Origin of the sequence: Thalassobaculum sp. (assembly GCF_040219215.1) — a bacterium.
Lineage (GTDB): Bacteria > Pseudomonadota > Alphaproteobacteria > Thalassobaculales > Thalassobaculaceae > Thalassobaculum_A.
The window spans coordinates 1-55988 of record NZ_JAVJSX010000032.1; the positions used below are offsets into that span (position 1 = coordinate 1).

At 67.4% G+C, this 55988-nt stretch carries 62 protein-coding genes and 1 tRNA gene (1 of these 63 running past the window's edge); 40 read left to right on the forward strand and 23 right to left on the reverse strand.

Annotated elements, in window-relative coordinates:
• The 8 genes from RIC54_RS20655 to RIC54_RS20690 form a co-directional block, all read left to right on the forward strand.
• The coding region (locus RIC54_RS20655; RefSeq protein WP_350151388.1) for a sigma-70 family RNA polymerase sigma factor at positions 1-262 on the forward strand (262 nt) is incomplete at its 5' end.
• Positions 263-338: 76 nt separating this feature from the next.
• Positions 339-414 (forward strand) — tRNA-Ile (locus tag RIC54_RS20660).
• A gap of 120 nt (positions 415-534) precedes the next feature.
• Positions 535-933 carry a hypothetical protein gene (locus tag RIC54_RS20665; protein WP_350089266.1) on the forward strand — a complete coding sequence of 133 codons (399 nt, stop codon included), beginning with the start codon at positions 535-537 and terminating at the stop codon, positions 931-933.
• A 30-nt stretch (positions 934-963) separates the two neighbouring features.
• A complete protein-coding gene (locus RIC54_RS20670) occupies positions 964-1407 on the forward strand; it encodes a YeeE/YedE family protein (protein ID WP_350089263.1) in 444 nt (147 codons plus the stop codon).
• 17 nt (positions 1408-1424) lie between these two features.
• Entirely contained in the window at positions 1425-1847 is a 423-nt protein-coding gene (locus RIC54_RS20675) for a DUF6691 family protein (RefSeq protein ID WP_350089260.1), read from the forward strand.
• A gap of 121 nt (positions 1848-1968) precedes the next feature.
• Complete coding sequence (locus RIC54_RS20680; protein WP_350151390.1) at positions 1969-4440, forward strand: GcvT family protein; 2472 nt, start codon at positions 1969-1971, stop codon at positions 4438-4440.
• Positions 4441-4541: 101 nt separating this feature from the next.
• Positions 4542-5084 (forward strand): hypothetical protein, encoded by a 543-nt coding sequence (locus RIC54_RS20685; protein ID WP_350089254.1) that lies wholly within the window; start codon positions 4542-4544, stop codon positions 5082-5084.
• A gap of 69 nt (positions 5085-5153) precedes the next feature.
• Positions 5154-6248: a porin gene (locus tag RIC54_RS20690; RefSeq protein WP_350089251.1), complete on the forward strand. Its 1095-nt coding sequence runs from the start codon at positions 5154-5156 to the stop codon at positions 6246-6248.
• A 52-nt stretch (positions 6249-6300) separates the two neighbouring features.
• On the opposite strand, the gene RIC54_RS20695 is transcribed toward RIC54_RS20690, so the two are convergent.
• The 8 genes from RIC54_RS20695 to RIC54_RS20730 all read right to left on the reverse strand — a co-directional run bounded on the left by RIC54_RS20695 (position 6301) and on the right by RIC54_RS20730 (position 12784).
• A complete protein-coding gene (locus tag RIC54_RS20695) occupies positions 6301-7494 on the reverse strand; it encodes an acetylornithine transaminase (RefSeq protein ID WP_350089248.1) in 1194 nt (397 codons plus the stop codon).
• A 217-nt stretch (positions 7495-7711) separates the two neighbouring features.
• Entirely contained in the window at positions 7712-8557 is an 846-nt protein-coding gene (locus RIC54_RS20700) for a S1 family peptidase (protein ID WP_350089245.1), read from the reverse strand.
• A 3-nt stretch (positions 8558-8560) separates the two neighbouring features.
• Positions 8561-8974: a DUF350 domain-containing protein gene (locus RIC54_RS20705; RefSeq protein WP_350089242.1), complete on the reverse strand. Its 414-nt coding sequence runs from the start codon at positions 8972-8974 to the stop codon at positions 8561-8563.
• Between the two features lie 3 nt (positions 8975-8977).
• On the reverse strand, positions 8978-9490 hold the full coding sequence (locus tag RIC54_RS20710; protein WP_350089239.1) for a PilZ domain-containing protein: 513 nt from the start codon (positions 9488-9490) through the stop codon (positions 8978-8980).
• Positions 9491-9582: 92 nt separating this feature from the next.
• A complete protein-coding gene (locus tag RIC54_RS20715; protein ID WP_350089236.1) occupies positions 9583-10719 on the reverse strand; it encodes an isocitrate/isopropylmalate dehydrogenase family protein in 1137 nt (378 codons plus the stop codon).
• 100 nt (positions 10720-10819) lie between these two features.
• On the reverse strand, positions 10820-11455 hold the full coding sequence (locus tag RIC54_RS20720; protein ID WP_350089233.1) for a LysE family translocator: 636 nt from the start codon (positions 11453-11455) through the stop codon (positions 10820-10822).
• A gap of 164 nt (positions 11456-11619) precedes the next feature.
• Positions 11620-12384, reverse strand: a complete 765-nt coding sequence (locus RIC54_RS20725) for a sulfite exporter TauE/SafE family protein (RefSeq protein ID WP_350089230.1) — start codon at positions 12382-12384, stop codon at positions 11620-11622.
• Positions 12385-12391: 7 nt separating this feature from the next.
• Positions 12392-12784, reverse strand: coding sequence for a hypothetical protein (locus tag RIC54_RS20730; RefSeq protein WP_350089227.1), 393 nt, complete (start codon positions 12782-12784; stop codon positions 12392-12394).
• Between the two features lie 381 nt (positions 12785-13165).
• Between RIC54_RS20730 and RIC54_RS20735 the strand changes: the two genes are divergently transcribed.
• A complete protein-coding gene (locus RIC54_RS20735; RefSeq protein WP_350089224.1) occupies positions 13166-16810 on the forward strand; it encodes an AsmA family protein in 3645 nt (1214 codons plus the stop codon).
• On the opposite strand, the gene RIC54_RS20740 is transcribed toward RIC54_RS20735, so the two are convergent.
• The 8 genes from RIC54_RS20740 to RIC54_RS20775 all read right to left on the reverse strand — a co-directional run bounded on the left by RIC54_RS20740 (position 16811) and on the right by RIC54_RS20775 (position 22774).
• Positions 16811-17050 (reverse strand): ribbon-helix-helix domain-containing protein, encoded by a 240-nt coding sequence (locus RIC54_RS20740; protein WP_350089221.1) that lies wholly within the window; start codon positions 17048-17050, stop codon positions 16811-16813.
• A complete protein-coding gene (gene fumC / locus RIC54_RS20745) occupies positions 17047-18441 on the reverse strand; it encodes a class II fumarate hydratase (protein ID WP_350089218.1) in 1395 nt (464 codons plus the stop codon). Before fumC ends, RIC54_RS20740 begins: the two co-directional genes overlap by 4 nt.
• A 23-nt stretch (positions 18442-18464) precedes the next feature.
• On the reverse strand, positions 18465-19829 hold the full coding sequence (locus tag RIC54_RS20750) for a class I SAM-dependent RNA methyltransferase (protein ID WP_350089215.1): 1365 nt from the start codon (positions 19827-19829) through the stop codon (positions 18465-18467).
• Positions 19830-19845: 16 nt separating this feature from the next.
• A complete protein-coding gene (locus RIC54_RS20755) occupies positions 19846-20499 on the reverse strand; it encodes a 2OG-Fe(II) oxygenase family protein (RefSeq protein ID WP_350089212.1) in 654 nt (217 codons plus the stop codon).
• Positions 20500-20566: 67 nt separating this feature from the next.
• The gene (locus tag RIC54_RS20760) at positions 20567-20920 is read right to left on the reverse strand and encodes a YbaN family protein (RefSeq protein WP_350089209.1); all 354 of its coding nucleotides are present in this window, start codon (positions 20918-20920) and stop codon (positions 20567-20569) included.
• 162 nt (positions 20921-21082) lie between these two features.
• On the reverse strand, positions 21083-21418 hold the full coding sequence (locus RIC54_RS20765; RefSeq protein ID WP_350089206.1) for an ArsR/SmtB family transcription factor: 336 nt from the start codon (positions 21416-21418) through the stop codon (positions 21083-21085).
• A gap of 75 nt (positions 21419-21493) precedes the next feature.
• Entirely contained in the window at positions 21494-22060 is a 567-nt protein-coding gene (locus tag RIC54_RS20770; protein WP_350089203.1) for a carboxymuconolactone decarboxylase family protein, read from the reverse strand.
• Positions 22061-22084: 24 nt separating this feature from the next.
• Positions 22085-22774, reverse strand: coding sequence for a glutathione S-transferase family protein (locus RIC54_RS20775; protein ID WP_350089200.1), 690 nt, complete (start codon positions 22772-22774; stop codon positions 22085-22087).
• A 213-nt stretch (positions 22775-22987) separates the two neighbouring features.
• On the opposite strand from RIC54_RS20775, the gene RIC54_RS20780 reads away from it, so the two are divergent.
• Together RIC54_RS20780 and RIC54_RS20785 are read left to right on the forward strand one after the other, a co-directional pair.
• A complete protein-coding gene (locus RIC54_RS20780) occupies positions 22988-23776 on the forward strand; it encodes a hypothetical protein (RefSeq protein WP_350089197.1) in 789 nt (262 codons plus the stop codon).
• Between the two features lie 18 nt (positions 23777-23794).
• A complete protein-coding gene (locus RIC54_RS20785; RefSeq protein ID WP_350089194.1) occupies positions 23795-24193 on the forward strand; it encodes a hypothetical protein in 399 nt (132 codons plus the stop codon).
• Here RIC54_RS20785 and RIC54_RS20790 read toward each other — a convergent pair.
• From RIC54_RS20790 to RIC54_RS20800, 3 genes are all read right to left on the reverse strand, one after another.
• On the reverse strand, positions 24187-24600 hold the full coding sequence (locus RIC54_RS20790) for a hypothetical protein (RefSeq protein WP_350089191.1): 414 nt from the start codon (positions 24598-24600) through the stop codon (positions 24187-24189). The two genes, RIC54_RS20785 and RIC54_RS20790, sit on opposite strands and share 7 nt — an antisense overlap.
• A 67-nt stretch (positions 24601-24667) precedes the next feature.
• Positions 24668-25078: a hypothetical protein gene (locus tag RIC54_RS20795; protein WP_350089188.1), complete on the reverse strand. Its 411-nt coding sequence runs from the start codon at positions 25076-25078 to the stop codon at positions 24668-24670.
• A gap of 96 nt (positions 25079-25174) precedes the next feature.
• Entirely contained in the window at positions 25175-25354 is a 180-nt protein-coding gene (locus RIC54_RS20800; RefSeq protein WP_350089185.1) for a hypothetical protein, read from the reverse strand.
• Positions 25355-25512: 158 nt separating this feature from the next.
• Between RIC54_RS20800 and gcvA the strand changes: the two genes are divergently transcribed.
• The 5 genes from gcvA to RIC54_RS20825 all read left to right on the forward strand — a co-directional run bounded on the left by gcvA (position 25513) and on the right by RIC54_RS20825 (position 31883).
• Positions 25513-26430, forward strand: coding sequence for a transcriptional regulator GcvA (gene gcvA / locus RIC54_RS20805; RefSeq protein ID WP_350089182.1), 918 nt, complete (start codon positions 25513-25515; stop codon positions 26428-26430).
• A 126-nt stretch (positions 26431-26556) separates the two neighbouring features.
• The gene (locus RIC54_RS20810) at positions 26557-27156 is read left to right on the forward strand and encodes a PAS domain-containing protein (RefSeq protein WP_350089179.1); all 600 of its coding nucleotides are present in this window, start codon (positions 26557-26559) and stop codon (positions 27154-27156) included.
• A gap of 128 nt (positions 27157-27284) precedes the next feature.
• A complete protein-coding gene (locus tag RIC54_RS20815; protein WP_350089176.1) occupies positions 27285-28448 on the forward strand; it encodes a phosphoserine transaminase in 1164 nt (387 codons plus the stop codon).
• 106 nt (positions 28449-28554) lie between these two features.
• A complete protein-coding gene (gene serA / locus RIC54_RS20820; RefSeq protein ID WP_350089173.1) occupies positions 28555-30132 on the forward strand; it encodes a phosphoglycerate dehydrogenase in 1578 nt (525 codons plus the stop codon).
• Between the two features lie 101 nt (positions 30133-30233).
• Complete coding sequence (locus RIC54_RS20825) at positions 30234-31883, forward strand: GMC family oxidoreductase (protein WP_350089170.1); 1650 nt, start codon at positions 30234-30236, stop codon at positions 31881-31883.
• A 3-nt stretch (positions 31884-31886) separates the two neighbouring features.
• Here RIC54_RS20825 and RIC54_RS20830 read toward each other — a convergent pair whose 3' ends face one another.
• Positions 31887-32369, reverse strand: a complete 483-nt coding sequence (locus RIC54_RS20830) for a methyltransferase family protein (RefSeq protein ID WP_350089167.1) — start codon at positions 32367-32369, stop codon at positions 31887-31889.
• 158 nt (positions 32370-32527) lie between these two features.
• Here RIC54_RS20830 and RIC54_RS20835 point away from each other — a divergent pair, with 158 nt between their 5' ends.
• The gene (locus RIC54_RS20835; protein ID WP_350089164.1) at positions 32528-33106 is read left to right on the forward strand and encodes a HupE/UreJ family protein; all 579 of its coding nucleotides are present in this window, start codon (positions 32528-32530) and stop codon (positions 33104-33106) included.
• 96 nt (positions 33107-33202) lie between these two features.
• Here the strand turns inward: RIC54_RS20835 and RIC54_RS20840 are convergent, their stop codons facing one another.
• Complete coding sequence (locus tag RIC54_RS20840) at positions 33203-34315, reverse strand: serine hydrolase domain-containing protein (protein ID WP_350089161.1); 1113 nt, start codon at positions 34313-34315, stop codon at positions 33203-33205.
• Between the two features lie 100 nt (positions 34316-34415).
• Between RIC54_RS20840 and speB the strand changes: the two genes are divergently transcribed.
• The 18 genes from speB to RIC54_RS20930 all read left to right on the forward strand — a co-directional run bounded on the left by speB (position 34416) and on the right by RIC54_RS20930 (position 50512).
• Positions 34416-35378, forward strand: a complete 963-nt coding sequence (gene speB / locus RIC54_RS20845; protein ID WP_350089158.1) for an agmatinase — start codon at positions 34416-34418, stop codon at positions 35376-35378.
• A gap of 108 nt (positions 35379-35486) precedes the next feature.
• Positions 35487-36770: a caspase family protein gene (locus RIC54_RS20850; RefSeq protein ID WP_350089155.1), complete on the forward strand. Its 1284-nt coding sequence runs from the start codon at positions 35487-35489 to the stop codon at positions 36768-36770.
• A 4-nt stretch (positions 36771-36774) separates the two neighbouring features.
• The gene (locus RIC54_RS20855) at positions 36775-38400 is read left to right on the forward strand and encodes a DUF4384 domain-containing protein (RefSeq protein WP_350089152.1); all 1626 of its coding nucleotides are present in this window, start codon (positions 36775-36777) and stop codon (positions 38398-38400) included.
• 80 nt (positions 38401-38480) lie between these two features.
• Complete coding sequence (locus tag RIC54_RS20860; RefSeq protein ID WP_350089149.1) at positions 38481-38747, forward strand: helix-turn-helix domain-containing protein; 267 nt, start codon at positions 38481-38483, stop codon at positions 38745-38747.
• A 77-nt stretch (positions 38748-38824) separates the two neighbouring features.
• Positions 38825-40579 carry a SulP family inorganic anion transporter gene (locus RIC54_RS20865; protein ID WP_350089146.1) on the forward strand — a complete coding sequence of 585 codons (1755 nt, stop codon included), beginning with the start codon at positions 38825-38827 and terminating at the stop codon, positions 40577-40579.
• 119 nt (positions 40580-40698) lie between these two features.
• On the forward strand, positions 40699-41679 hold the full coding sequence (locus tag RIC54_RS20870; RefSeq protein WP_350089143.1) for a hypothetical protein: 981 nt from the start codon (positions 40699-40701) through the stop codon (positions 41677-41679).
• Between the two features lie 54 nt (positions 41680-41733).
• Positions 41734-42147, forward strand: a complete 414-nt coding sequence (locus RIC54_RS20875; RefSeq protein WP_350089140.1) for a hypothetical protein — start codon at positions 41734-41736, stop codon at positions 42145-42147.
• On the forward strand, positions 42144-42926 hold the full coding sequence (locus RIC54_RS20880; RefSeq protein WP_350089137.1) for a lytic transglycosylase domain-containing protein: 783 nt from the start codon (positions 42144-42146) through the stop codon (positions 42924-42926). The genes RIC54_RS20875 and RIC54_RS20880 overlap by 4 nt, the downstream gene beginning before the upstream one ends.
• A gap of 58 nt (positions 42927-42984) precedes the next feature.
• Positions 42985-44637, forward strand: a complete 1653-nt coding sequence (locus tag RIC54_RS20885) for a hypothetical protein (RefSeq protein WP_350089134.1) — start codon at positions 42985-42987, stop codon at positions 44635-44637.
• Positions 44634-45185, forward strand: coding sequence for a hypothetical protein (locus RIC54_RS20890; RefSeq protein WP_350089131.1), 552 nt, complete (start codon positions 44634-44636; stop codon positions 45183-45185). Before RIC54_RS20885 ends, RIC54_RS20890 begins: the two co-directional genes overlap by 4 nt.
• 56 nt (positions 45186-45241) lie before the next feature.
• The gene (locus RIC54_RS20895) at positions 45242-46366 is read left to right on the forward strand and encodes a hypothetical protein (protein ID WP_350089128.1); all 1125 of its coding nucleotides are present in this window, start codon (positions 45242-45244) and stop codon (positions 46364-46366) included.
• Positions 46367-46434: 68 nt separating this feature from the next.
• The gene (locus tag RIC54_RS20900; RefSeq protein WP_350089125.1) at positions 46435-46980 is read left to right on the forward strand and encodes a hypothetical protein; all 546 of its coding nucleotides are present in this window, start codon (positions 46435-46437) and stop codon (positions 46978-46980) included.
• A 9-nt stretch (positions 46981-46989) separates the two neighbouring features.
• Entirely contained in the window at positions 46990-47859 is an 870-nt protein-coding gene (locus tag RIC54_RS20905) for a hypothetical protein (RefSeq protein WP_350151393.1), read from the forward strand.
• A gap of 26 nt (positions 47860-47885) precedes the next feature.
• Positions 47886-48263: a hypothetical protein gene (locus tag RIC54_RS20910; protein ID WP_350089119.1), complete on the forward strand. Its 378-nt coding sequence runs from the start codon at positions 47886-47888 to the stop codon at positions 48261-48263.
• A 5-nt stretch (positions 48264-48268) separates the two neighbouring features.
• Positions 48269-48772, forward strand: a complete 504-nt coding sequence (locus RIC54_RS20915; protein ID WP_350089116.1) for a hypothetical protein — start codon at positions 48269-48271, stop codon at positions 48770-48772.
• Positions 48769-49074 (forward strand): hypothetical protein, encoded by a 306-nt coding sequence (locus RIC54_RS20920; RefSeq protein ID WP_350089113.1) that lies wholly within the window; start codon positions 48769-48771, stop codon positions 49072-49074. The genes RIC54_RS20915 and RIC54_RS20920 overlap by 4 nt, the downstream gene beginning before the upstream one ends.
• Positions 49074-49853, forward strand: a complete 780-nt coding sequence (locus RIC54_RS20925; protein WP_350089110.1) for a hypothetical protein — start codon at positions 49074-49076, stop codon at positions 49851-49853. Before RIC54_RS20920 ends, RIC54_RS20925 begins: the two co-directional genes overlap by 1 nt.
• The gene (locus tag RIC54_RS20930) at positions 49841-50512 is read left to right on the forward strand and encodes a hypothetical protein (protein WP_350089107.1); all 672 of its coding nucleotides are present in this window, start codon (positions 49841-49843) and stop codon (positions 50510-50512) included. The genes RIC54_RS20925 and RIC54_RS20930 overlap by 13 nt, the downstream gene beginning before the upstream one ends.
• Here RIC54_RS20930 and RIC54_RS20935 read toward each other — a convergent pair.
• Complete coding sequence (locus RIC54_RS20935; RefSeq protein WP_350089104.1) at positions 50458-50910, reverse strand: VOC family protein; 453 nt, start codon at positions 50908-50910, stop codon at positions 50458-50460. The two genes, RIC54_RS20930 and RIC54_RS20935, sit on opposite strands and share 55 nt — an antisense overlap.
• Positions 50911-51032: 122 nt before the next feature.
• Here RIC54_RS20935 and RIC54_RS20940 point away from each other — a divergent pair, with 122 nt between their 5' ends.
• The 3 genes from RIC54_RS20940 (at position 51033) to RIC54_RS20950 (ending at position 53262) form a co-directional block, all read left to right on the forward strand.
• On the forward strand, positions 51033-51938 hold the full coding sequence (locus tag RIC54_RS20940) for a LysR family transcriptional regulator (protein ID WP_350089101.1): 906 nt from the start codon (positions 51033-51035) through the stop codon (positions 51936-51938).
• A 356-nt stretch (positions 51939-52294) separates the two neighbouring features.
• On the forward strand, positions 52295-53014 hold the full coding sequence (locus RIC54_RS20945) for a DUF1194 domain-containing protein (RefSeq protein ID WP_350089098.1): 720 nt from the start codon (positions 52295-52297) through the stop codon (positions 53012-53014).
• Positions 53011-53262 carry a sulfurtransferase TusA family protein gene (locus RIC54_RS20950; protein ID WP_350089095.1) on the forward strand — a complete coding sequence of 84 codons (252 nt, stop codon included), beginning with the start codon at positions 53011-53013 and terminating at the stop codon, positions 53260-53262. Before RIC54_RS20945 ends, RIC54_RS20950 begins: the two co-directional genes overlap by 4 nt.
• Positions 53263-53270: 8 nt before the next feature.
• Here the strand turns inward: RIC54_RS20950 and RIC54_RS20955 are convergent, their stop codons facing one another.
• Positions 53271-54143, reverse strand: a complete 873-nt coding sequence (locus RIC54_RS20955) for a LysR substrate-binding domain-containing protein (RefSeq protein WP_350089092.1) — start codon at positions 54141-54143, stop codon at positions 53271-53273.
• A gap of 293 nt (positions 54144-54436) precedes the next feature.
• On the opposite strand from RIC54_RS20955, the gene RIC54_RS20960 reads away from it, so the two are divergent.
• A complete protein-coding gene (locus RIC54_RS20960) occupies positions 54437-55555 on the forward strand; it encodes a 2-aminoethylphosphonate--pyruvate transaminase (RefSeq protein ID WP_350089089.1) in 1119 nt (372 codons plus the stop codon).
• Between the two features lie 13 nt (positions 55556-55568).
• Positions 55569-55988 carry the 5' portion of a phosphonoacetaldehyde hydrolase gene (gene phnX, locus RIC54_RS20965; protein WP_350089086.1) on the forward strand. The gene runs 396 nt beyond the window's last position, so 420 of the gene's 816 nt are visible here — the first part of the coding sequence; its start codon is at positions 55569-55571; its stop codon lies beyond the right edge, outside the window.

Sequence of the window (55988 nt, forward strand, 5' to 3'; positions counted from 1 at the left end):
CGCGGTCCAGCCGCTGGACGCGGCGATCCACGCCAACCTGCGCGAGACCACCACGCGGGTGCTGGCCAGCCTGACCCCGCGCGAGGAGCGGGTGCTGCGCATGCGCTTCGGCATCGGCATGAACACCGACCACACCCTGGAAGAGGTCGGCCAGCAGTTCAGCGTGACTCGCGAGCGCATCCGGCAGATCGAGGCGAAGGCGCTGCGCAAGCTGAAGCACCCGAGCCGTTCGCGCAAACTGCGCAGCTTCCTCGACTACTGAGCATCGACGGGTCTCGTGCGTTGACAGCCGGCGGGCTAGCCCGGTAACTGGCTGGCAACGCCGGACCGTCGGCGCCGGACCCGTAGTTCAGCGGTCAGAACGCGCCGCTCATAACGGTGTTGTCGCAGGTTCGAATCCTGCCGGGTCCACCACTTCTTCGTCTCCGCTGGTCGATTGACGCAGATCAACGGTCCGCATTCGACGAGCGGCCATACTGCCGGTCGTTGTGTTGTTGGGATTGCGAGGAGAGTGGAATGTTTTCGGTTATTCGGGTGACGCTGGTCGCCGCCGCCTTGTTCATCGCTGGATCACTGCCGGCCGCCGCGCAGCAGTCCGGATCCGCGGGCGCAGCCTCAACGCCGGCTCCCCAGGCCGGCGAGAACATGTCTCATGATATGAACGCGATGCTGGAGCGGTTGCGTTCCGACTTTCAGCGCATGGCCGATGCGGCCCGCCGGAACACTCAGGATGTGCTGAATCGGCAGACCCTCGTCGTCATTACCACGGACCAGTTGATCGCCATCGCGGCCGGAGCGGTTGCGGGTGCTGTGATCATCGACCTGCTGGGTGGCGGCGGGATGGCGACGCTGACAGCCGCAGCCGTCGGCGGTGTTGCCGGCCATTGGATTTACTCCCAGCCTCCGCAACCTGCTCCTGTCCAAGGCGGTTGACAGTAGCCGGACCATGAACGGAGCTGCCATATGACATCGTTGACAATTGGTGCCGCCGCCACCGCGCTCGCCGGCGGCGCACTGATCGGCCTGTCGGCGGTTGTTCTGTTGCTGGGCGTTGGCCGGATTGCGGGCGTCAGTGGCGTGTTCGGCCGGATCCTTCCGCCCTTCGACGGCCGGCTGCCCGGCTGGGCCAGTGGATTCCTGATCGGTCTGATCGGCATCCCGGTAATCATCGCTGCGCTCGGTGCTGGCTTCGCGACCCTACCGCCGGTCGGACTGCCGTGGATTGTTGTGGGTGGCTTTTTCGTCGGCGCCGGCTCGACACTTGGCAACGGCTGTACCAGCGGGCATGGCGTCTGCGGACTTGCGAGGCTGTCGCCGCGGTCGATGGCCGCGGTTGCCGTGTTCCTGCTGGTGGCAATGGCGACGGTTGCTGCCGTTTCCGGTATCCACCAGCTTGGCGCGTCTTAGGGCCGGAGGACAAGCAGATGCGGGGTTTTCTGGTCGGCCTGATCAGCGGTGGCCTGTTTGGCGGGGGGCTGGTGCTGTCGGAAATGGTCAATCCGGCTCGCGTTCTTGGGTTCCTCAATGTGTTCGGTACCTGGGACCCGCGCTTGGCGTTCGTCCTTGCCGGCGCGGTGACTGTTGCCTTTGTCGGCCGCCGGTTGGTGATCGGCCGGGGCGAGCCGTTGTTCGAGGGTCGGTTTCACGAACCGACCTCCCGGACCGTGGACGCTCCGCTGCTCCTGGGCGCCGCCATCTTCGGCGTGGGCTGGGGGCTGGTCGGGCTGTGCCCGGGGCCGGCGCTTGCCGGTCTGGCAATGGGACAGCCGGAGACGCTCGCGTTCGTGGTCGCCATGGCCGCCGGGATGATCGTGGTCCGCTGGGTTCGCCACATCCAAAAGCGTTGAAGACCTTCTCCACCAGGACCTGCGATGCCCCGATTGCCGGTTCGGACGCTCTGTGAAATCGTCGGGAGGAAGATGCTGCCAGCAGGCGGCGGTCTTCACCGGATGATGGGAAGGGGCGGAGATGACGAATCTGCCGAGCCAGGCGCGGGTCGTGATCATCGGTGGTGGGGTGATCGGCTGTTCGGTCGCCTATCACCTGACAAAGCTGGGCTGGAGCGATGTCCTGCTGCTGGAACGCAAGCAGTTGACCTCCGGCACCACATGGCATGCCGCCGGGCTGATCGGCCAGTTGCGGGCCTCGTTCAACATGACCCGCCTCGCCAAGTACACGGCCGAACTCTATGACGGGCTAGAGGCCGAGACCGGCATCGCCATCGGCTATCACAAGAACGGCTCGCTGGCGGTCGCCCTGTCCGACCAGAGGTTCGAGGAGATGCGCCGCAGCGCGGCGATGGCCGGAACCTTCGGCCTGGAAGCCCACGTGTTGACCCCTGCGGAATGCCTGGAGCGCTACCCGTTGCTCAGCCCGGAGGGAATCGTCGGTGGGGTGTTCCTGCCGACCGACGGGCAGGCGGATCCCGCCAACATCGCGCTCGGCCTTGCCAAGGGCGCCCGCCAGCGCGGCGCCACCATCCTGGAGAATATCAAGGTCACCGCCATCACCCGGCGCGAGGGCCGGGTGACCGGAGTGCAGACCGAGCAGGGCCAGGTCGAGGCCGAGTACGTGGTCAATTGCGCGGGCATGTGGGGACGCGAGGTCGGCCGGATGGCCGGTGTCGACGTGCCGCTGCAGGCCTGCGAGCATTTCTATATCGTCACCGAACCGATCGCCGACCTGCCGCGCGGCCTGCCGGTGCTGCGGGTGCCGGACGAATGCGCCTACTACAAGGAGGACGCCGGCAAGATCCTGCTCGGCGCGTTCGAGCCGAACGCCAAGCCTTGGGGTGTCGACGGGAGTCCGGAGGACTTCTGCTTCGACCAGCTGCCGGAGGATTTCGAGCACTTCGAGCCGATCCTTGAGCGCGCGGTCAAGCGGTTCCCGCTGCTGGAGACCGCCGGCATCCATACCTTCTTCAACGGGCCGGAGAGCTTCACGCCCGACGACCGCTATCTGCTTGGCGAGGCCCCGAACCTGCGGAACTTTTTTGTTGCCGCCGGCTTCAACTCGATCGGCATCCAGTCCGGCGGCGGGGCTGGAAAGGCTTTGGCGGAATGGATGGAGGCAGGCGAGCCGCCGATGGACTTGTCGGACGTCGACATCCGGCGGATGCAGCCGTTCCAGGCCAACAAGCGTTATCTGGTGACACGGGCCAGGGAGGCGCTCGGCCTGCTGTACGCCGACCACTTCCCGTACCGTCAGTTCGAGTCGGCGCGCGGCGTACGCACCTCGGTGCTGCACGAGCGTCTCGCCGCCCGCGGCGCCTGCTTCGGCGAGTCGTCGGGTTGGGAGCGGGCCAATTGGTTCCTGCCGCCGGACTCGGCAGCCCGGGGGGAGCGGGCCGAATACGCCTACTCCTGGGGCAGGCAGAACTGGTTCGAGCATGCCGCCGCCGAGCATCGTGCGGTGCGCGAGGGTGTGGGCCTGTTCGACATGTCGTCATTCGCCAAGTTCCGGGTTGAGGGACCGGACGCCGAGGCGGTGCTGCAACTCGTCTCGGCCGCCGATGTCGCGGTACCGGTCGGGCGCTGCGTCTATTCCCAGTGGCTCAATCCAAGCGGCGGGATCGAGGCCGATCTGACCGTGACGCGGCTGTCGGAGACGGCGTTCCTGGTGGTGACGTCCGGTGGCGCCCAGACCCGCGACTTTGCCTGGTTGCGCCGGCATCTGCCTGAAGAAGCACGCTGCGTGGTGACCGACGTGAGCGCCGCCGAGACGGTCATCAGCGTCATGGGGCCGAAGGCACGGGATGTCCTGCAGCCGCTGACACCGCAGAGTCTGTCCAACGAGGCGTTCCCGTTTGGTACCGCACAATCGATCGAGATCGGCATGGGACTCGCCCGTGCCCACCGGCTCAGCTATGTCGGTGAGCTCGGTTGGGAGATCTACGTCACCACCGACATGGCTCGGCACGTGTTCGATGCGATCGTGGAGAGCGGCGAGGCGCATGGCCTGCGGCCGTGCGGAATGCATGCGCTGGACTCCTGCCGGATCGAGAAGGGGTACCGGCATTTCGGCCATGACATCAGCGGCGAGGACCATGTGCTGGAGGCCGGTCTCGGCTTCGCGGTGAAGGTCGATAAGCCGCGCTCAGCGTTCGGGGGATTCGTCGGTCGCGACGCGGTGCTTCGGCGCCGGGAGCAGGGCTTGTCGCACCGGTTGCTGCAGTTCCGGCTGACCGACCCGCAGCCGCTGCTTTACCACAACGAGCCGATCCTGCAGGACGGCAAGGCGGTCGGGCGGATCACCTCCGGGAATTATGGGCATTGGCTCGGCGGTGCTATCGGCCTCGGCTACGTGCCGTGCCGGAGCGACGAAAGCGTGGAGGAAATGCTGTCCCGCTCGTATTCGATCAACGTCGCAGGCGATGTCTGGCCGGCTGAGGTGTCGGCGCGGGCGATGTACGATCCAACCAGCGCTCGCATGCGGGTGTGATTGAAGATGGCCCATTTCGATCGGTGAGCTGAATCTTTTGTTGCAAACGACTCTCAGTAACAATATGAATTGCCTCCAGGCATCGATGCTGGGAGGCATGCATGGCTCGGCAGGACTTTGGGCGGCGTCAGTTACAATCGGGCGGTTCCAGCGCTGAGGAACTGCCGGTTCACGCGCTGACGACGGCGGAAGCGCTCCTGGTATGGGGCATCCGGCATTGGGTCGGGTGCCTGAAGGCCAGGACCGATCCGATCCCGCTGATGACGGCGGGTTTCGGATCCGGCGGGGTTGGAGGGGCCGTGCGGCCGTTGGAGGCCATCCTGATGCTGACCCTCGATACGGCGACAAGCCCGCGCGACGTCCGCTGCACGCATTGCGCGACAGTTGGCGACGGTGAGCGGGACCTTCTGGCAGCGGTCGCCTTTGAACAGGCGGGCCGGGCGGCCGACACGATCGGGAAGCTGCGCGAGTGGCTGCCCCCCGCGGCGTCGCGGGTAGCCAAAGATCTCGTTGCCGAAATCGCGCGAGCATTTCATAATTGCGAACTAATAGTTCCACCGCGTCGTGAATACGGGTCACGGCGCGTTGGGGGGCACTATCCAGACATCCGGGCCGCCGTTCCGGCGTCCCTGGCCGTGCATTGACGGTTTCCGCCGGCCCGCATCCGGTCGGATCTCGCAGGTGCATGTCATCGAACAATCAGAGGTCGTTTCATGAGATCCTGCCGCCACGCCGCGACGATCGCACTTCTTGCTGGCACAGTCGCATCGCCGTCCCTTGCCGCTGAACGTCTCAACGTTGAGATCGGGGGCGAGATCACCCAGTATTTCGGCTACGCGAACAATGACGACATCACGACGGGCGATTTCACCGGGTTCGACCTCAAGACCGACACCGGCAGCGTCCTGACGTTCGGTGGCGACTTCACGCTCGACACCGGCCTGCAGGTTGGCGTCGAGGTTGGGTTGGATGTCCAGAGTTCGGGCGACGACCAGATCGACGGCAGCTATCTGTGGCTGGAAGACCGGTTTGGCCGCCTCGAGATGGGTTCAAACGACAACGCGGCGGTGCTGATGCACTACGCGGCGCCGGATGTCGGGATTGGCATCAACGACAGCGATCTCGCCGACTGGATCATCAATCCGAGCACCGGCGACGCCGACTCGGCGTTCCTGTCGACCTACCTCTATCTCGGTGACGACAAGGCGACCAAGGTCTCGTACTTCACGCCGCGCTTCGAGGGATTCCAACTCGGCGTGTCGTACATTCCGGAGTTCGAGCGCGACAACAACGACCAGCCGGCCAGCGACCTCTACGGCAACGGCATCGCGATCGGTGCCAACTACGAGCGGTCGTTCGGTGAGGTCGATGTCGCACTGGCGGTCGGCTACCTGCGGGCCGAGAAGCCCGACAACTCGGCGGCGTCGATCAAGAGTGCGGAGGGCTACAGCATCGGTGGCAATGTCGGTTACGCCGGCTTCACCTTCGGGGCATCGTTCGCCGACACACAGGGCAACGGTTCAGGCGGGACCGACAGCGCGGTTTCGTTCGACGGCCGCGGCTACGACGTCGGCATTGCCTATGCGTTCGACGCGTTCCAGGTGTCGCTGTCGTACTACAACGGCAAGGTCGCGGATTCGACGGCTGCCGGCGACAGCAAGCACGAGACGGTCATGGCCTCGGGAAACTACGAGCTTGGACCGGGCGTGAACCTGCTGGCATCGGTGTTCCGGACCAACTTCAAGGCGGACACCGGCGTTCAGAACGAAGGCTGGGCCGCGATCACCGGCATCACCCTCTCATTCTAACGACTCAGTTCGACGGCGCCCGATCCACATCGGACCGGGCGCCGTTGGTTTGTCAGGCCGGTACTTTTTCACCCAGCTCGGCACATACCCCGTCCAGCATGGATACCGCCTGATCGATCTCGGCGTCGGAGATGGTCAGTGCCGGCATGAAGCGCAGGGTGTCCGGGCGCGGGGCGTTCACCAGCAGACCGTTGGACAATGCAGCCTCGACGATCGTCGGCCCGACCGGGCGGGTCAGGTCGAGCGCCAGCAGCAGGCCCTGGCCGCGCACCTGCCCGAACCGGTGGCGGCCGGACAGGCTTTCAAGCCTCCGCTGCAGGTGCTTGCTTGCCGCCTGAACCCGCTCCAGGAAACCCGGTGCGGCGATTTCCGCCAGGACGGCGGAACCGACAGCGCACATCAGCGGGTTGCCGTTGAACGTGCCACCCTGATCGCCGTATTCGAAACAGCATACCTCCTCGCGGGCCAGCAGGGCGGCAAGCGGCACGCCACCGCCGAGACCCTTGCCGAGGGTCATGATGTCGGGACGGACGCCGGAGTTCTCGAAGCCGAACATCCGGCCGGTGCGTCCGATCCCGGTCTGGATCTCGTCCAGGATCAGCAGGACGCCGCGCTGTTTGGTCAACGCCCGAAGCTTGCGAAGGTAGTCCGCGCCCGCCGGGATCACGCCGGCCTCGCCCTGGATCGGTTCCAGCATGACGGCCACCGTCCGGTCGCCGATCGCGGCTTCGACCGCGGCCAGATCGCCGAACGGAACCTTCGTGAAGCCAGGAACCTTGGGTTCGAACAGGTCCTTCCACGCCGGCTTCCCGGATGCCGACATGGTCGCCAGGGTCCGGCCGTGAAAGCCGTTCTCCATGGTGATGATCTCGTAGGCGCCGCCGCGGTGCTTGGCTCCCCATTTCCGTGCGAGCTTGATGGCACCTTCGTTCGCCTCGGCGCCGGAGTTGGTGAAGAACACCTGGTCGAGCCCGCTGATCCCCACCAAGCCTTCGGCCAGACGGATGGCGGCCTCGTTGTGGTAGGCGGGGCTGCAGTTGATGAGCCTGCCGGCCTGCTCTGCCAGCGCCTTGACGACCGGCGCCGGGCTGTGGCCGAGGCAGGTGACCGCCCACCCCTGCACTAGATCGAGGTAGCGCCGGCCGGCGGTGTCGTAAAGCCAGGAACCGTGGCCGCTGGCGAACACAACCGGCGGCCGGGGGGTGATGTCCATGAGAGCGGTGGTGGCGGTCTGCAAAGTTGTCATGTCCTATCCTCGTGGCGATGCCGGTGAGGGCCCGGACGCATGAACCGCGCGGCCGAGTGCTCGGCGGCGGCTGAAACGCTGGTTTCTGGGTATGAAAACGCGTCGAAGCCCGCCTCTAGGAGGCGCGGCGTCGCAGGCTGTCGGTGCGGCTCGACGTGTTCATGGCGCGCACGCTACTGCGTCTTCTTGGTGCCGGCAAGCGGGTTTGACGGCGGGGTTAGCGTGTCAAACAGATCGCCTTCGCGACAATCAGATCCTGGCGCAGCCGTTCGCCGGCGCTGGCGAAATCACGATCGGTCAAGGCGGGAACCGGTCCGTCGGTGACCGTGCTGACACCGGCCTGCGACCACAACTCCCGCATCGACTGTGGGGCCGTCGTAAAGGATCGGCCGCGGCGAAGTGATCCGGCGACATGGACGCCGACCAGGCGCCCCGCGGCGTCGAACACCGGGCCGCCGCTGATGCCGGACAGCGGGCCGTCGGTGTCGGGCACGCGCGTGATCTCCGCCCAGGCCAGGATCGGTTCCCGGGTGCTGTAGCGGCCGGACAGGCGCATCGTGCCGCTGCCGAGCAGGCGTGACCGCATCGCTCCTGGCTGCCCCTTGGGAAACCCGAAGTGATAGCCCGCCTGTCCGACCCTCAGGTCGTCGTCGCCGACGGCAACTGGTGCTGCCCTGACCGATGACCGGAACAGCGCGAGATCGGCATTGTCGTGGACAATGACCGCGTCGCCGCGGACTGCCCGTTTCGGGCTGGTCACGATCCCGATCTTGGCGCAGCCGTCGACGACGTGGCGCGCCGTCATCCACACTCCGACACCAACCGGGAACGCGGTCCCGGAACTGTCGTGCTTCGGGCCGATGTCGATCTGCACCACCGGATCGCCGGACGGGGGAACCGGTGCCGGGCGGACGGGCGGCGGCTGCGTCGGTGCGGGCCGGCGGACCGATGCCTGCGGTTCCGGCGGCGGTGCCGGGTCACCGAAAATATTGGAGGTCAGCGCCCCGATCAGCAGCGCGATGACGGCCACCAGCAGGCCGAACGTGTCGCTGCCGAAGCGCACGGTCTAGCCGGTGACGGCGGCGGCGTTGATGGCGGCAACCGCCAGTTTGACCGACGCCAGCAGGATGGCGGGCCCCATCTCTCCCGCCTCGATCCGATGGGACAGGCCCTGCATCAGCGCCTCGATGACCCGCAACGCCAGGATCTGCAGCAGCAGCGTGACCACGCCCCAGATCAGGATGTCCCAGACCCCGATGCTGGCGGCCAGGCAGAACGCCAGCGGGATCGCGAGGCCGAGGATGGCGCCGGAGAACGAAACGGCGGCCGCCACGTTGCCGTGGCGGATCAGGTTGATCTCGTCGTGCGGCGTGATGCGCGTGTACAGCGCAGCCGCACCGGCCAGCAGGCCAAGGGTGACGGCAAGATGCAGCAAGAGGTTCGGAAAACCCGACAGGAAGCTCTCAACGGCGGGGAGCATTGACTACCTCATCAACCAGGCGGCGGATCCGAGCGCAACGCCGGTCGCGATGAACAGGACAGCGATTCCGATACGCTTGAGACGGCGGACCAATGCGGCGTACCGCAGTGCCGCCTCCTCGTTGTCGACGAACTCACGCTCGACCGCCGACAGGATGGCAAGCAACCCGTCGATCTGGTCGGGCTTCAGGGGGGCGAACGCGACGCCGATGCGGTTGTCGTCCTCGTCCACCCGAACGACGGTGGCTTCAAAGCTGGAGTGCCAGTTCCGGTTGCCCGTCCGGCTGTGAATCTCCCCCGCGATCACCGTTCCGATGTCCGGACGTTCCACCGGCCGGTCGAGACCGAAGCCGCCGAGCGACAGGTCGTGGACCTTGTACCAGCCACCGTCGACCTGCGCCCACACGCGCCCCGCTTCGCGCCGGTGATGGACACGGCGTTCGCGACCGCTGGTCGGGCTGGAACCTTTCAGCATCGTCGGGTCCAGCAGATGATCTTCCTTGTGTGCCAGCGTCATGGATGCGATCGGCGGATCCTATGCGTTGCGCGCACCGGCTCTGGTGGAACCGACTCGGGATCATTATACGCCAAACCGGCTGCGGCGCACCGTCAGGCGGAATCTGCGGCGCGCTCCGCCTTGCCGGAGGTGATCGCGTCCATGACGGCGGCAGTGATCGACGCGGTTCCGTCGGTGCCGCCCAGTTCGGTCGGCTTCAGCGCGCTGTCGACGAACGCGCAGGACACCGCGCTGTCGAGAACACGACCGGCTTTGCCGCAGTCGGCGATGCTGTGCTGGTCGCCGAGCCAGTCCAGCATCATCGCCGCCGACAGGAAGGTGGCTGTCGGATTGGCGAGACCGCGACCCGCGATGTCCGGGGCGCTGCCGTGGCACGGCTGGAACACGGCGTGACGCTCGCCGATGTCGGCCGACGGCGCCATCCCCATGCCGCCCATCAACCCGGCACCCAGGTCGGACAGGATGTCACCGAACATGTTCTCGGTCGCCAGCACGTCAAACATCCAAGGCTGGCGCACCATGTTCAGCGCACAGGCGTCGACGTACATGTGACCACTGGTCAGGTCGGGGTGCCGGCCGGCCACTTCGTCGAAGATCTGCCGGAAGAAGTAGAAGCCGCCGATCACATTGGCTTTGTCGATGCACGTGACCTCGCCGCGATGGCCACGGTCGCGCCGGCGTGACGCCAGCTTGAAAGCGAAGTCGAACAGGCGCTCCGAACCCTTGCGGGTAAGCGTCATGGTGTCGTGTGCAGCGGACGGCCGGTCGGCGGGACCGTCGAACCGGGTTTTGCCGCGACCGGCGAACAGCCCTTCCGTGCTCTCCCGGATCAGCACGAAGTCCAGCGACTGGGCGCGCGGGTCGGCGAGCGGAACCGGCGTGCCGGGCAGTGTCCGAACCGGTCGCACGCCGGCGAACAATTCGAACTGCTCGCGCATGTCCAACTGCGGGGCGATCTCGCGGCCATCGGGATAGCGGATATCCGGCATCCCCATGGCGCCGAGCAGGATGGCATCGGTCGCCGAGGCCCGCGTCATCGCTTCCTCCGGCAACGCGGTCCCCGTCTCCTTGTAGTGTGCCGCCCCGGCGGCCTCCTCCTGGAACCGCAGATCGAAACCGCCGATCCGCTCCTGCAGGAGCCTGAGGATCTCGATCGTTGGCGTCATGACTTCGCGACCGATGCCGTCGCCCGGGAAGACCGAGATCTGGAAGGCGGAATTGGCGCTCATGCTTGGTTCCTTCAGGGTCCGGGTATGTCAGGCGCAATGGTTGCCCGGCCCGTCGTGCGGGGCAAGCGATCTCGGGTCGGATCTCTTGGTTCGACGCCCGTTACTGGTTGCGTGCCAATGCCAGGTTCACGCCGAGGCCGACGAGTATGCCCCCGCCAACCTTCTGAAGGGCGGAAATGAAGCGCTCTGATGCGCGCAGCTTCGCGGCGATCGCGTGCGACGTTTCGATGAGGATGGCATCGGTCATGCTGAACATCGCGTTCACGGCCACCCCCAGGACAACGATCTGTACCCAGACCGGGAGTCCGGCGGATGCGTCGGTGAACTGCGGCAGGAAGGCGAGGTGGAAGAGTGCCGACTTGGGATTCATCGCCTCCACGATGACGCTGTCACGCAAGGCTCTTCGCGCTGTTGGCGCCGACGGGCTGTGGGGTGCCGATGGCAGCACTGGCGCACCTCTGAGGTACCGGATGCCGAGCCAGATGAGGTAGGCGGCTCCGGCGAGCTTCATGACGATGAAGAGCGGCGGCACGACGGCCAGCAGTGCGGACACTCCGAACGCGGCCGCGGCGACGTGCCCGAGACCGGCAATGTGAAAGCCCAGCGCTGACAACCAGCCGGCCTGTCGGCCCGACGCCAACGTCTGTGCCGCAGCGTAGAGCATGCCCGGTCCCGGCACGCAGGCGAACACCATGGAAGCCAGGAAGAACGGGATCAGAAGGTCTGATGACGGCATGGGCGACTCCGGGAACCGAAAGCCCATTGTCGCGTGCCGAGCGCTGTGCCCGAGGGCGGCGAATCGTCGCCCGCGGGACGTCTGTTGCCGAACGCCGTCTCGACCCTCGCCCAGAAGCCTCCCGGATCAATCTCGACGGTACTCAGGATCCGTCGGTTCCGAATTCAGGACGCAAAGGCCTGCCACAGGATGCGCAGGGCGAGGGCGGTCAGCAACAGGCGAAAGCCCATTCGGAATGCGCGCTCCGGCATCCGCACGACGATGGCGCGGCCGAACAGCGTGCCAAGGAAGCCGGCGGCGATCATGACGGCGCAGAGCGGCAGCCAGGGCAGGTAGGCAAAGCCGGCGGCCGCGAATGCCGCGACCTTGAGGCCGTGCTTCAGGCTCATGCATGCGGCGAAGGTGCCGACGGTCGCCTGCCGGTCGCCGAGCCGCTCCGGCGCCAGGAACGGCGCCAGGAACGGGCCGGTCGCCCCGACGAACATGGTCACGAACGCAGTGGCGGCACCGACCAGGGCGAAACCACGCACCGGCACTGGCCGGTTGCCCAGCTTCGGCGCCCAGGTGGAGACCAGGACGAACACCCCGATGACCACCAGCAGCACCGACTTGGGCAGGCTGACGGCGACCCCGGCTCCGATGCTGACACCGACGACAGCGCCGAGCGCGAACCACGCCAGAATCGATCTCCGGACATGCTGGCGAAACAGCACGGCCCGTCCAAGGTTCGAGCCGAGCTGAATGACACCGTGCACCGGGATCAGCGCCGAGGGCGGCACGGCGCCGGCCATCACGGCGACCATCAGCAGGCCGCTGCCGAGGCCGAGGGCGGCCGTCAGCAGAGAGGCGATGAAGCTGACCGCCACGAGCCCGCCGGCGGTCCAGGGTTCGAGTGTCCCGGGCAGCAGCGCCGCGATCAGAGTTTCCAAACGATGGTCACTCCAGCCCGGCGGCGGCGTTCATCTCCGGCAGAAGCTTGTCGCAGGCGGTGAGGTTGGCGCGCACCTTTGGAATGGATTCGTCGGGTTTCAGGTCGATGATGTTGACCACGATGCCGGTGCGGCCGACGACGTTCTCCATGAACCAGGGTTCTCTCTGGCTCGGAGCGAGATGCTTGATGCCGAGCGCATCCACGACCGCGATGAACGCCTGCCGCTGCGCCTCGTTGCGCTCGACCGGCAGGTCGAGGCGGTCGAAGCCGGCTTGATAGAAGGCGGCGCAAGAGGCGGCGATCGCCATCAGTTCCTGTTCGCGTTCCGGCGTGGCGGCGTTGGCGCAGGCAGTCGCCAGGAGCGCTGCCGCAAACGTGAAGGCGGGCAGTCGGATCATCAGTCGTCCTCTGGGCGGGCGGCATCTAGGGTGCAGCACTATGCATAGTTCTGCGTGTCACCATCAACACCTCGGCTTTCTCAAACAGGAGACGGCCCGATGACGGATGCGGCCGCCGCTGCCGCACAGGACGCCGTTCGACCTCTGAGAACCCGTGTCCAGGCCGTGGACGACACCGCGCTTCGAGATTGCCGAGGCGTGCCAGATCGTCTGACCGAGCGCAGGCGTGCCGTTGCGCGTCGGCGGTGAACGAGGAACCCCTCGTTCGGCGAGTGGTTCGACGGATTCCCATGCGATTTCCGACGGTTCGCCGTATAACCGCCCGAATTGTGTGTACGCTGTCGGTGCTCGCCGTTTCGGCCTGAGTAGTGGAGGCTCCTTGTGCGCAAAGTCCTGATCGGTCTCGCCATTGCCGTCGTTGTTCTGATCGGGGCGGTTCTCGTCGTGCCGAGCTTCATCGACTGGAACGGTTACAAACCGGAAATCCAGAACGCGGCGAAGAAGGCGACCGGGCGGGATTTGCGCTTGGAAGGCGACATCGGCCTATCGGTGCTGCCGTCACCGGCATTGTCGGTGGAGAAGGTGGCGTTCGCCAACATCGAAGGCGGTTCCGAACCGGAGATGGTTCGCCTGGACTCGTTGCGGGTCCACGTGGCGCTGCTGCCGCTGCTGTCCGGCAAGGTCCACGTGACCTCCGTGACCCTGGTCAAGCCGACGATCGTGCTCGAGAAACTGGTCGACGGGCGGGCCAACTGGGAGTTTCCGGCTGATGGTGATGCCGCTGCGCCGACGCCCGGTGGAAGCGGGGGCGACGGCGCCGCCTCGGCGCCGGCGATCGCGCTCGACTCCGCCAAGATCGAAGACGGCACCTTGCTGTACCGCGACGCCGCGGGTGGAGCGGAGCATCGGATCGAGGCGCTGAACGTGACCGTGGCCGCGGGCGGCCTGCAGGGCCCGTTCGAGATTGATGGAACGTTCAAGTACCAGGGCATGCCGATGACGCTGCAGGCGTCGGCCGGACGGTTGGACACGCAGCGTCCGAATCCGGTGAAGGCGGCGGTCTCGGCGGCGGAGGGAGCTCTGACCGCCACGGTGTCCGGTGCGCTCGACATGGCAGGCGGCCCGGCGTTCAAGGGCGACGCCAGCATCGAGGCGCCGGACCTCGGCAAGGCCGTCGAGCGTCTGACCGTTGTCCTGGGCGATGCCGGATCGTCTGGGCCTGTCGGTGTCGGCCAGCGACTGTCCGTGAAGGCATCGCTCGACGGATCGCCGCAGGCAGTGAACCTGAGCGACCTAGTCGTGGTGCTTGGCGAGTCCCGGCTGCAAGGCAACGTCGCGGTGGCTTTGGCGGACGGGCCGACCGTGGACGCCAAGCTGACCGGAAACCGCCTGGACTTGGACGCTCTGTTGCCGGCGGCTGCGCCGGGGAGCGCATCCTCCAAGCCGGCGGCGCCGGCCGATGGTGGTGGTGGAACGGCAGCACCTGCAGCCGGCAGCTTCGCCTTGCCAACGGGCATCGGCGGGTCGGTGGACGTCGCGATCGACGCGGTGCAGTACAAGGGAGCATCCATACGCAAGGTCCGGTTGTCCGGCGATCTGGTCGACGGTGCCGGAAGCCTTCGGTTGATGACCGCGCAGTTGCCGGGCGGGACCGAGGTGACGCTTACCGGCACCGTGCTGGCGGAAAAGGGTGAACCGCAGTTCGTCGGCCGAATCGAAGCGATTTCGGACAACCTGCGCAGCACCTTGGAGTGGGCCGGGGTGGACATCACCGCGGTTGCGCCGGACCGGCTGCGCAAGGCGTCGATCAAGGCTGCCGTCGCGGCCACGCCGAAGAAGGTCGACGTCACCGACTGGACGATGGAACTGGACGCGACCAAGGCGAAGGGCGGCTTGACGTTGGCGATCCGAGAGCGGCCGGCGTTCGGGCTCAGCCTCGAAGTCGACCGGATCAACGTCGATGCCTACCTGCCGCAGGCGGCGGCCCCCAAGGCGGGTGCCACACCGTCCGGCGGCAATGCCGCGGCGCCGCCCGCCGGCGCCGGCAATCCGCTGTCCGCCCTGTCGGCGGTCGATGCGAACGTCAACATCAAGATTGGCGAGGCAACGGCGTTCGGCGTTCCGATACGCGACGGCCGGATCGATGCACTGCTGCAGAACGGCACACTGACCCTGCGCGACGTCGGGGTGGCTGATCTCGGTGGGGCCAAAGCGACGGTTGCGGGCGTCCTGCGCGATGCCGCAGGCAAGCCCTCGGTCGACATGACATTCGATGTGACGGTGGTGAATGTCGACCGGTTCGCCAAGCTGCTGTCCACGGAGTCACCGATTTCCGCCAAGCAACTGGGCCAGGTGTCGCTGAAGGGCTCGGCCGCTGGCGACATGCAGAATGTCAAGGTCGATGCCAAACTCGCGGTTGCCGGTGGCAGCTTTGGCGTCAAGGGCACGGCCGAGCCGCTGTCGGCACCGCCGAAGCTGGACCTTGCGCTGTCGATGGCCCATCCCGACGCCAGGAAGCTGGTTGCCGTGCTGGCGCCGGGAGCGATCGCCAACGCCGGTCCGCTTGGCCCATTGAGCGGCGAGGGGACGGTCGGCACGCGTCCCGATGGACGCTATGCCATCAAGCTCGCGGTCAGCGTGGCTGGCGGATCGGCAGCGCTGGTCGGCAACACCAATCCGTTCGCGGCTGTTCCCGACGCCGACATGGCGTTCGAAGCGTCGCATGCCGATGCCGTGAAGCTGATTCGGACCTTCGCTCCGGACTATCGGCCGGCCGGGTCGAACCTCGGTCCGCTCAAGGTTCGGACCCGCTTCCAAGGGCCGGTGGACAGTCTGAGGCTGTTCGAAACCGAACTGGGCCTCGGCAAGATCAAGGCAACCGGCGAAGGCACCGTCGACTCCCGGGGCGTCAGGCCGGCGGTGAAGCTGGCGTTGGCGGTGAACAAGGTCGAGGTCGATCCGTGGCTGCCGCCGTCGGCACCGAAGCCGGCCGGGGCCGTCCCGGCGGCCCCTGTGCCGGCCGGTGCGGCGGCGGCGCGGGAATGGTCGCGCGAACGCATCGACTTCTCGGGGCTGTCCACCATCGATGCCGACTTGACGGCGACCATCGAGTCGATCGTTTACGGCTCCTATGTCGTGGATAACGCGCAGCTGGTCGGCAAGCTGAAGGACGGTGTGCTCGACGTCTCGAAGCTTGCGGGTGGCATGTTCGGCGGGACGTTCGACCTGACCGCCCAGGTGGCGGACCGGCCGACGCCGACGGCGGCCGTGGTCGTCAAGGTACGCGACGCCGATGTCCGCAAGGCGGCCCAGACTGCGGCCAGCACCGACGCGGTCAGCGGGATCCTGACCTACGACACCGATCTGAAGACCCAGGGCGGGTCGGAGTTCGAGCTGGTCTCGGCATTGTCGGGCACCGGCTCGTTCAATGTTCGCGACGGGGTGGTGAAGGGGTTCGACCTGCGGGCGTTCTCCGACCGGTTGAAGGAACTCGACCGGGCGCCGGACTTCGTGCAGCTGGCGCAGAAGGCTCTGTCGGGCGGAGAGACCAACTTCACCGCCCTGACCGGCACGTACTCGGTGACCAAGGGCGTGCTGCGGTCGAACGACATCAAGCTGCAGGCCGACGCCGCGACCGGTGACGCCACCGCCGTGGTCAACCTGCCGCCGCAGCAGATGGAGGTCAACGCGGCGTTCCGGTTGTCGGAGCACCCCAATGCCCCGCCCGTCGGCGTTCGGCTGGTCGGGCCGCTGGATAATCCGCGCCGGATCCTGCAGATCGAGGAACTGCAGGCCTATGTCCTGAAGCGCATGGTGGAACGCGGCGTGCTGAAGCAGCTCGACAAGGATGGCAAGGTGCAGGACCTGTTGAAGGGGCTTGGCGGCGGTGGCTCGACGCCCGCACCCGCGCCGGCACCTGCTCCGGACTCTGGGGCTGGAGCGCCGCCAGCCCCTGCACCGGCCCCGGAACCGGCGAAGCCCGAGGACGCGGTGCGGGGGATCCTGAAGGATCTGTTGAAGAGGTAGTCAGGTCGCCGGATCGAGTCCGGCGCGCCGGGCGCACTGTTCCAGCACCCACACCCGGACCGCGCTTGAGAGGTTGGTCGTGCGGGTTCGGTCAATCTCGGCAACCAGAGAGTTGACCGACTGATCGCGCTCGCCGGCAAAGTGGCCGAGCCGCCGCCAGAACGCGTCCTCCATCGAGACACTGGTGGCGTGACCGGCAATCGTCACCGATCGCTTTCGCGGAGCGGTCAGGTCGCTCACCGCCCGGACCCCAGCATCAGTTCGGGCCTAACCCAGGCGTCGAAGTCCTCGGCGGAGACCAGCCCCAACCGCACGGCGGTTTCGCGCAGGGTCGAGCCGTCCGCGTGGGCTGTCTTGGCAATCTTGGCGGCTTCGTCGTAGCCGATGTGCGGGGCCAGCGCCGTGACCAGCATCAGGCTGCGACCCAGCAGTTCCCCGATCCGGTCTCGATCCGCTTCCAGCCCTTCGACGCACCGTTCGGCGAAACTGTCGGCAGCGTCGCCGAGCAGGCGGGCCGATTGCAGAAACGCGTCGATCATGACCGGCTTGAACACATTCAGTTCCATGTGACCGCTGGCTCCGGCGATGGTGATCGTCGTGTGGTTCCCGAACACGCGGGCACACACCTGCGTCAACGCCTCAGCCTGGGTTGGGTTCACTTTACCCGGCATGATCGACGATCCCGGCTCGTTCGCCGGCAGGATCAACTCGCCGATTCCGCAGCGTGGGCCAGAGCCCAGCAGCCGTACGTCGTTGGCGATCTTCATCAGCGACGCTGCGACGGTGTTGAGCGCGCCGGACGCCTCGACGATCGCGTCGTGCGCTGCCACCGCCTCGAACTTGTTAGGCGCGCTGACGAATGGCCGGCCGGTCAGGGTTGCCAACTCCTCGGCGAAGACGGTCGCGAACCCATCCGGCGCGTTGACCCCGGTGCCAACCGCGGTGCCGCCCTGCGCCACCTGATAAAGCCGCGGAAGCGCCGCTTCGACCCGGGCGATTCCCATGTCGACCTGGTGCGCCCAGGCGCCGACGGCATCGCCGAGCGTCAGAGGGGTCGCGTCCTGCAGGTGGGTGCGGCCGATCTTGACGATGTCGGCGAAGGCTTCCGCCTTGTCGGAGAGAGCGGCGTGCAGGTGCCGCAGGCCGGGCAGCAGCCGCCCGTGTATCTCCCGCACCGCCGCCACGTGCATGGCGGTCGGAAAGCTGTCGTTCGACGATTGGCTCTGGTTGACGTGGTCGTTCGGGTGGACCGGGGACTTGCCGCCACGCGCTTCGCCGAGCGCCTCGTTGGCGTGGCCGGCGATCACCTCGTTCAGGTTCATGTTGGTCTGTGTACCCGAGCCGGTCTGCCAGACCACCAGCGGAAACTCGCCGTCGAGCGCGCCGGCGGCGATGGCCGATGCGGCGGTGTCGATGGCGTCGGCGATGGTCTCGTCCAGCATGCCGAGCCGACGGTTGGCGCGGGCGGCCGCCTGCTTCTGCAGGGCGAACGCGTGGATCAGGGCGATCGGCATGCGCTCGCCGCCGATCGGAAAGTTCTCAAGCGAGCGTTGGGTCTGCGCGCCCCAGTACCGCTCAGCGGGCACCTCGATCGCGCCGATAGTGTCCGTCTCGGTCCGGGTCGCCGCCATTGTCATCTCCTCAGCATCGAAAGCTAGCGGCGGAAGACCGCCGCCAGTTCGATGTGGGGCGACCACAGGAATTGATCAATCGGCGTCACCTTATCGAGGCGATAGCCGCCATCGATCAGTATCCGGGCGTCGCGCGCGAAGCTCGCGGGGTTGCAGGACACCGCAACGACCACCGGCACCGTGGAGGCGGCCAGGGCCTCCGCCTGTTCCTTCGCGCCGCTTCTTGGTGGATCGAACACCACCACGTCGAAGCCCTTGAACTCGTCGCCCTCGAACGGCCGGTCGAACAGGTCGCGCGCCTCGGTGGTCAGGCGATCGCCGAGCGCGGCGGCGTCGGCAGCGGCGCGCAGGGCGCGGATCGCCTGGACGTCCCCATCGACCGCGGTCACCGGTGCGCCGTCAACCAGGGGCAGCGCCAGTGTTCCGACACCGCAGAACAGGTCGAGACGCCACCCGCGACCCTCGGCGGCGGCCAGCACGGCATTCCGGATCGCGGTTTCGCCGGTCCGTGTTGCCTGCAGGAAGCTGCCGGCTGGCGGTCGCACGTCGACACCGCCGAAGCGGATCGTCGTCGGCCGGCGCGCCGCCAGCGGCTCGGTTCGGTCGTGGCTCTCGCCACTGCGCCGCAGGGACAGCCTCGCCAGGTCGAGGGCGTCAGCCAACTCGGCCCAGGCCTCGCGCGCCGCCAGATCGGGCGCTTCCGGCAGCACCAGCAAGGCGTCGACCCCGGTATCCAGCAGGGTGAGCGAGAGGTCGGCCTCGGCTCCCTCCGTCAACCGGGCGCCGAAGGCTTCCCGGAACGCCGGCAGCACCGCCTGCAGGGCAGGCTCGAGGACCGAGCACGCCGTGATATCGATGATCCGGTTGCCCTGACGCTCGTGGAACCCCAGCACCGCGCCGCCCCTCAGGCGACGGACCGACAGGGTGGCGCGCCGGCGGGTTCCCGGTGGTGACAGGACCGGGGCATCGATCACGGTCTCGCCCAGGCCGAACCGGCGAAGGTGCGAGCGGACCTGATCGGCCTTCCAGGCGGCATATGGCTCGGTGGCCCAATGCTGCAGGGCGCAGCCGCCGCAGGTCATGAAATGCGGGCACGGCGGTTCGACCCGGTCCGGCGAAATCGCGATCAGTTCCAGGGGGCTGGCGGCAACGCCTTCGCCCCGGTCCAACTCCGCCCGCGCGAGCACCCGTTCGCCCGGCAGGGTGAACGGCACGAATACCGAGCGCTCCTTGGTCTCCCAGCCGAGCTTGACCTCGGCACGGCCAACCCCGTCGCCTCGACCACCCACGAGATCGATGGTCAATTCGATCGGATCGGCATTCGCCGGAACCTTGCCCTTGCGGATTGGCGTTGGGCGACCGGAGCCGCGGCGTCTTGGCGGGCGCATTACAGTTCTCCAGCGGTCATGCGCGTGTCCCGTCCTCGCGGAAGCCCTTCCACATGGGCGCGGAGTTCCGGGCGGCGTAGTCGTCCAGCATCACGTTGAAGCTGATGCTGATCCGCTCCTGGTTCCCGTAGTTCGGACGCACGCTGTGCCGCAACCAGGAGGGGAACAGCAGCATCCGGCCGGGTTTCGCCTCGATCTCGATCTCGGACTGCGTTTCCGGAACGGCCTTGGTGGCGACCGGCTGGATCAGATGGGCCTGAGGGCGCGGGTCGTGGAAGCTGATGGCGTCGGCGTTCGGCGGGGTCTGAAGGTAATAGACGCCTGAAATCAGGTTGTTGGGGTGGATGTGCGGCGGATGGAAACCGCCCGCCGGATTGATGTTGGCCCAGCAGCCGGTGATCGTCCAGGTGCGTTCCCGCACCGCCAGAGCGTCCAATGCAGCCTCGACCGACCCCTGTACGAAGGGCAGGAGCGGCGCAAACTCCGGGCGCTGGTGCAGGTCGTGGGTGGTCTGCCACGTTTCGCCCGGCTTCAGGTCAGGGCGCGGCGTGAACCAGCGTTCCAACAGGGCCAGCAGCCTGCCGTTGATGTCGAGGGCCTGATCGGCGGGCAGATCGAATCCCCAGACGGGAGTGGCAAACAGCGGAAACGCGGCGGTTTTGGCGAACATCGGCTCCTCCAGGAATCGCGCGGACCCTAGCCGATGCGACGGAGTCTCGCCAGCGCGACGCGAACGGTCAGGCCGTACCGCGGGTGCCGTTCGGCCGGGTGACGATCCAGAGGGCGACAATCGCCATGATGCCGCCGGATATTGCCGGCAGAAGCCAGTCGCCGTCCGATATGAGGACCAGGCCGATGGCGGTGACGATCATCATCGATACTGCCGCGATCTTGGCTTTGATCGGGATGACCCGGTGGGCGTGCCAATTGCGAACCGTGGCGCCGAAACGCGGGTGCTCGTACAGCCAGACGTGAAACCGTTCCGACGAGCGCGAGAATGCCCACACGGCAACCAGCAGAAACACCGTTCCAGGCAGTCCCGGCAGGATGATTCCGGCGATACCAATGGCCGTGCAAACGACACCGAGCACAAGAAGAGCCCCGCGGGCCGGGGCACAGAGCCGGCGCGCGGGGCGAGCAGGGGTCTCGGTTCCAACGACTTTCGTCATGGCTCGTAAATATAGCGCAGGCGGTCTGAACGCAAAGTTAACGGCAACCGGCGGGTGTCGCTCCGGGGCATCCCGGCCGGCGGATCAGCCGCGGGCCGCCACGGGCTGGGGGCCGAATGGGGTGCGTTGTTCGACAGCGACGGTGCCGCAGCTTTCGATCAGGTAGTCGCACAGACGCTCGGGGCGGGTTGGATGGCAGGCATAGATGATGTGCCGTCCCTGCCGACGCGAATGGACCAAGCCTGCCTGCTCAAGCTGGGCCAGATGGTGCGACAGCGTCGATGCAACCACGCCAAGGTGATCGGCAATGGCACCGGCCCTGAGGCCGTCCGGCCCGGCCTGCGCCAGGAGTCGGAAGGCCTCCAGGCGAGTCGGCTGCGACAGGGCGGCGAAGGCCATGGTGGCGGTCAGGATGTCCATGCTTCGATTATCGTCGAAGCCTGCGACGGGACGGTTACGAATGCATGACGATTTTGTGACGGCGTCGTTGGCCGGCTATTCGAGCTCGGGTACCTGGTCGCCTTCCAGCGGCACGTTGAAGGCGTTGATGGTCATCGAGATCAGCGTGTAGTAGCCGAGGATTCCGACCAGATCGACGACTTGGGTCACGCCGAGCACTGCGACGGCCTCGTCGTACAGGGCCTGCGGCACCTTGTGGTCGATGTGCAGGGTGCGCGCGAAATCGTGAACCACCCGTTCATCGGTCTTCTCGAAAGGCGGGGTGCGCCGGTCCCGGATGGCATCGACGACCGCCTCCGACAGGCCGGCTTTCAGTGCGATGGGCTTGTGCACCGACCACTCGAACTGCGCCGACCACACCCGGCCGGTCACCAGGATCGCAAGCTCCGACAGGCGCGGCTCCAGGCTGGTCCCGAACCGGCAGAACGCGCCCAACCGCTGAGCGTTCTCGGCCAGCCCGGGGCTGTGCAGCCAGATCGCCAGCGGACCTTGGACGCGGCCGCGCGGACCGGCGGCGATGGCGTCGTGGATCGCTTTCTGCTCGGGCGTCAGTCTGGCGGGATCAAGGGCGGGCAGCCGCGGCGGCGGAAGGGTGATGGTCATCTTCGACTCCAGATCGCTGTGCGGTCAGGCGGCAGCCGGTTCGCTGCGCCCAACGCCATTGTGCAGGTCGAGCACACGCTCGAACCAGGCATGAATCGGATCGCCGGCTGCGACGACCCCGAAGCCGCTGGTGCAGCGGGCCCACTGCAGGGTGCCGAACAGGGCATAGTCGGCATAGGTCGCTGAAGCGCCGCCAATGAACGGCTGGTCCTTCACCACGATCCGGACCGGTTCCAGCGCCTTGCGGAACCCCTCGACTTTCTCCTCGCGTCCAGCCTGGACTTCGGCCAGCGCCTTGCCGAAACGCTTCTCCCGCGAACTGACGAAGTAGTCGCGGTCCGACCCATCCACATGAGCCACCACGTCGGCGACGATCAGCGGGGCCAGCAATGGCTGGATGGTCAGGTTGACGAAGGCATTGATCGCCTTGGCCATGCCGCGGCCTTCGAGCGAGCCGAACAGCGACGGCCGCTGCGGGTAGGTGTCTTCCAGGTGTTCCGCTATCGCCCAGCTGTCGTGGACCACCTTGTCGCCGTCTCGGATCACCGGCACGAGCGGCTGTCCGGAGAACCCGATCTTGTCCTTCTCGGTGAACTTGACCAGCTCCAGGGCGTAATCCAGCCCCTTGTGGGCCAGCGCCATGCGGGTGCGCCAGCCATACGGACTGAACCGCTTCGAGTCGCGCCCGCAGAGGTCATAGAACGTGATCGTCATGCCGCATCTCCGCAGGCTGCTAGGACAGGTCCGGCAGTCCTAGCACCGACGCCGACGAAGCGGCAACGCGGATGATCTGGGGCCGGCGCGTGCTCTCGTTCACGCTGGCCTGACCGATACGCTCGCACACCCATGGATGCAATGACGGACTCTGATTGCAGTATTTGGTAGTGTATATTGACTTCACACCAACATGTCGTGTGGAGGATTACTATGCCTGCTCATACTCTGGAGGCTCTGCGGCTCGATCAATCGGTGCCGAGGACCTCCTATGCGCGCGCGATCGTGCAGGAATACGTCGACGCAGCCCAGGAACTGTTCGCGCGCGACCATCTCGCCTTCAACATGGAGTTCGATCTGGCCGACTGGTGCCGGATTATCTCCCATGCTCCGCGCACCGACGGCCGGAATCCGGCCTTCGTGCCTGGAGAGACACCGCCGCCCGACGATTCCTATTGGCTCCGGGTGACGCATCGCGACGGGCGTCTGGCGGCGATCATGGCGGCCCGGTACATCGAGACGGATCTCGGATTCTACGATCACGTGCGTGACGGGCGACTGTGGTGGCCCGAGTTGCGGCCGCTTCCGGTCATCCCGACCCGATCGGGGCCCTCCGGCTCGATGGCGCACACCGGCGGTTTGTGGGTGTCACCCGACCCGGACTTTGCCGGGATCGGCATCAGCTGGATGCTAACGCGGCTCAACCACATGATCGCGCTGGCGCGCTGGAACCTCGACTGGGCCATCGGCGTCGTGTTCCAGAAGCTGGTCGATAAGGGCGTGGCAGCGAACTACGGAGCGGAGATGCGCGAGCTGATGCTGGACGCGCCGCTTGGTCCGGATGGAAGCAGGCTAGTTATGTATGCGCTGCCGAACAGCCGGGACTTCCTGATCGAGCGAACCCGCACCGATCTGGTCAATATCCGGAACAAAGAAGATCAGAAAATGCGTGACCTCGCCCCGTTCGCCAAAGGGAAGTATCAGTCGACGAAAGGTCGTTGAGGACCAGGCGGTATCGATATGCACCTGGGTCAGGTCCGGCTGCCCGAGGCTCTTGATCCGGGAGTATTCGAGACAGGCGTACCGGCGGAGCAGCAGGGATTGGTGATCGCCGATCCGATGATGTCGAAAGCCGCCGGCGCCAATCCGGGCGTCGGCGCCATAGAATTCGAACCGGAAGTTCTCAGGATCGTCAGGCCGGACATCGAGCACGTGACAGCGTGTCAGGGCGCCGGCTTTGAGCAGGAGATCGACGTTCAGGGTGTCCCGAGACGGCAGGCCGACGAAAGCGCCGTAGCGGATCTTCTTGAACGCCTGGATCAGCGGAAGGTCGTAGCCGCTGTCGAACAGGTTCGGCGATCTCTGCAGCGAGATCGAGCCGGTCCGGTCCGATATGGTCTGGACATTGCGCATCAGTAGATGATCGCTCCGAACTTCTGGTCACCGCTCGGCAGCGGGAAGTACAGGAACTGCACCGGGTATTTCTGGATCGAACTGCTCAACAGCCAGCCGCGCGGACTGTCATCGAACACCATGCCAGGGACGACGGTGTGCCTGAGCACCCTCTCGAATCGTCCGCCGGTGTCCTGGGTGGACGCGCTGATGATATCCGGATTCCGGCCGTTCTGATCGAACTCAAGAATAATAGCATTCTCACAGATACTCGGCGACAGTACCAGAAACGTAAACACGTCGCACCGGCGCAACGATGCCAGATGGCTGGAAACTCGAATAAGTCTTTCCGACCACTCGTCTATTCCGATCGAGTTAAGTGTGAAGTCGACCGTGGGCCGAGCATCAAATAGGTTAACAACGACGGCTGACATTCTCGTAACTCTCCACCCAGACCTTGAGGCCAACTTAAGCGCGTTGTGTGACCGCTCGCAAGCGCGGTTATTCCCGATCCTGGGGCATCTGAGATGCCCGACCGAGCACGTCGGCCAGGAACTGCTCGCGCAGTGTCGACGGATCGGGGCGCTCCTTCAGGCGAAGGATCACAGGAATCCAGAAATCCCAGGTTGCGCGAACCGCCTCCACCGGCACGGTGTGGGGCTCCTGACTTGCTGCGTCGTCACCGAAGGCCAACCAGACCTGATTCAAACCGGACGCGTCAGCCAGCGCGCGCAACTCATGCAGCGTGATCGGCCGGGTGCCATCGCACCAGCCGGCCAGTACCTCCTCGGCAAGGCCAAGCTTTCGGCTGGCGACCAGGACTCCGCCTGCCGCATCGATGGCCTTGGCGAGCCGCTGCCCCAACTCCAGCGTAAACCCGGGTACCGTCGGGCCTCCGTCTCCCGCCTTCATATGCCCTCGCGAACACTCAATGCACGATGGTCATTTTCGGTTGCAAAGATGAAGGGCGGCTTAACGGAGCAGTAATCGCGACGCGGCACGAGGGTCCTATGGCCGCCATCCCCGATCGCGCAGCATCAGGCGGGTTTCCAGGTCGACGGCCGGACGCAGCGGTGATCGCCATGGTGCGGGCAGGGCGTCGTCGGTCGGTATGTCCGGAACCGCATCCGGGCGGGCCGGTCGCCCCAGCCAGAAGGCCAGGCGCACAGGCAAGGTGTCGGCCAGCATCACGATCTCCTTTGAGAAAATCTCAATTTTGAGCGGAGAGAAACGTCGCGCAAAGCAACCGCGTCATCGTCTCCTATTGCTGCCTATTTCGTGTTAACCGAAGCGCTGTGCCATCGAGTTTTCGTGCACATCGTGTTGAGATTTTCTGCGAGCGATCCATGCGCCTGCCATCATTGAACGCGCTGCGGGCCTTCGAGGCGGCGGCCCGGCTCGGCAGCCTGACCCGGGCGGCCGAGGAACTGCATGTCACGCCAAGCGCGGTGCGCCATCAGATCCGCGCGCTGGAGGAGGAGATCGGCCGTCCGTTGCTGCGCCGCAACGGCTCAGGACTGATGCCGACCGAGACGGCGAACGGCTCTCTCGGCCATCTGCGCCGGGCGTTCGACGCGTTGGCCGATGCGAACCGCAGCCTGAGGCACCCGGCGACTGCTCCGACGTTGACGGTCTCGGCGGTGCCGTCGTTCGTGTCGGCCTGGCTGATTCCGCGCCTGGAGGGTTTCCAGCGTCGCTGCCCGGGCGTCACTGTGCAGATCGGCACCAATCCGCTGCCGACGGACTTTCACCGCGAGGGTGTCGATCTGGCGATCCGGTACGGGCTCGGCGGCTATTCCGGCCTGTTCGAATGCCGGTTGTTCAGCGAACGCTATTTCCCGGTCTGTGCGCCGCATCTGCTCGACGGACCGAGGCCGCTGGCCGAGCCGGCGGATCTGGCCGGCCATACCCTCCTGCACAGCTCGGTGCTGCCGCGCTCCGGCTGGCCGGTGTGGCGCGACTGGCTGGACGCTGCGGGAGTGCTAGCCCAGGTCGACCCGGATGCCGGGACCCACTACACCATGAGCATGTTCGCCTATCAGGCGGCGATGGCGTGCCAGGGCGTGGCGCTCGGTACCACGGTGCTGTCGATGGACATGCTGGCGGCCGGCTATCTGGTGAAGCCGTTCAACATGGAGTTGCCGACGGCGTTCGGCTACCACATCGTCTGCCCGCCGGAGAGCCGGCAGCGCCCACTGGTCGCGGCCTTCATCGAGTGGCTGCTGGAGGCGGCCGGCGAGGCTTGCACGGGGCTGGAGGGCTGAGACCTGACCGGGTCCGTCGCCGGGCGCTCCGGAAACGCGCGGTCGGTAGAAATACATATCGAATTGTCCTAATCTTGTTTGGCGTTCTGCCACAAAATTGGCGGCACCTGTACCTGTTGGAACCTAATGGCGTTTGTTGGCCATAAAGGCACACTACTCATCGTGGTAGAAAAAATCACACTCGCACTTGATCCGATTCAGCAATCCGTACTGGATTACTGGAAGAGTGCGCGGGACGGTCTGACAGTTCCACTGTTGGACGCGCTTGATCCACTTAAGCTGGAAAAGCGGGTGCTTCCCTACCTGATTGTTGCCGAACACCTGGATGACAGCGGGCTGGTCCGTTTCCGGCTGGTCGGGGAAGAAATGGTGCGGCGTTGGGGGGCGAACTTCCGGGGCCGGCGATCGGACCAGTTGTTCACCGGAGATTATCGAGCCTTCATCGAGAAGTATTTCGCCCTGGCTCGGTCGGAGCGTTGCCCGGTGTACTCCGAAAGCGTGTTCCGCTGGAATGACGGCGGGTGGATCAAAACCACCCGTCTGATACTGCCGTTCACCAGCACACCGAACGGAGTGCCGACACGCTCGGTGGTCGTCCAGGTGTTCCTGCCTTCAGAACAGCCTCAGTCGGTACCGGAGATTCGAATACTTCGGGAACAGGACATGTCGGGTGGGGTCATCGTGGCGCTACCCGGCGGGATACGTCGGGCCGGCGCGTCGATCTGACGACCGCTGCCACGCGTGGACTCCCGGTCGCTACGGCGGCACGCCCCCGTTGACAACGCTACGCCGTTCCATAGTCTCCGCGCCGGGCCGCCGCTCCCCAACGAGCGGCAACATCGAAGGATCGAGACATGAAGCCGCAGCACAAGCCGCGGGTACCGTTGTTCTCATCCGGACCGTGTGCGAAGCGACCCGGATGGGCCCCCGCTGTACTCTCCGATGCCGTCCTCGGACGGTCTCACCGCTCCAAAATCGGTAAAGCCAGGCTCGCTGACGCGATCGACCGGTCGCGCGTCATTCTTGGCATTCCCGCGGACTACCGACTCGGCATCGTGCCCGCGTCCGACACCGGCGCCGTCGAGATGGCGCTGTGGTCGCTGCTCGGCGCGCGCGGCGTCGACATGCTGGCCTGGGAGAGCTTCGGCGCCGGCTGGGTGACCGACGTGGTCAAGCAGTTGAAGCTGCAGGACGCCCGCGTGCTGGAGGCGGGCTACGGCGAGATCGTCGACCTGTCCAAGGCGGACTTCAGCCGCGACGTGGTGTTCACCTGGAACGGCACCACCTCGGGCGTGCGGGTGCCGAACGGCGACTGGATCCCGGCCGACCGTGAGGGTCTGGCGATCTGCGACGCCACCTCTGCGGCGTTTGCCATGGACCTGCCGTGGGACAAGCTGGATGTGGTCACCTGGTCCTGGCAGAAGGTGCTGGGCGGCGAGGCGGCCCACGGCATGCTGGCGCTGAGTCCGCGCGCGGTGGAACGGCTGGAGAGCTACACCCCGCCGTGGCCGATGCCGAAGCTGTTCCGCATGACCTCCAAGGGCAAGCTCAACGAAGGCATCTTCAAGGGCGAGACCATCAACACCCCGTCGATGCTGTGCGTCGAGGACATCCTGGACGCGCTGGGCTGGGCCGAGTCGATCGGCGGGCTGTCGGGGCTGATCGAGCGTAGCGAAGCGAACCTCGCGGCGATCGAGAAGTGGGTGGAGGCGTCGTCCTGGGCCGGGTTCCTGGCCAAGGACAAGGCGCTGCGCTCGCCGACCTCGATCTGCCTGTCGTTCGTCGACCCGGCGTTCTCTGCACTGTCCGAAGCGGATCAGGCGGCGGTGGCGAAGAAGGTCGCCGCACTGGTTGAGGCGGAGGGCGCCGGCTACGACATCGCCGGCTACCGCGACGCCCCGCCGGGCCTGCGGATCTGGGGCGGTGCGACGGTGGAGACCGCTGACATCGAGGCGCTGCTGCCGTGGCTCGACTGGGCCTGGGAGCAGGTGAAGACGGAGTTCGCGGCCGCCGCATAGGGCGTTCGCGGGCCTGCGCCCGACCTCTGATCGATCGTATCAACCACCACTGCGAAAGGCGCGCGCCCACGGCTCACCAGGAGCGGTGCCGGCGCGCGAACGCACCATGATTAAAGTCCTGATTTCCGACAATCTGAGCGACCAGGCGGCCGAGATCTTCCGTGCCCGGGGGATCGAGGTCGACGTCAACACCGGCCTCAAGCCTGACGAGTTGAAGGCCATCATCGGCGACTACGACGGCCTCGCCATCCGCTCCGCCACCAAGGTGACTCCAGACGTGCTGGCGGTCGCTGGCAAGCTGAAGGTGGTCGGCCGGGCCGGCATCGGCGTCGACAACGTCGATATCGCGGCCGCCACCGCCGGCGGCGTGGTGGTCATGAACACCCCGTTCGGCAACGCCATCACGACCGCCGAGCACGCCGTCGCCATGATGTTCGCGCTGGCCCGGCAGATCCCCCAGGCCGACGCCTCGACGCAGGCCGGCAAGTGGGAGAAGTCGAAGTTCATGGGGGTCGAACTGACCGGCAAGGTGCTGGGCCTGATCGGCTGCGGCAACATCGGCTCGATCGTGGCCGACCGGGCGCGCGGCCTGCGCATGCGGGTGCTGGCGTTCGATCCCTACCTGTCGGAGCAGCGGGCAACCGAACTGGGCGTGCGCAAGGTCGAACTCGACGAGCTGTTCGGCGAGGCCGAGATCATCACCCTGCATACCCCGCTGACCGACGCCACCCGCAACATCATCGACGCGGCGGCGATCGCCAAGATGAAGAAGGGCGTGCGGATCATAAACTGCGCGCGCGGCGGCCTGGTGGTTGAGGAAGACCTGCGCGCGGGCCTGGATTCCGGCCAGGTCGGTGGCGCGGCGTTCGACGTGTTCGTGACCGAACCGGCCAGGGAGAACGTGCTGTTCGGCCACCCCAACGTGGTCTGCACCCCGCATCTGGGGGCCTCGACCTCGGAGGCCCAGGAAAAGGTGGCCCTGCAGGTCGCCGAGCAGATGAGCGACTACCTGCTGACCGGTGCCGTCAGCAACGCCGTCAACGTGCCCTCGGTCACCGCCGAAGAGGCACCGATCCTGAAGCCCTACATGAAGCTGGCGGAACTCCTCGGGTCGTTCTGCGGCCAGATGGTCGACGGTCCGATCGACGCCGTGACCTTGGAGTTCGAAGGCCATGCCGCCGACCTGAACGCCGAGCCGATCAAGGCGGCCGCGCTTGCCGGACTGCTGCGCCCGCAGGTCGACAGCGTGAACATGGTCAATGCGCCGACCATGGCGCACCAGCGCGGCATCGAGGTCAGCGTCACCCGTCATGACCGCGAACCGGACTACCAAACCCTGGTGCGGATGTCGGTGCGCTCGGAGCAGCGCACCCGGGTGCTGGTCGGCACCCTGATCGGCGGCACCAAGCCGCGGCTGGTCGAGGTCCAGGGCATTGCGGTCGAGGCCGATTTCGGCCGGCACATGCTGTACGTGCGCAACTACGACAAGCCCGGCTTCATCGGCGCGTTGGGCTCGGCGCTTGGCAACCACGGGGTCAACATCGCCACTTTCCACCTGGGACGGCGCGACGTGGGCGGCGAGGCGATCGCGCTGGTCGAGGTCGACCAGGCGATCGACGCGGCGTTGCTGGCCGAGGTCCAGGGCCTGCCGCACGTGGTGCGGGTGAACGCGCTGTCGTTCTGAGGCCGTTAGGGTGCGGCGGGCCGCCGTGGCCCGCCGCGCTCGCGCCGGCTGACCGCAAGGCGTGGCTTGCCGCGATCCCGTCTCGCGGCCACACTGACCGTATGCGAGCTTACGATTACGTCATCGTCGGGGCCGGGTCGGCGGGATGCGTTCTGGCATCCCGGCTGACCGAGGATCCCGGCGTCTCGGTCCTGCTGCTGGAAGCCGGCGGCTGGGACTGGAACCCGTTGATCCACATCCCGCTTGGCGTAGGCAAGCTGGTGCGCTCCAATCTGCACAGCTGGGGCTATTGGACCGAGCCGGAACCCCATCTCGACGACCGCCGCCTGTACTGGCCGCGCGGCAAGGTGGTCGGCGGGTCGTCGTCGATCAATTCGATGATCTACATCCGCGGCCACCCGCGCGACTACGACACCTGGGCACAGCTCGGCAATCGCGGTTGGGCCTGGGACGACGTGCTGCCGTACTTCCGGCGCTCCGAGGGTCACGTCGACCGGCTGGCCGACGATCTGCACGGCACTCGCGGTCCACTGAAGGTAAAGCGCGGCCGTGACACCAACCCCCTCTACGATGTGTTCGCGGCAGCGGGCCGACAGGCCGGCTACCGGGACAACGACGATTTCAACGGCCCGAGCCAGGAAGGCCTCGGCCGCTACGACTTCACGATCCACAACGGCCGACGGGCCAGTGCGGCCGCATGCTATCTGCGGCCGGCGCTGAAGCGCCCGAACCTGACGGTGGAGACGGGTGCCCTTACCCACCGGGTGCTTGTCGAGGGCGGGCGGACGACCGGTGTCGAATACCATCGCCACGGCACATTGCACCGGGTGACGGCGGGCCGCGAGGTGCTGCTGGCGGGCGGGGCGTTGAACTCGCCCCAGGTGCTGATGCTGTCCGGCATCGGCGACCCGGAGGAACTGGGCGCCCACGGCATCCCCGTGGTGCACGCGCTGCCGGGGGTTGGCCGCGACCTGCAGGATCACCTGGACATTCCGCTGCAGTTCGCCTGTCCGAAGCCGGTAACCCTGCACAGCCTGGTCCGGCTCGACCGGGCGGCGCTGGCGATGGCGCAGGCGGCGCTGTTCCGCACCGGCCCCGCCACGTCGTTTCCGGCCGAGGGCGGCCTATTCGTCCGCACCCGGCCGGAGCTGGAGATGCCCGACATGCAATGGCATTTCCTGATCGGCCTGGGGGCCAAGCGGGTGCGCATCCCGCTGCTGTGGCAGTTGAACCGGGGCCCGATGGACCGCGACGGCTTTACCATCCGGATGTGCCAGCTGCGGCCGGAAAGCCGGGGGCGGGTGCGGCTGCGCTCCGACGACCCGGCCGACCGGGTGCGGATCCTGGCCAACTACTACTCGACCGAGGCCGACCGGCGAAGCTTCCGCGACGGGCTGCGCATGGCGCGCGAGCTGGTGGCGCAACCGGCGTTCGACGGCTGGCGCGACGAGGAACTGAATCCCGGCCCCGACGTGATTTCCGACTCCGACATCGACGCCTATGTCCGTCGGATCTCGGAGACCATCTACCACCCGGTAGGCACCTGCCGAATGGGTGTGGACGACGGTGCTGTGGTCGACCCGGAGCTGAAGGTGCGCGGGCTTGAGGGGCTGCGGGTGATCGACGCCTCGATCATGCCGCGGCTGATCGGCGGCAACACCAACGCGCCCACGATGATGATCGCCGAGAAGGCCGTGGACATGATGCTCGGCCGGACGACGATGGGAGCGGCGGACGCCCAGGCGGTGTAGCCGCTAAAGCCAGCGCCGGACCCGCGCCTTGTAGGACAGGTAGGTGTCGCCGAACTTGGCCGCGAGATAGGCTTCCTCCCGGTCGATCACGCCGATGTTCATGATCACGAAGGTCGGCAGCAGCATGCCCAGCATCCAGGCGCTGTTGACCCAGAGCGCCACGCCGACCGACAGCGCGGTCAGTGCCACGTAGATCGGGTTCCGGGAGAACCGGTACGGGCCGTCGGTGACGACCGCGGTCACCGGCTTGTGGGTTGGCACATTGGTGCCGGCGCGGCGAAACAGCCCGAAGCACCAGAAGGCCAGTGCAAGGCCGAGGCCGATCAGCACAACGCCGGGTACGAATCCGGTGCCCGGCGCCAGCACCGGCAGGGGGATCAGCCGGTCGAGGCCCGCGCCGACCACGAGCGCGCCCGCGTACAGGAACGGCGGATGGGTGATCACGCCGGGGTTGTCGGGCTTGCCGCCTTCGGATTCCGTCATCATGCCACCCCCCCGTTGCGTCCCTCAGAAGCAGATGGCGCCCCCAAGGCGGCTGTGCAAGCCGCGTTCACGGACATCGGCCGTCAAGGCATGACAGGCCCCATCGCGTTGGTTAAGACTCATGGCCGACCGTTTCTTGAATCCGTCATTTGAGGGCTGCCATGCTTCGTATCCTGACCTCCGCCGCGGCTTTGTCGCTGCTCTCTTCCCCCGCGCTCGCCCACACCGGCATCGGTGCCGGCAGCGGGTTCGCCGCCGGTGCCGCGCACCCGATGCTTGGGCTTGATCACCTGCTGGCGATGGTCGCGGTCGGCGGTTGGGCTGCCCTGCTGGGCGGTCGCGCGTTGTGGTTGGTACCGTCGGCCTTCGTGGTTGCGATGCTGGTCGGCGGCGCGTTCGCGGTGTCCGGTGTCGCCCTGCCGATGGTCGAGACGATGATCGCGCTGTCGGTGGTCGTGCTTGGCGCGCTGGTGGCGGTCAATGCCCGCATGCTGGTCGGCGTCGGCATGGCGATCGTCGCCGCCTTTGCGGTGTTCCACGGCCATGCCCACGGCAGCGAACTGCCGGCCGGCCTGTCGGCGCTGGGCTACGGCGCCGGTTTCGCACTGTCGACCGCCCTGCTGCACGGTGCCGGCATCGCGGGGGTCTCGATGCTCGGCCGTTTCGGCTCGACCCGGATGATACGGTATGCCGGCCTCGCCACCGCGTTCGCCGGCGTCGGCATCGTCGCCGGCCTCTGAACCACGCCTGACTCCCTTCTCTGGTGTCATCCCGGGCGCGCGTCGCGCGACCCGGGATCCACCCGTCGCATTCCGGGATGACGACGGAGCTGCGCCTTACGTCAGCGCCGCTACCACCCGCTTCGCGAAGCCGTCGAGATGCGGCTTGTCGATCCAGCGGAGGACCGCCACCAGATCCAGCGTGGGCTCGATCCAGATCACGTTCGAGCCCACCCCCATGGCGAACACGCTGGTGCGCGGCGCGCTTGGGCAGTGCCGGCCGTCGCCGTTCAGCCACCACAGATAACCGTAGCTGGGATTGAGCGCGCACGGCGTGGTGCAGGCATCGACCCAGGCTTCGGACAGGATGCGCTTGTCGCCCCACCGGCCGCGGCGCTGCATCAGCAGGCCGACGCGGGCCTGGTCGCGGGCGGAAATGAACAGCCCGCCACCCCAGTGCGCTCCGCCGGAGACCGAGCATACCGGTTGGCCGCCGACCTCGACCCAGGAATTGATGTAGCCGTTCCAGCTCCAGCTGTCAGAAGCGCCGATCGGGCCCATGACCCGTTCCCTCAGCACGGTCGGCAGCGGCTTGCCGTGGACCCTCAGCAGCGACAGGGACAGCCGGTTGACCCGGACGTCGTTGTATTCCCAGTACGCGCCGGGTGCCTGCAGGTCGCGGTGGGTACCCTTCTTGGACGGCGTTCCCGGCGGCAGCGACAGCTCGCGGTTGCGGTCGATCAGGTCGGGCTTGCCGAACAGCGTGCCCTCCCACTCGCTGGTGTTGGTCAGCAGGTGTTCCCAGGTGATCGTGCGGTTCTGCGCGGCGTCGAACCCGCCGTCGTCGACCAGTTCGCCGACCGGTCGGCGGATGTCCGGGATCAGTCCGTCGTCGACCGCAAGGCCGGCCATGATCGACAGGTACGACTTGGTGACCGAGAAGGTCATGTCGGCGCGGTCGGTCGGCCCCCACTCGGCAACGATCTTGCCGCCGCGCAGGATCAGCCCGCTGGGGTCGGCGCGCGGTGCGGTCGGGCCGATGATGTCGCCGAGCGGCGGCGGCTCGGAGAAATGCCCGCCGGCCAATGCTGCGGCAATGTCGCGGTTCATCGGCGATTCATGGGCGATCGCGTAGTCGACGGCTGCCTGGATGCCCGCCCGGTCGGCGCCGGCGGCGGCCGGATCGATGCGCTCCCAAGCGATACCGGCGCCCGGCACGTAGTCGGTCATGACGATCTCCTTGGTTTCCTGCGCCGGGAGCGTAGCCGCGCCCCTTGATCCCGCCAAGCGCGCCCGAGCATGATCGTGATGCCCTGACATGGAGACTGTCGTGACCGACGCCGACCCGACGATAACCGACGCGATGACCCGCCCGCGCTATGTCGGGCTGCCGACCTTCATGCGGGCGCCATATGCCGAGCGGGACTGGTCGGCGATCGACATCGGGCTGATCGGCGTGCCCTATGACGGCGGTGTGACCAACCGGCCCGGAGCCCGCCATGGGCCGCGCGAGGTGCGCAACCAATCCAGCCTGATGCGGCGGATCAACCAGGCGACCGGGGTGTGCCCGTACGAGCTGGCGCGGATCGCCGATATCGGCGACGCAGTGGTGGAGCGGCCGTTCGTACTGATCGAGGCGCACGAGCAGATCGGAGCGTTTTACGAACAAGTGATGGCGGCGGGGGTGGTCCCGCTCAGCGTCGGCGGCGACCATTCGATCAGCCTGCCGATCCTGCGGGTCCTGGGCCGCGACCGGCCGGTCGGCATGGTGCACATCGACGCGCACTGCGACACCGGGGACGACTATCTCGGCTCGCGCTTCCACCACGGCGCGCCGTTCCGCCGGGCGGTCGAGGAGGGCGTTCTGGACCCCAAACGCACCATCCAGATCGGCATCCGCGGCGGGGTCAACGAGCGCGATGTCTGGGGCTTCAGCCACGATTCGGGCATGCGGGTGATCTACATGCACGAGATCCCGGCACTGGGGCTGGACGGCGTGATCGCCGAAGCCCGGCGGTTGGCCGGCGACGGCCCGACCTACCTGTCCTTCGACATCGATAGCATCGACCCGGCGTTCGCGCCCGGCACCGGCACGCCGGAGATCGGCGGCTTGACCTCGTTCGAGGCCCAGCGCCTGGTGCGCGGCCTGTCGGGCATCGACGTGGTCGGCGGCGACATGGTCGAGGTCTCCCCGCCGTTCGATCCGAGCGGCAACACCGCCCTGGTTGGCGCCACCATACTGTTTGAGATGCTGTGCATAGCCGCAGAATCCGTGGCCCGGCGCCAGCGGTGACGCCACCGATGGTGGTTGTGTAGGCGTCGAACCCGGTCTGACCGTTCCATAGCCGGCTGGAACCGGTAGAATAACATCCGGGTTGGACATCGATTGCGGGAGCGGGGCGTGCGGGCAATCGCAGCTGTCATGCTGGTGTTGGTGCTGCTGGTCGGCGGTAAAGGGGTAGGGGCGCAGGCCACGGGAGCGGCAGGTTCACCGTATGCGGATGCGACGAACCGAGATGCAATAGCCGTGATCATCGGCAACCAGCGCTATGCCAAGGGGATCCCGGAGGTCCGCTACGCCGCCAACGACGCAGCGGCCATGAAGCGGTTCGTCATCGACGTGCTCGGCTACCGCGACGGCAACGTGATCGAACTGATCGACGCGTCCCAGGCCGAAATGTACGCGGTGTTCGGCAACGCCCAGGACCATCGCGGCAAGCTGTGGTCGTGGGTCCGCTCCGGCCGGTCCGACATCCTGGTGTTCTATTCCGGGCATGGCGTGCCGGGCCTGCGCGACAAGCGCGGCTATCTGCTGCCGGTGGACGCCGATCCGGCGACACCCGAGATCAACGGCTATCCGCTGGACCTGCTGGTGAAGAACCTGAGCGCGATCGAGGCGGTATCGACCACCGTGTTGCTCGACGCGTGCTTCTCCGGGAACTCGGCGGCCGGCTGGCTGGTCCGCTCGGCTTCTCCGGTCTACGTGAAGACGGTGCCGCCGGCACCGTCGCGCGGGCTGACGCTGATTACGGCTGCGGCGGGCGATCAGGTGGCGAGTTGGGACGAGGCCGCCAGGCTCGGTCTGTTTACCCGCCATCTGCTGGACGCCATGAACGGCGCCGCCGATCGTGGCCGCGACGGCAACCAGGATGGGCAGGTGACGCTGGGGGAGGTCGAGCGCTACCTGGACGACGAGATGACCTACGCGGCACGGCGGCAGTTCCGTCGCGTGCAGCAGGCCAGCGTTTCCGGTGATCCGAAGACGGTGCTGGTGGCGGCACTTCCGAAAGCGCCGGCATCGAGGGAGCGGGCAAAGCCGGCACCCCACTCGGTCGTCACCCCGCCGCCGCTCGCTGCGTCTTCGCTGTATGATCCGCCGGGAACCGACAGGGCGAAGGCCCTGGCGTTCGTCGATCGGCACCGGATCGCGGTCCAGAAGGCGATTCGCCTGTACTACCGGGAGAACGGTTCGGCTTGGGATCACAAGCCGATCGCCGCATCGCTGGACTTCGCCGAGCGGATCGCCTGGTTCAGGGATATGGATTTGGTCGCGGTGCACGACGACAGCCTGGACCTGCGCGTGGGCTATGCCTGGGAGGGTAATGGCAGGGACGGCGATGCCGTGGCCAAGTTCCGCATAGCGATCACGCCGGACAAGCTGTCCGTTGCCAAGATGTGGCGGTGACCTGGTGCGCCGCGCGCCGCTTCTCGCGCTGTTGGCGATCCTGTTGGTCGCCGGCCGCGGCGCGGGCGCGTCGGAGGGATGGGCCGGTCCGTTCACCACGGTTGCATCCGCCGTCTGGCAGGCAGTCGGCGAGGGGCGCCGTATAGCCGCTCGCCCGCTCGATCCGGACACGACCGGCCTGCCCCCGGAGTTGGCGACTGAGCTGGATGCGGCCCTTGCAGCGGCTTTGCTGCGCACCGCCCCGACATCCGGTGCTCTGGTCGACCGTTCCGGCCTGCCGGCAAGCTGGGAGGAGGCGATGAGCTTCCAGGGTGCCACCAGCGAGGCCCTGCTGCGCGAGGCCGCGGTCGATGCACTGGTGATTCCCGCCGCGCACGCTACCGCCGACGGGATCGCGGTCTCGGCCACGGTGGTCGCGGTCGGTGGCGGCGATACGGGTCGCCTGCTGGGGGCGAGTCCTCTGGTAACGCTGCCCGGGTCGGTCGAGCGGCTGGCACTGCGACCGCCGTCTGTCGCTGCCCGAATCGCCGGGGTTGCCCTGGCCGACACCCTGCGTCTCGGGCTGGACCCTGCCGGCCGCTTCCAAACGTCCCTGCGGCTGAGCGGCGAGCGCAGCCCGTTCGGCGACTGGTTCCTGGGCCAGGTGGCCGAACATCTGACCGCCCGGCTGGCGGAACGGCCGCTGTACGTCACCCGGCCACTGCGTCAGGTCGACGGTGCCGGCAAGCCGGTCGGGCTGCGGCTGGAGGCGGAGATCTGGGATCACGGCGGCCGCGTTGAGGTGCACCTGAGGGCAACCGCCAAGACGGTGGAGGCACGGGCGTCCGCCGGCCTGGAGGCGGCCGCGATCCCGGCGCATTTCCAGCCGCTGACGCCAGGCGGCGGACGTTTGGGCACCGGGTACCGGATGTCCGACGGTGCGGCGGCGGTCGGCCCGGAACTGCGTCGGGACGAGCTCGGTGTCGCGGCCGAGGCGATCGCGCGTGCCCTGTTGATCGACGAAGCGCTGGACCGGACCTCCGCCATTCCGCCGGTGGCGCGTACCCGGGACGATGTTGCCAATGCGTGGAGCCGCCTGTCCGACGCGGTGCCGTATGGGGAAGCGTGGTCGGGGGCCGCGACCGGCCCGAACGCTGCCGCCCGGCGGCTCCAGGCCCGGGTTGCGCGGATCGGCGGTCCGCATGCTCCGGACCTGACGGCTGTCCTGGAGCGCGCGGTCTACAAGCCCGGCGAACCCCTTGGCGTTCGGGCGAACGTGGCTCGCGGCCGTGCGTTCCTGGCGGTCTATGTCTGGCAGGCGGACGGCGGCGTCGTGCGGATCGCGCCGAACGATGGTCGAGCGCCGGTCACGATCGACGCGGGACAACGGGTCGATCTGCCGGGTGCCCGCGATGCCGGTGTGGCGGTTTCCCCGATGCCCGGGGTGGCCGAAAGCCTTGAGGCGGTCATCGTGGTGGCGAGTTCGGTTCCATTCGTCCCGGACCATCTGGCGCCGATTCTGGGCGGAACGCCCGACGCCAGCCTGCAGGGCGCGGTGTCGAGCGGTGCGTTTCTCGACCGGGTGGCCGGTCTTGATCGAACGCGCGTGAGGTTGGCGATTCTGCCCTACCGGGCACGCCGTGGTGACTGAGTGGTTTGCATATGAATATTGATGTTTCAAATATGATTATGTATCATTATTAATAGATAATTGATGCTAGGGCTCTTCGCATGATGACGGCTGCCCAGCTCCGCGCCGCCCGGGCGCTTCTGGGGATCGACCAGAGGACGCTGGCCGAACAGGCCGGCGTGTCGGTCCCGACCATTCAGCGGATGGAGAGCAGCCAGGGCAACGTCCGCGGCGTCGTCGAAACCCTGACGAAAGTCATCGAAGCGCTGGATCGCGCCGGCATCGAGCTCCTGGGTGAGAATGCCCAAGGGACCGGTACCGGCCGGGGCGTACGGTTGAAGGCACCCGCTCACACTTTGCAGAACTGAGGTACCGCACGAACGCGACGGCGACCGCCGACTGATGCCGACGATCCCGCCGCCTTATCCCAAGGCTGTCGGAAATCATGAACACCAGAACCTCAACGGACGATCCGGCAGCCACAGCGGGCTTCGCGGAGCTGTTCACGCCGAAGCTCGTCACGGTCCTGCGGGAAGGCTACGGGGTCTCGCAGTTCCGGTCGGATTTGGCGGCGGGGCTGACGGTCGCGATCGTTGCCCTGCCGTTGTCGATGGCGATCGCCATCGCGTCTGGGGCATCGCCGGCACAGGGTCTCTATGCGGCGATCATCGGCGGTTTCCTGGTGTCCGCGCTCGGCGGCAGCCGGTTCCAGATTGGCGGACCCGCAGGTGCGTTCATCGTTCTGGTTGCGGCCACCGTCCAACTGCACGGCATGGACGGGTTGATACTCGCGACGATCCTGTCGGGTGCACTGTTGCTGGCGATCGGTCTGTTGCGGCTCGGCACCTACATCAAGTTCATTCCCTACCCGGTGACCGTCGGCTTCACGGCCGGGATCGCCGTGATCATCTTCGCCAGCCAGATCAAGGAACTCCTGGGCCTGTCCCTCGCAGGACGCGAGCCGGGGCCGCTGGTCGAGAAGCTGCCCGTGATCTGGGCGGGCCTGCCGACGTTTGATCCGCCGACGGTCGCGCTCGCGCTCGCGACGATCGGCGTCATCGTCGGCGTCAAGCGGCTTCGCCCGCACTGGCCGGGCATGCTGATTGCGGTCGCTGGCGCGGCGGCGGCGGCGGCCATGCTCGACCTGCCGGTGGCGACCATCGGCACCCGTTTCGGCGGCATTCCCGACAGCCTGCCGATGCCGGCACTGCCGGAGTTCAGCATAGCCAAGATCCAGGCGGTGTTTCCGAGCGCGGTCGCGTTTGCGCTGCTGGGGTCGATCGAATCGCTGCTCTCTGCCGTAGTGGCCGACGGGATGACCGGTCGCCGCCATCGCTCGAACTGCGAACTAGTGGCGCAAGGCGCCGCCAACCTGGCCTCCGGCATCTTCGGCGGCATCTGCGTCACCGGCACGATCGCGCGCACCGCGACCAACGTCCGGGCCGGTGCGCATGGCCCGATCGCGGGGATACTCCACTCGGCCTTTCTCTTGCTGTTCATCCTGGTTGCCGCACCGCTGGCCAGCTACATCCCCCTGGCGAGCCTCGCCGGTGTTCTGGCCGTGGTTGCCTGGAACATGGTCGAAAAGCACGCGTTCCTGACCCTGTTGAAAGCGTCGCGCGGCGATGCGGCGGTTCTGTCGGCGACGTTCCTGCTGACGATTTTCCGCGACCTGACCGAGGCGATCGTCGTCGGCTTCGCCCTTGGATCGGTGCTGTTCATTCACCGAATGTCCAAGACGACGGCGATTGCCCAGCACGCTCCTTTGGTCATCGAGGACAGGCCCGACGACCGCAACGGCGACCGGGCGCCCTATGACGAGGCGTCATCGACGGATCCGGACGTGGTCGTCTACCGCATTTCCGGCGCGTTCTTCTTCGGTGCCGCCGCGTCGATCAGTTCGGTGCTGGATCGCATCGACGACACGTATCGAACGTTGATCATCGATTTCGCAGCGGTACCGTTCCTCGATTCAACGGCCGCCAATACCCTGGAGAGTCTGGCCCGCAAGGCGGTGCGTCGCGGCGCGAGGGTGACGCTGACCGGCACGTCGCACGGGCTTCGCAAGGAACTGTTCGTTCACGGCATCAAGCCGCCCCTGGTGCACTACGAGCCAACCGTTGAGAAGGCGTTGAAGCGGGCGCGCAACGGCCGCGCCGGCGTCGTAGTACCGGCGCTGGGGCAGAGCCAGAACAGCTGATATCGACTTCTGGATTGGCAGCGGAAGGTTGCATCCGGTGTTGCGCGTCCGCAGAGTAATTCACGGCGTTCCATAGCTTCCGCAGCGGCGTTTGTGCCCGCACAGAGGGAGCAGGAACGATGTCGATGGGAATTGCGATCACCATGGCAAACCGGACGCTGTTGCTGGCACTTGCCGCCGGGATGCTGATCTCCTGTGCTTCTGCCGCAACACCTGGCCGAGCGGACGACCGCGGCTATTCGAGCGAGGAAGGGCCGATCCCGGTCTTGGTGCTGGGCGAGGATCGCGGGGGCCATACATTGCCTCGCCAGGACCCGGCGTTCCGTCGGGTGGTGACGGAGTTGCAGGCGGCGATGGCAGCGCGCGGCTTCCGGGTGGTGGACGAGGACGCGGTGGCCGCCGGGCTCGGATGGGGGCGGGCCGAAGGCCGCGACCGGCTCGACCTGCTGGAAGTGGCCAAGCTGGCCAACGCATCGGAGCGGGCGTCCGACCGGGTGCGCGCGGCGGTGCTGTTCCGAATCGAGGGGAGCGTGCAGGATCTCGCCTATACCACGCGGGTCGAGTTGCATCTGTCGGGCGAGATCGTCGATGCCACCAGCAACCGTTTCCTGGGGGCGTTCGATCTGCCGACCGAGGTGGTTTCCACCGCGGGCCGATGCCCGGTCTACGCCTGCGCGTCGCAGGCGGTGGCGGAACGCGCCCGCGATCTTGCCGCTGAACTGGGTGCGGTACTGGCCCGCAAGCTGGCGTACTTGGCTCCGCCCGATTCTGCCGGGACTGAAACCGCCGCCCTCGACAGTGCCTTCACGATCACGCTGCGTCATCTCGCGCCGCAGGATGCCATGGCGATCGTCGACGTCATGACCGACGAGTTCCCCGGGTACCGCAGCCACAGTCTGATCCGGCGGGGCGAGACGCTGCGCCGCTACGAGTACGTCACCACCGCCAGCCCGGCCACACTGGAGCGTTGGCTGACGCTGCTGCTGGTCGACATGGGTCTCGACCCGGGCGGGGCGGTGTCGCTGTCGGTCCGGCCGGGCGAGATCCGGGTCGAACGCGTGCTGCCGCCGAGCGTGGCCCGGCAGTCCTCGGGAGGCTGAGAACCCGCCACCGCCGTCCATAGCCTCATGGAGACGATCCGGAGGGAGGCGGAAATGGATGACGGACCGGCCGGTCACGCGATGACCGAGATCGCCCTGGCCCTGGCGATGAGCTTCTTCTGCCTGCTGGTGCTGACGCTGGTGTCGATGGGCGCTCCGGTACCGGGGATGTCCGGCGCCGATCGGATCGAGGCGCTGGCCGCAGCGCCGGCAGGGGCACCATCCCAGAGACTGGGGCAAAGCGATCGGTTGGTGGTGTTCCACGGCGGCCGGTTTCTCGACGCCGATCGGCAGGCGCTCGATCCGACGACGCTGGTAGGCGATGGGCGAGTGGTTCTGGCGCTCGATCCGCGCCTGCCGATGTCGGAGGCGCTGGCGGTTCGTGCCCGGATCGCGGTCGCCGATCTGATCATCGCTCCTCTCGACGCCACTTGGCTGGCAGCCTTGGGCACGGGAGCGGGGCTATGAACCAGCTCGGTGCGGCCCTGTTCGCCGTCCTGATCGTGCTTCCGGCTGCCGAAGTCGGGGCGACTGCCAAGGCCGATCGCGAGGAGGTCCGCCGGATCGTTGTCCAGGAGGCGTTGGGCAGCCGTAGGGTTCCGCCGTCGCTGGCATTGGCGGTCGCCGAGGCCGAGTCGGACTTCGTCGCGAACGCCGAGAGCTCGGCCGGGGCGCGCGGGGTGATGCAGATCATGCCGGCGACCGGGCGCGGCGAGTTCGGGGTGCAGCCGGACGAGTTGTGGGAGCCGCGGCTGAACGTCCAGATCGGCATCGCGTTCCTGGACCAGTTGATCGCGCGCTACGGCGAGCGCTGGGATCTGGCGCTGTCGCACTACAACGGCGGCTCGCGGGTCGGCTCGGGCGAGGCTGCCCGGGTGATCCCGGCGACCCGGGCCTATGTCGACAAGGTGCTGCGGCTGGAGCGGCGGAACGCCCGCGACGACGCGGTACGGCGGATGATTGCGGCCGCTGAGGGTGGGGGCAGGCCCAGGGTGGCTGCCACCGAACGTCTGCCGTCGGTGGCGGTCGGAGCGGCCCGCATCGCTGCCTTGGACGAAGCGACCGCCGACTGGCGGCCGCAGGAACGTCGACGCCGCTTCCTGGCTCTCGCCGAAGCCGCACTCGACGGCGCCGAGGCCCGGCACCGACGGCGCGGCGACCGCATCGATACGAGCGATCTGCTGGAGCGAATCGATGCTCAGAAACAACGATTCCGCACCCTGCTGACCGCTTTGCGCGGCGAATGAAAGCATCGCCGGACTGGACGCGTCTGCAACCTTCTATAGTGTTTGTGGGGGCTATCTGATGAGGGTCGTGCGGGCGATGGACGGGGTGTCGGCCGAACAGGCTGCAATCGACGGCGGGCGGAGTACGGCGCTGGATCAGGCGCTGCGCACGGTGGCTGAAACCGACCTCGGCGCCGGCCCGAAGTACGGGCCGCTGGTGGTGCGCGACCTGATGCGCACGATCTCGGCGCGGGCCTACGGCAAGCCGTTGCTTGAGCTGATGCACCTGATCCGCATCGCCGAAGCGGCCGGCGGACGTCACGGCTGGCCGGCGATCCTGTTTGCGGTGCCGGTGGCGCGCGCCGCGACATTCCGCGGCGTGATCCAGAAGGCGTCGGCAGGGTGCCGGGCGTTTGATGTGGATTTCGCACTGGTTGAGGACGGCGTCGAGATCGCCTATCCGGATGGGCCATTCCGGGTGACCTACGGGCGGATGGCGTTCCTCGCGGCGCTGGTCGAGTTCGCCATCACCGCGCTCGGCTGGCGCGCAGTCGACGGGGTGTTCCGGGGCTGGTTGGACGACCGGTTCGCGCTCCGCGCCGCCGGTCCTCATGCCAACACGCTGTCGCGGCTGCTGTACGACCATCTGAAGGATCACCTGCCGACCGCCCAGGCGCTGCGCAGCTACCGGCGGCTGACACGGTTCCTGATGGCTGCGCGCGGTGGTGGATTCACGCTCGACGATCTGGACGACGCCATGGTGCTGGCATTCTGGAGCGGCGGCGGCGATGAGACCGACGACGATGGCGGCGACATCCGGACGTTCCGGGCGGCTGTCGAGCAGGTCGCGCGACTGCGCTCGGCCATGCAGGCCGGATTCGAGCGAAGGTCCGTCGATTCAGCCGTGCCGATCGGCGGCGACCGTTCGGCGGGTGAAGTGGACCCCGATACCTTGCTGGGCGTTCTGGAGGCCCATGACGGACCGGGCGACCCGCTGCTGCGGCTGGCGTCTCCGCCGGCGTCGGCGATCAAATTCCTGAATGGCCGGGAAACCGCTGCGCTCGACCTGATCGCGGCGCTGGGGGTGCAGGGACCGGCGCTGCCGCTGTCGGTGCTGCGGGTAGAGACCTTCGGCGCCGCCCAGGGACGCCTGACCCAGGCGATCCGGCGCCGATCCGACCCGGCGGAGGTCGCGATGCTGGTCGGGCTCGCCCAATGCGAGTCCTATGGCGAGCGCATTGAACAGTGGGAACGGCTGGACCGGCAGCTGCATCGCCTGTCGCTGGCGGCGCTTGCCGCGTTGTTGGAGGCCGGTCGGGCAGAAGCGGCTGTCGAACTGCTGGTGCACGCGCCCGATGCCGACCTGTCGCCGCTTCGAGGTGTGGCCTCGGGTTCCGGTGACAACCGGGTTGTCGCGTTGGGCGGAATCCTGGCCGCACTCGCGGATTCGGAGGTCGTCGGCGGTCGTGCCGCGGATGTTCTGGGGCAGGCTCGGGCTGCGCTGCGGTCGATCAGCCGGCGCGGGTTCAGCGTCGAGGACCGCCGCGACCCGGCGTCCGGCGATGGGTTTGCCGCCGGCGCGCCCGCGGTCCGGGCGGCCCGCGATCTGCTGGAGGGGGTGCGGAAGGCCGTCAGTGCAGTCTTGCCGCCAGCGGAACGGGAGCACCGCTTCGCGGCCGATCGGACATTGTTCGCCGCCCGGTTCAGTGCGCTGTACGAGGCGTCGTCGTGACCGGCCGCTGGAGTGATATGGGACCAGGCGAACGGGCAGTCGTCGAGGCATCCTTCCTGGCGCTGGAGACCGCGGCGCTGATTGGCGCCGACCGGCCGGTCGGTGCGAAGCCGTCTCCGTCGGCGTTGTGGGCGCACGTGACCGGCGCCGTCCCCATTCCACGGGCCGAACTCGGGGCTGCACTGATCCGGCACCCGGATCTGCGGGCGACCTTGGCCGGTATGCTGGCACGGTCTGCCATCGCCAGCGCTCCGCGCGTGGCTGCCGCAGCCACCGGGCACCCAGTCAGCGAACGAGGCGGTGACGGCTTCCGTCTTCGGCTCTTGCCGGCGCGGGGGGCTCCGGATCAGACTTGGATCATGATCGCGCTCGACACACCGAGACCGGCCCCGGCCCCAACCCGTCTGACCGTCTTGCCGCCCGACGGCGCGCCGGAGACGGTGGCGCTCGAAGCCCCGGTCGATGGCAGCGTTCAGCTGCTGGCGGAGACCCATTCGGCACTGGTGCGCGCGATCAGCGATCCCACGGCTGTCGTCTTCCTGCTTTGACCGGCCGGGTTCGCGTCGTCATTGCCACGACCGAAGGCCCGTCAACGGTTCTGCGGGTGACGGCCGAGGATCCGGCGGTGCGCTCGGTGGTCTGCCTCGGGCGGAGTACCACCACCCTGCCGATCAGCCGCGCCTATGATGCATTCGTGCGGGCGCCGACCGGGGTGATCGAACGCGCGGTCGGCCATCCGTCGTTCCGGGTCGATGTCTCGGCACCGATTGACGACGGCGACAGCTGGCAGCTCGGGCTGTACCTGGCCCACCGGTTGAAGACGGCCGACCGGCTGGCCGAGGACGATGAGCCTGCCGACCGGGTGCTGTGGGTGTCCGGTGCCGTTGACGGCGATCTGGTCGTCCGCCCGGTCGAGCGGATTTCCGAGAAGTGGCGCCGTTCGGACGTCATGCTCGCGGAAGCCGGGACCGGCCTGCTGGTGGTTGTGCCATCCGGGCAGGCCGGAGCCTTGGGCGATTTGCCGGGTGGCGCCGAGGTCGTCGAGGCCGGCACCGTTGGAGCGGTGCTCGCACGACTTGGAATCGAGCGATCGTCTATCCAGCGACGCTCCGGGCGCTGGCCGCTCGTCGCGGCGCTCATCGGGGTCGCCGGCGTGGCGGTTGGCGCGTTCGCTTGGCTGAACCAGCAACCGCCCCCGATCGCGAGCCCCGCACTTTCGGCGCCGCCTCCGGTTGCCGCATTGCAGGCCTTCGACCCGGCGCTGGTACGGCTGCTGACCTTTGAACGCCGGCCGACCGGTGGCTCGTGCGCAGGAGAACAGCGCACCGACCCGGTTGAACCGGGACAGGAGACCCCACCCGGTGTGTGCGCGCTGACCGTTCAGGCGGTCAATGGCGGCGCAACCGGTGGCTTCATCTGGCTGGTGGCCGTCGTCGAAGGCACGTTTCGCGAGTATTCCGGGAACGCCAAGTCGATCGACATCGCCGCCGGATTGCTTGCACCCGGCGAGACGGCGGAGGTTCGAGTGGCCGCGCCGTCCTGGGTCCGCCGTCCGGTGGTTTTCCGGAGCCTGCTGGTGGTGTCCGGTGAGGACCGGGAGGACGTGTCTCGGGCGCTGGCCGGGGCCGAGACGCTCTCGACCGATGATTTCGACCGGCTCGCCGAACAACTGATCGAACTGGGACTGGACGTTCGAACGGTGCGGCACCGGGTCCAGCCGCGCGCCTGATCTCCCGAAAACCTGCCTGCGGTCTCCATAGCCCATGCGCTGAGCGCATTAAGCCGAGGAGGCCCGTCATGCCGCGTACCCCTGCCGCATCCACCGTGCTGATCGCGCTGACCTGCGCCGGGTTGGCAGGCTGCCTCGCGCCGCCACCGGACGCTGCCGGCATCGGCTTCCGTGAGGCCCGTTTCCAGGAGGCGCAGGCGATGCGCGACTGGCGGGCGTGCCGGGACCAGGGGATGGAGCTTGACCGTCAGGCGGCCCAGGCCGGGTCTCCGGCGCGCTACCTGTCGGCGGCACGAGTGCTTGAAGGATGTGAGAGCGAACTCGGTGCCGAGGCGGCTGCTCTGGCTCCGGAGGAACGCATGCACGCATACGGAACGGCCATTCAGGCGCGCCTGAAAGGTGGCGATCCGGACGGCGCACGAACCGGCCTGGAACGCTTTCAGGCGGCCTTTCCGGAGCGCGATCTCTACTTCGACGACGGTACCTCGTTCATCGACTCGGTCTCGGCGGTCCTGACCGTCGGTGCGGGGGCGGCGGCGCCAAGGGGGCCGGCCAACGTGACCGGCGCCCTTGGCGATGAGCTTCGACGCCTGGCGCGTTGGCGCCGCGGTTAGGGGTCGGCCATGCGTGGAACCACCACCATCCTGCTGATTGGGCTGGCCGCCGCGCCGGTCGCGATGGCCGACACCGCCGGGTCGGGAAGCGTGGAGTGGCGGCCGGTGGCGAGCGAACGACTGATGCGGCTGCCGACGGGGTACCTGGAGCGGGCGATCGAGCGGGACTTCCAGGAATCGCCGCTGGCCGCCGCCCTGGACGATGCCGGTCGAGCGCTGGTCGACAAGAGCGCCGGGCTCGGCGAGTTGCAGGCCGCGGCCGAGGCGGCGACCGGACCGGAAGGTGATGCCCTGCGCCAGCGGTTCCTGGAGGAAAAGCAGGCTTACCTGCAGCTCATGGGCCGCCGGCATGACCTGGAGCGCGAACGCCTGAAGGCCCAGCGGGCGCTGTATGCCCGCCTGCTCGGCCGGATTGAGCGAGACGGTGCTGCCGGAGAGGATCCGGCGGCGGCCAGGCTGGCCGAGAACCGCCGGGCGGCGCAGAGAAGGTTCGAAGCGTCGGTCGAGAAGGTCGACATGAAGCTGTTCGCCGACGGAGCGGCGGCCGAAAGCCGCTACGGCAGCGAGTACCGCCGGCACGCCAAGGCGATCGACCGACTGGTCACCGCCATCAATGCTCACCCGCTGACCCAGGCGTCGGAGGTCGACGGGCAAAGCGTCGACAAGCAGGACTTCCTGCGCCACCTCGCGACCCGGGCCGAGGCCGACCTGGCGTTGCTCGACCAGCAGGACCTGGTGCTTGCCTACTTGGCCAAGCTGGTGGCGCTCGACGCCATGGCGATGGCCGACGAGGTGGCCGATCGCGAGGTCCGGAGCGCCGATCGGCCCGAGACCCGGGACGTAAGCGCCGCCGTCGGCTTCTTCATCACCCCGAACTGATCGTCCATCAAGATTGGAGAGGTGCCATGCGTGGTTTCGGTCTGTCCCTCGTCGCCGCAACACTGCTTGCGGGATCCGCTGCGGCCGGTCCCCTGGAGAACCTGGAGCGGGAGCGCGCCGGCCTCCTGGCGATACTGCTCGATCCGGCGCTTGACCCCGATACCCGCCAGGTTCGTGCCGAACCGGCCCTGCGCCGGCTGGTTGATCTGGAGCGGATGGTGCTGCGCGATACCCGCTCCGCGTCGGAGCCCGATGCATTGGCACGCCGCGCTTTCGCAGATTACGACCTGACCTTCCTGGTCCACGCCTCGGTGGAGCAGGGGCTGACGCCGCTTGAGCTGTGGCTCGATCGACTGGGATTGTCGAGCAGTCGGTTGAGATCGGCGCGGGTCGGACGCCGGTGACGGCCGTGACGCACCGGCGGCCCATCTTCTGCGTTCCGCCCGCTTGGGCCGATATCGCCCAGGCGACGGCCATGCTGCTCGGCGCGGCAGTCCTGACGCTCGCCGGCGTGCAGGTTCTGGCCGGTTGGTCGCCCACTCACGCCGTCGAACGCGCCGCTTCGTTGGTTGGTCTCGTCTTTCCATCGGTGTTCGCCGCGTTGACGGTGGCCTCTGCCGCGTCGGCGGTGCGCTTGGCGCGCGACCCCGGCAACCGGCGCTGGCGGCAGATCGGCCTGCAGGCGGCGTCAGGCGTCGCCACCCTGGCCCTGACCTTTACCTTGCTGGGCATCAGCCTCGGCATCGGGGGGCTTGCGGACCGGCCGCTGACGCCGGCCAGCGTCCAGGAGGTGATCGGCGAACTGACCGGCCGCTTCGCCCTGGCGTTCGCTACTACCGTGGTCGGACTGCCAACGGCCGCCGGCCTGCGGGCACTGATCCTGGTGCTGGCGTCGCGGGAGGTGCGGCCGTGAGGTGGGTGCTGTTCGATCTGGTGGTTGGGGCCGCTTTGGTCTGGCTCCTGTGGGGAGATCGGGCGGACCTGCCGGAAGGAGCGGCGCCGTCGACCACCGTGGCGATGGACCCGTCGTCGGCAAACGCCGGTCAGACGATCGTGCTGCCGGCCGAGCCGGTGGATCCCGCTCCGGCACCCTCGCCGGTGATGGCACCGCCGCCCGTCACTCCGGCAGTGACGGCGGACGACCGCGGGCGGCGATTGCGCGCGTTGGTTCGCGACGCCGAGGCGCTGCTTCTGCGGACAGGGGGTGAACGGTGATGGCCGGTCGCCGCGCGCTGCTGTCGCCGTTTCTCCTGGGCGCGGTGATGGTGGTGGTGGCAGCCATGCCGGCCGACCGGAAGCCGTCTGTGACAGCAGAGCCGCGGTCCGTCCCTGCCTTGGTGGAGCCATTGCCGGAGCATTCGACCCGGCTCAGCCGCGTTGCATTGCCCCCGCCAGCTGAGGCCGGGGTTCCGATACCCCAGGTTCGTGCCGTCGCCGATCCGCAGGCGATGCCGGATGGCGCGGTCGGGCCGTCGCCTGTCGACGGTGACCGTGGCCGCCTGCTGCTCGACCGGATCGAGAAGGGTGAAGGACCATCGATCGAGATCGCCTGGCCGGATGATCCTGCCTCCCGGCGCCGGCTGCTGCAGCACCTCGAACGCTGTGCCGGGTGGACGGTGCTGCTGCTGTCCGGCGGCAAGCTTTGGCGCGCCGGTGATCCTCCAGGGCTGTCATGGACGCCCAATCCAGAGCAAGTGCCGTCGGGCTTGCTGCGCGATGTCGAGGGGATGGCCACGGACGGTGCGATGATCGCCGCAATCAGGACGCGGCATGGGTTGAGCGCGGGCATCCCGGTGGCGAGTGTCGAGCGCGCCTGGGACGCGAAACTGCTGGGAGGGCTTGACCGGCTGCTCGACAGCAGCTGGACCGGCGGCGCCGTGCGTGCCCGATATGCGATCGGTGCGGATCGTCTGACGATTGCCGACATCACGCTGAACGGTTCCGCGGTGGCCGGGACCGTTGACCTCGGGGCGGTGTCGCGATGCGGGCGCTGACCGGGTTGTTGCTGCTGTTGCTGACGGCCTGTGCGTCGGAGCGGGCAACGGATGGCCCAGGGACCAAGGTGGGCGTGACCGATGATCCAATGCTGTTGGTCGATCCGCCGTCCTGCGTTGTCGTGATGCCGGCCGAGGTTCCGCGACCGGTGGGATTGCCGGCCGCTGATGCCGAAGCTGCCCTGGCTCGTCATCTGTCCGGGCGGATCGAACGGGTGATCGATTGGTCGCGACGGGATGCGCTGACCCGGCGCCTCGGTCTCGATCTGGAGCATTTGGACGATCGCCGGCGGTTCGCCGACCTCGCCGGATGCGAGCACGCCGTGGTGTCGCGGTTCTGGGGTGGACGGGCCTGGGGTGTGGTGTGGTCCGAAACCCGGATCGGGGTCGAGATTGCAATCCTCGCCATGGCCGACGGTCGGCCACGCTGGCACACCCGACGGACGGTTGGACGCGGCGATGGCGGGCTGCCGCTGTCACCGGTGTCGGCGGTCGTGGCGACCGGTCTCGCGGCGCGCGCGGCGCTCGACGACGGCGTGCTGCACTCGGTTCTCGACGATGCTCTGCGGGTGGCGCTGTCCGACCTGCCGGACCTGCGCGACCCTCAGGGCTTCGCTTCCAGGAATTCCAGCGTCAGGCCGTTGTCGTCGCGGAAATAGGCGACGCGCCGGCCGGCGTTTGGCCCCTGGTCGATCACATAGACGGCGCCCAGGAGGCCGAGCCCGTGCTCGTGCGCGACGACCAGGGCGGTGTCCATGTCACCGACGTCGAGCGCCAGATGGGCGAACCCGGAATCGCACGGCCTGGGCGCGCTGGACCCGCGCGCCGCCGGCGCGTGATACTCGATCAGTTCGACCCGATGGCTCGGCCCCTGCAGGAACGCGATGGTCACGTCGCCGCCGACCACGCCGGTGATCGCCTGGATCGCCGCCGGATTGCGCGGGCCCTTCGACACGAGTTCGAAGCCGAGGCCGTCCTGAAACAGCGCGATCGCCCGGTCCAGGCTTCGGACGGTGAAACTGGTGTGGTTGGTTCCGACTACCCGTACGCTCGCCATTGCCACCTCCTGTCGCCCTTGCATCCGCAAAACGAAGACCGGATCATAGCGCTTGGCTTTGCATCAATCGAGCATGTGCCGGCTTCCCGGGGAACGGGACGGCAAGCGAACTGGGGCGACCGGTGAACTGGGACGATCTGCGATACTTTCTGGCGGTGGCGGGCGAGGGCAGCCTGTCGGGGGCCGCACGGTCGCTGCATGTCAACCCGGCAACCGTCAGTCGCCACGTCGACGCGCTGGAGGAACGCTTCGCCGTCCGGCTGTTCGACCGCCGGCAGGATGGCTACGGCCTGACGCCGGCGGGGGAGAAGCTGCTGGCGCGGTCGCGCGGCATCGAGTCCGAGATGTTCGCGCTCGGCCGGGCCTTCGACGCCGAGGATCGCGGGTTGGCCGGCACGGTGACCGTGACGGCAACCGAATCCCTGACGGTCCCGTTCCTGATCCGCAACCTGCCGCTGCTGGAACAGCGGCATCCGGGCATCCGGCTGCACCTCGTGAACGAGTACCGCATGCTGAACCTGTCCCGGCGCGAAGCCGATGTGGCGATCCGGCTGGCCAGGCCGGAACAGGGCGACCTGTCGATCCGAAAGATCGGGGTGATGGGCTTCGGTCTGTATGCGTCGCCGACCTACCTTGAGTTGCATGGCGCGCCGAAGACGCCCGGTGATCTGCGCGATCATCGGGTCATCGACTGGCTCGACGGGTTTCCGGAGAACGTCACCGTGACTTGGCTGCGCCGGCAGATCGGTGACACCGTGCCGATCTTCTCGACCAACCCGGCTAGCGCCCGTTTGGCGGCGGCGCGGATGGGAGTCGGCATCGCGTTGGTGCCGTGCATGGTGGCCGAGGGTGTGCAAGGGGTCGTGCGCCTGCTGCCCGACGAAGCGATCCCCGGGGTCGATCTGTGGCTGCTGGTGCACCGCGATCTGGCGCGCCTTGCCAAGGTTCGGGCAGTGCTGGACTTCATCTACGACCGAGCCCAGAGCGAGGCTGATCGGATCGCCGGACGGCTGGTTCAGGCCGGGTAGTGCTGGTAAGGCGATATGATCGAATTTCGAAAATTTTAGATAATTTCACCCAGCTGTTCTGGGAAGCTCCCTGACGTTCGCTTGAGCGTTTGGTGGCCGCTTCTCCGGACGTTTCTGCAAGTGTGAATTGATCACCGGCGAGCAAAGCGCGATCCTATCCGGCGAGCCCTTTACGCAAGGTTGTGCATAGCGTGTGGATAGTTTTCGACCTTCCGAGCCCGAGGCGTTTTGTTCCAGAGCCGTTCTGGCTGGACCAAATTTCGTCCTCGACTTTCCGATCGAAAATCGATCGTTGGATATCGGCTCTCGGCCATCGACCGGCAGTTTTTCTGTTTTCCACAGTCTGCCTGCTTTTTGTGCTGGCATTGCTGCTGTCGGGATCGCCCAGCGCTCGGGCTCAAACGGTTGATCTCGAACTGGTCTTTGCCGCTGATGGCTCGGGCTCGATCGACGATGATGAACTCCGGTTGCAGCGTGAAGGCTATGCGGCGGCACTTTCGGATTCGAAAGTTCTGGACGCCATCGCCAGCGGCGGGCACGGGCGGATCGCGGTTGCCTACGTCGAATGGGGCAGCCCGCTCAGCCAGCACACGATTGTCGACTGGATGGTGATTGCCGGGGCCGATGACGCCCGGGCGTTCGGGCAGGCGCTGCGCGCGGCGCCCCGTGCGGCGTGGGGCTATAACTCGATCAGCGAGGCCATCGCCTATTCGGCAGACCTCATCCGAAACAACCGCATCGACAGTGATCGCAAGGTCATCGACGTCTCGGGCGATGGACCGCAGATCGGTGGCCGGCCGCTCGACCTGATCCGCGACAGCGTGGTCGCGGAAGGCGTTACCATCAACGCCCTGGTCGTCGCCAACCGCGGAGTGCGCAGCGGTCCGCGCGGTGAACCGCTGGACGAGCACTACCGCAACGACGTGATTGGCGGCATCGGCGCGTTCGTGGTGGTGGCGGATGACGAGCGCGGGTTCACCCGCACCTTGCTCGGCAAGATGATCCGCGAGATTGTCGACCGCGATCCGACCGGTGCGCCCGCGCGCCGGCTTGCAGAGCGGGAAGCGACTCGATGACGAAGGAAGCGATCCACGAAGCGCCAGCCCAGGTCCTGGACGTCCGTGGCTTGAAATGCCCGTTGCCGGTGTTGAAGGCGCGAAAGGCGATCACGGGGATTCCGGTCGGTGCGCTGCTGGAGGTGCTGGCGACCGATCCGGCGGCCGTGCTGGATTTCCGGCACTACGCCCGGCAGTCCGGCCACACCCTGGTCGCCGCCGAGGAGGGTGAGGAGCTTCGCTTCCTGCTGCGGCGCGAGGCGAAGTAGCGGCCGCGTCAGGGCTTCTCGGCCAGTTCCAGAAACGCCCGCACCGGTGGATGATCTCGCCGCTCCGACAGACAGGCCACCACCAGCCGGACGCTCGGCCTGGCATCCAGCGGCCGGTCGACCAGGCGGGGATCGCTTCCGGCTTCACCGTCCAGTACCGCCGCCAGACCGAGACCCGCGACCACGGCCTCGCGAACCGCTTCCCGGCTGCCGAGCGACAGCCGCACGGCGGGACGCACGTCGGCGGCGGCGCAGACGCGGTCGAGCGCGTCGCGGGTGGCCGAACCCTGCTCGCGGCCGACCATGGTCACGCCGTCGAGGTCGGATGGCCTGATCACGTTCAGTCCGGCCCAGGGGTGATCGCGTGGCATCACGATGCGCAGGCCCTGGTCGTGCAGCGGCCTGATGTGCAGGGCCGGGCGCTTGGCGCCGTCGAGTGACAGCACAGCCACATCGACACGGGAGTCGGAGAGCGCCGCAAGAGTCTCCGGCGCATTGCCCATGCGCGCCTCGATCCGGACGCCAGGATACCGATCGACGAACCGGGCCAGCACCGGGATCGCCGCGAACGGGCCGTCAGCGCCGATCCGCAGGGTGCCGAAGGTCAGTTCCGCCGCGCCCTGCAGGGCGTCGGCGGCATCCTGGTACAGCCGGAACAGCCGGCGGGTGATGCGGTGCAGGGCCTCGCCGGCCTCGGTCGGGGTCAAGCCTCCGGAGCCGCGGTCGAACAGCCGCACGCCGCGTTCGCGCTCGAGCGTGCGGACCTGCACCGTCACGGCGGGCTGGGTGATGCCGAGCCGGCGCGCCGCATCGGTCACGCTGCCGGTTTCGGCGACTGCATGAAAGGCGCGAAGCTGCTTGTCGGTAGGCGGGGCGCTCATCTTGGCAGGCCGCCGAGTACAACGACGACGGCGGGCCGCGATGGCGTTTTCCCATGGTGGACCAGTTCCCGGGAGCACCGGTTCGCAATGCGATCTCTTTTGGGAGATTGAGGCTGCTGGTCCGCCCGGCCTCGACGGTATCTGAGCACCGACAGTCTTAACGAAGCGTGAGAGCCAAAGGTTAACGGCATACAATTAAATTAATGGAGCTCAAAAAAATATCAATTCGATTAATGCAGCGGAATCCGATATCTCCACAGCACTATTCCATTCCCGGCTGGCGGAGGCTCGAGATGACGGCGCGCGATCCCTACCTGCTCACCCCCGGCCCGGCGACCACGTCGCCGGAGACCAAGGCTGCCATGCTGCGGGATTGGGGATCGTGGGATGGCGACTTCAAGTCGATCACCGCCCGCGTGCGTGCCCGGCTCCTGGCAGTCGCCGAGGCCGACGACAGCTACACCTGCGTGCCGATCCAGGGCAGCGGCACCTTCGCGGTGGAAGCCGCGCTCGGCACGCTGGTGCCCCGGACCGGACGCACGCTGGTGCTCGCGAACGGCGCCTATGGCAAACGGGCCGCGGAGACCCTGGCGCGGATCGGCCGCGAGTACGACCTGTACACGACCGACGAAAGCACGCCGCCTGACCCGGTGGAGGTCGACCGGATACTCACTTCCGACCCGTCGATCAGCCATGTGCTCCTGGTTCATTGCGAGACCACCTCGGGCATCCTGAATCCGCTGGAACCGATCGCCCGGATCGTGTCCGCCCGCGGTCGCGGACTGATCCTGGACGCGATGAGCACGTTCGGCGCGCTGCCGATCCCGACCGCGGCACTCGATCTGTGCGCGGTGATAGCGTCGGCCAACAAGTGCCTGGAGGGCGTGCCCGGCGTCGGCTTCGTGATTGCTCGAAGACGCGACCTGAAGACGATGATCGGCAACGCCCACTCGCTGTCGCTCGACTTGGCCGACCAGTGGGCCTACATGGAGAAGACCGGACAGTGGCGCTACACGCCGCCGACCCATGTGATCGCCGCGCTCGACACCGCGCTCGACCAGCATACGGCCGAGGGCGGCACGCCGGCTCGGGGCGCCCGATACGCGGCCAACCACCGCGCGATCGTCGACGGATTGCGCGGCCTGGGCATCGAGCCGCTGATTCCCGACGCACTGCAGTCGCCGATCATCGTCACGTTCCGCTGCCCGGACGATCCGAACTTCGCTTTCCAGGCGTTCTACGATCGGCTGAAGGCCGAGGGCTTCATCATCTATCCGGGCAAGATGACGGCAGCCGAGACCTTCCGCATCGGCTGTCTCGGCGTGCTGACGCCACAGATCATGGGTGAGGTGGTATCGGCGGTGGCGCGGGTGCTGGACGATCTCGGCGTCGCGCATCGTCGCGCCGCCTGAACGAGGGAACGACATGAACAAGAGCAACGCCACGGTCGAGGCGGTGATCTTCGACTGGGCCGGGACAGTGGTCGATTATGGCAGCCGGGCGCCGGCGTCGGCGTTCGTCGAGGTGTTTCGCCGCTTCGACGTCGCTATCTCGGTGGACGAAGCCCGTGGCCCGATGGGCTCCGAGAAGCGCGCCCACGTGGCGGCGCTGCTGGCCGATCCGGGAATTGCCAAGCGCTTTGAAGCAGCGCACGGCCGCGCGCCCTCAGAGGCCGACATCGATGCGATCTACAAGGCGTTCATCCCCTTGCAGATCGAGACGCTGGCCAGCCACGCCGACCTGATCCCGGGTGCGGCGGAGACCGCGGCCTGGCTGCGCGAGCGTGGCGTCAAGATCGCCGGCAACACCGGCTACAACTCAGAAATGAGCGCGGTGAACGAGCGT

Bases quoted from the DNA above. Each gene is read 5' to 3' on its own strand.
- RIC54_RS20670 (WP_350089263.1), top strand. From the start codon at position 964: ATGACATCGTTGACAATTGGTGCCGCCGCCACCGCGCTCGCCGGCGGC.
- RIC54_RS20675 (WP_350089260.1), top strand. From the start codon at position 1,425: ATGCGGGGTTTTCTGGTCGGCCTGATCAGCGGTGGCCTGTTTGGCGGG.
- RIC54_RS20680 (WP_350151390.1), top strand. From the start codon at position 1,969: ATGACGAATCTGCCGAGCCAGGCGCGGGTCGTGATCATCGGTGGTGGG.
- RIC54_RS20685 (WP_350089254.1), top strand. From the start codon at position 4,542: ATGGCTCGGCAGGACTTTGGGCGGCGTCAGTTACAATCGGGCGGTTCC.
- RIC54_RS20690 (WP_350089251.1), top strand. From the start codon at position 5,154: ATGAGATCCTGCCGCCACGCCGCGACGATCGCACTTCTTGCTGGCACA.
- RIC54_RS20695 (WP_350089248.1), bottom strand. From the start codon at position 7,494: ATGACAACTTTGCAGACCGCCACCACCGCTCTCATGGACATCACCCCC.
- RIC54_RS20705 (WP_350089242.1), bottom strand. From the start codon at position 8,974: ATGCTCCCCGCCGTTGAGAGCTTCCTGTCGGGTTTTCCGAACCTCTTG.
- RIC54_RS20710 (WP_350089239.1), bottom strand. From the start codon at position 9,490: ATGACGCTGGCACACAAGGAAGATCATCTGCTGGACCCGACGATGCTG.
- RIC54_RS20715 (WP_350089236.1), bottom strand. From the start codon at position 10,719: ATGAGCGCCAATTCCGCCTTCCAGATCTCGGTCTTCCCGGGCGACGGC.
- RIC54_RS20720 (WP_350089233.1), bottom strand. From the start codon at position 11,455: ATGCCGTCATCAGACCTTCTGATCCCGTTCTTCCTGGCTTCCATGGTG.
- RIC54_RS20730 (WP_350089227.1), bottom strand. From the start codon at position 12,784: ATGATCCGACTGCCCGCCTTCACGTTTGCGGCAGCGCTCCTGGCGACT.
- fumC (WP_350089218.1), bottom strand. From the start codon at position 18,441: ATGGCGGCGACCCGGACCGAGACGGACACTATCGGCGCGATCGAGGTG.
- RIC54_RS20750 (WP_350089215.1), bottom strand. From the start codon at position 19,829: ATGCGCCCGCCAAGACGCCGCGGCTCCGGTCGCCCAACGCCAATCCGC.
- RIC54_RS20755 (WP_350089212.1), bottom strand. From the start codon at position 20,499: ATGTTCGCCAAAACCGCCGCGTTTCCGCTGTTTGCCACTCCCGTCTGG.
- RIC54_RS20765 (WP_350089206.1), bottom strand. From the start codon at position 21,418: ATGGACATCCTGACCGCCACCATGGCCTTCGCCGCCCTGTCGCAGCCG.
- RIC54_RS20770 (WP_350089203.1), bottom strand. From the start codon at position 22,060: ATGACCATCACCCTTCCGCCGCCGCGGCTGCCCGCCCTTGATCCCGCC.
- RIC54_RS20775 (WP_350089200.1), bottom strand. From the start codon at position 22,774: ATGACGATCACGTTCTATGACCTCTGCGGGCGCGACTCGAAGCGGTTC.
- RIC54_RS20780 (WP_350089197.1), top strand. From the start codon at position 22,988: ATGCCTGCTCATACTCTGGAGGCTCTGCGGCTCGATCAATCGGTGCCG.
- RIC54_RS20785 (WP_350089194.1), top strand. From the start codon at position 23,795: ATGCACCTGGGTCAGGTCCGGCTGCCCGAGGCTCTTGATCCGGGAGTA.
- RIC54_RS20790 (WP_350089191.1), bottom strand. From the start codon at position 24,600: ATGTCAGCCGTCGTTGTTAACCTATTTGATGCTCGGCCCACGGTCGAC.
- RIC54_RS20795 (WP_350089188.1), bottom strand. From the start codon at position 25,078: ATGAAGGCGGGAGACGGAGGCCCGACGGTACCCGGGTTTACGCTGGAG.
- RIC54_RS20800 (WP_350089185.1), bottom strand. From the start codon at position 25,354: ATGCTGGCCGACACCTTGCCTGTGCGCCTGGCCTTCTGGCTGGGGCGA.
- gcvA (WP_350089182.1), top strand. From the start codon at position 25,513: ATGCGCCTGCCATCATTGAACGCGCTGCGGGCCTTCGAGGCGGCGGCC.
- RIC54_RS20810 (WP_350089179.1), top strand. From the start codon at position 26,557: ATGGCGTTTGTTGGCCATAAAGGCACACTACTCATCGTGGTAGAAAAA.
- RIC54_RS20815 (WP_350089176.1), top strand. From the start codon at position 27,285: ATGAAGCCGCAGCACAAGCCGCGGGTACCGTTGTTCTCATCCGGACCG.
- serA (WP_350089173.1), top strand. From the start codon at position 28,555: ATGATTAAAGTCCTGATTTCCGACAATCTGAGCGACCAGGCGGCCGAG.
- RIC54_RS20825 (WP_350089170.1), top strand. From the start codon at position 30,234: ATGCGAGCTTACGATTACGTCATCGTCGGGGCCGGGTCGGCGGGATGC.
- RIC54_RS20830 (WP_350089167.1), bottom strand. From the start codon at position 32,369: ATGATGACGGAATCCGAAGGCGGCAAGCCCGACAACCCCGGCGTGATC.
- RIC54_RS20835 (WP_350089164.1), top strand. From the start codon at position 32,528: ATGCTTCGTATCCTGACCTCCGCCGCGGCTTTGTCGCTGCTCTCTTCC.
- RIC54_RS20840 (WP_350089161.1), bottom strand. From the start codon at position 34,315: ATGACCGACTACGTGCCGGGCGCCGGTATCGCTTGGGAGCGCATCGAT.
- RIC54_RS20860 (WP_350089149.1), top strand. From the start codon at position 38,481: ATGATGACGGCTGCCCAGCTCCGCGCCGCCCGGGCGCTTCTGGGGATC.
- RIC54_RS20865 (WP_350089146.1), top strand. From the start codon at position 38,825: ATGAACACCAGAACCTCAACGGACGATCCGGCAGCCACAGCGGGCTTC.
- RIC54_RS20870 (WP_350089143.1), top strand. From the start codon at position 40,699: ATGTCGATGGGAATTGCGATCACCATGGCAAACCGGACGCTGTTGCTG.
- RIC54_RS20875 (WP_350089140.1), top strand. From the start codon at position 41,734: ATGGATGACGGACCGGCCGGTCACGCGATGACCGAGATCGCCCTGGCC.
- RIC54_RS20880 (WP_350089137.1), top strand. From the start codon at position 42,144: ATGAACCAGCTCGGTGCGGCCCTGTTCGCCGTCCTGATCGTGCTTCCG.
- RIC54_RS20885 (WP_350089134.1), top strand. From the start codon at position 42,985: ATGAGGGTCGTGCGGGCGATGGACGGGGTGTCGGCCGAACAGGCTGCA.
- RIC54_RS20900 (WP_350089125.1), top strand. From the start codon at position 46,435: ATGCCGCGTACCCCTGCCGCATCCACCGTGCTGATCGCGCTGACCTGC.
- RIC54_RS20905 (WP_350151393.1), top strand. From the start codon at position 46,990: ATGCGTGGAACCACCACCATCCTGCTGATTGGGCTGGCCGCCGCGCCG.
- RIC54_RS20910 (WP_350089119.1), top strand. From the start codon at position 47,886: ATGCGTGGTTTCGGTCTGTCCCTCGTCGCCGCAACACTGCTTGCGGGA.
- RIC54_RS20925 (WP_350089110.1), top strand. From the start codon at position 49,074: ATGGCCGGTCGCCGCGCGCTGCTGTCGCCGTTTCTCCTGGGCGCGGTG.
- RIC54_RS20930 (WP_350089107.1), top strand. From the start codon at position 49,841: ATGCGGGCGCTGACCGGGTTGTTGCTGCTGTTGCTGACGGCCTGTGCG.
- RIC54_RS20935 (WP_350089104.1), bottom strand. From the start codon at position 50,910: ATGGCGAGCGTACGGGTAGTCGGAACCAACCACACCAGTTTCACCGTC.
- RIC54_RS20950 (WP_350089095.1), top strand. From the start codon at position 53,011: ATGACGAAGGAAGCGATCCACGAAGCGCCAGCCCAGGTCCTGGACGTC.
- RIC54_RS20955 (WP_350089092.1), bottom strand. From the start codon at position 54,143: ATGAGCGCCCCGCCTACCGACAAGCAGCTTCGCGCCTTTCATGCAGTC.
- RIC54_RS20960 (WP_350089089.1), top strand. From the start codon at position 54,437: ATGACGGCGCGCGATCCCTACCTGCTCACCCCCGGCCCGGCGACCACG.